Below are 41,706 nucleotides of genomic sequence, written 5' to 3'. Positions count from 1 at the left end.
TTCTTTCAGTATGCGAATGGCTCGCATTGTCATGTCCTCCATGTTACCAACTGGAGTCGGAACGATGTATAATGTGCCCATACTGACCGCAAATGTAGTTAATTAATCTTTCTTAGCAAAAAAAAAACGCATTTCTTTGCATTTTTTAAAACCTTATTATTAATTTTGCCCCCGAAATGACAGAAAATCTAATTGGGGAGGCACACCGTCCCGGAAGAATTGAAGTGGTGTGCGGATCGATGTTCTCCGGAAAAACAGAGGAATTGATCCGAAGAATGAAGCGTGCGAAGTTCGCCAAGCAGAAGGTGGAAATCTTTAAGCCTGCGCTTGACACTCGTTACTCCGAGGAAGATGTAGTGAGCCATGATCAGAACTCTATCCGGTCTACTCCTATTGAGTCCTCTGGATCAATAATGCTATTGGCTTCTGATATCGACGTGGTGGGTATCGATGAAGCCCAGTTCCTGGACAAAGGTCTTGTGGAGGTATGCAACGAACTTGCCAACCGTGGCGTGAGAGTGATCGTGGCTGGACTGGATATGGACTACAAGGGAGTTCCCTTCGGTCCGATTCCTGCCCTCTGTGCCATCGCCGACGAGGTGACCAAGGTTCATGCCATCTGCGTGAAGTGTGGTTCGGTTGCCTACGTGAGTCACCGGTTGGTCAATAACGACAAACGGGTGCTCCTGGGCGAGAAAGATGAATACGAACCGCTCTGCAGAGAATGCTATCAGAAGGCGATTCTTAACGAAAAATTATAACAAAAGGATTAGTTATGGGAAAGGAGATTACATTTGATAAATTTATAAGATGGGCGGGTGTTACCCTCATCGTTCTTGCCGTGCTCTTCATGACCAATTATCTGAGCAGCGTACTGCTGCCATTCTTCATTGCGTGGTTTTTCGCTTACCTGCTCTATCCGGTTGTGAAGTTTATCGAAAACAAACTCCACGTCAGAATTCGTGCGTTGTCTATCCTCATCGCCATGGGAACGGCTATCGCTGTCATAGGAGGCGTACTGTGGCTCATCATCCCTCCGATGATTGACCAGTTTGACAAACTCGGTGAGGTGTTGACACGATGGCTGCATCAGACAACTCATACCAACAACCTGACGGCGCTGATCAAAGACTGGCTGCAGGCCAACCAGGAGCAGATAGAGCATTTTCTGAAAAGCAAGGACTTCAGCGATGCCATCAAGGCCACCATGCCTAAGGTCTTCTCGGTAGTCAGCCAGACGGCAACGGTACTGATGAGTATCGTGGCATCGATGATTACCTTATTATATATGTTCTTCATCCTGCTCGATTATGAGACGCTGACAGCCAACTGGGTGAGAATCTTCCCTAAGAAGAACCGTCCGTTCTGGAGTGCGCTGATGAAGGATGTGGAGCGCGAGCTCAACAACTATATACGTGGTCAGGGACTGGTAGCGCTCTGTATGGGCATCATGTTCTGCATCGGTTTTACCATCATCGGTTTCCCGATGGCGATAGGTCTGGGCATTCTCATCGGCATCATGGATCTGGTTCCGTATCTCCATACCTTCGCCCTCATCCCTACGGCATTCCTTGCCATGCTGAAGGCTGCCGACACAGGTCAGAACTTCTGGCTGGTATTCGGTCTGGCTTTTTTGGTGTTCTGTGTGGTACAGGTCATCACCGACATGGTAGTTACCCCGAAGATCATGGGTAAGGCGATGGGATTGAACCCAGCCATTCTCCTCTTGAGTCTCTCGGTTTGGGGTGCACTTCTGGGCTTCCTGGGCTTGATAGTAGCCCTTCCGCTCACAACGCTCATCATAGCCTACTGGCAGCGCTATGTAACGAAAGAGAAGCCGCAATATCATGAAGAAACGGGCGAAAATGTCCCGATTTCGGATAAAAATGAAGAAAATCAGTAAAAATATGGCAAAATATTTGGTTATTTCAGATTTTTGCCGTACCTTTGCACTCGCTTTTGAAACATAAAGCAGAAGATTGACTCGCTAGCTCAGCTGGTAGAGCACAACACTTTTAATGTTGGGGTCATGGGTTCGAGCCCCATGCGAGTCACAGATCTTCAAGAAAAAGGCTTTCCATTACGGAAAGCCTTTTTTCGTTTCTTCATCGATTATCTCCGTTTCTTCATCGATTATCTTCATCGGATTACGCTGAGTTAATGGAAAGCGACCTGTTCGGTCGAGGAACAGGAGCAGCGTGATGTATAGTCACGCAGATTTGGCTTTCCCTTCGGCCGCCGATTTTCAATTCGCAGATGAAGCAGATTTATTCGGATTGACTATTTTTTATATCCCACAGATTTCACAGATTTACACAGATTTTTCATCGGATAACTCCGCGAAATCCTATGAAAAAAATCTGCGCCATCTTATAGACCGTATAGGTCAAAAATCTGTGTAAATCTGTGAAATCTGTGGGACATAAAAACGTATAGCAATAAAATCAGCTTCATCTGCGAATTGAAAATCGGCGGCCGAAGGGAAAGCCAAATCTGCGTGACCTTAATATAATGTTCAGGCTAAAACATTTCAGCCTTAGCCTCTACCCTCTTCTCTACATCATCCGGAAGCTGAGGGAAGAAATCATAGCCGGTGATACGCTCCACTTCATCTACTGAGTTTACGAATTCCGTCTTCTTTCTGCCTTTCTGCGACTGATTACGGCAAATAAAGCCGATGGCCTGCGGATTCTTGCCCGTATGAAGAACCACCTTGAAGAAGGCATCAGGCACTACCACCTTGTTCTTACCCAACTTGCGATGCTCCTTATTCAGAAATATCGGTCCGCAGACTATATAAACCTTGCCATACTGCTTCGCCCAGTTGCGGCACTGCTGCTCTATCGTGTTCCATACACCCGCATTCAGACTGTGGTTCTGCGGACACATATTGGTCATCAGGAAACATTCGTCCATCGCCTGCTGACTCCATTTGTTGTCACCAGCCGGACACATGTGTCCCCTGTCGAAACCACTGTTGTAATAATCCGCCAAAGTACCCACGGGTGCCGGCATCTCCTCATCATCAGCAAACGTACCGCGCGGCAACTTACCAGATGCATGTTCCCCCGTCAGCACCCAGGCAACCCAGTTAGGCTGTCGCGTATCATGATTATAAGATACCGTATAAGCCAACCGATGCCTGATGGTCTCCGATACCTTTACCTTAGATACCGGAATCTCCAGGCCCTGTGCCTTCAGATTCGCACCTTTTACAGGAATTTCCTGCTTATTCTCCTCTACAACAAGCGCCTTATCTTCTGTTGCCAACGAAGAAACCTTCGGCAAGACAGAAAACGCCACAACTGCGGCAACCGCCAACAGCCAAATCTTAAATGTACCTACCTTCTTTTTCATATCAGATTCATCATTATTTCATTTCCCGTGAGACTCAGAGTCTACACTATTTATTCCGCTTTTAGGTGAATAATCCCTAAAATCTCCACAAAAGTAGTATTTTTAAGCGAAAAAGAGAAAGAAAATCATAAATTTCTTGCATATTTCAAAATAAAACACTAACTTTGCATCGCTATGTAGAACAACCCTAGACTTAAACAGTAAAAAGCTCAAACAACTAAGAACTGAAAGTCAAAGGTTACGATACATTGGCAAAAGTGCTCTATGAAATGGACAATCGAAGAACATTAACAGAGATTAACTAAAAGTGATGCAAGTTTTCTGCCTTTTCTTGTTTTATACAAGGACTGATGATCCTCGAGGCGATAAAATCGGGGTGCATTTAGGCTGAGAAATATGAGAAAATAAGAATCAAAACATAATAGCAAAATGAAAAAAATCAAATTATTCTCAATGGTAGCTGCCTTCGTTGCAGCTTTCGCATTCACTTCTTGTAACACAGGCGATGATAACAACAGCTATTATCAGCCGCTTACACAAGCAGAAAAGCAGACCTGCTATCTCATGACATCTGGTAGCCGTATGAACAAACTCGCTTATATAAGCGACGAGCATGTTACATTAAAAGACGGAAAGAAGGAATATGTCGACACCTTAGACGTTGCTACATCAATCTACGGAGATGGTAAAGATACTGTAATGACTGTTCGCGACTTCCCTGTCAAGATTCTCGCACGTTACATTCCTGAAAATGCTGACACGAAAGAACTGAAGGAAGCATTGAAGAATTACAAGATGCCAGTCAGCTTTAAGAGTGTTGTAACCTACTGGACTCTTACACCAGCCCTTCAATTCTTGCTCACTCCAGAGACAATAACAGTAAATCTGGAGTATGGTGGTACAACTCATAAGGTTAATTTCTATTGTTATGCTAATGGATATTACATTTACAATACAGGACTGATTAACAGTACTTCCAAAAAGTTGGAAGCTTATTTGACTCTTTACGGTTACGAAGTTGATCCTAAGGACGAGAAGAATCCAAAGCCTACAACTTTCAACTATAATATAGCAGGAGAGCAATCTACTGGAGTACGATTTAAGTTCTTCGAGCCATAAAGCTCAGAGCAAAAGAAATAAAGAAGTAAGAAACTTACACTTACAAATATATATATGTTAATACTCTCTTAAAAATTAAACAAAAAAGAAAACTATTAGAGGCGCAGTCTTCGTGAGAAGGTTGCGCCTTGTTGCATATATACAAAGAACGCTCTTATTACTCATGAAAGTTCAGTTGAAAATCTTGCGAAACACTTTATTATTTGTTTTTATTAACTGAGTCCACTTAAAAAAGTCCCGAATCATATTTTTTGTCTTTGTAACTTATTGACAACCAATGGTACGTTTTCGTAAAAATGACTTTTTCAAGTGGGCCCATCTATATGATTATGATTGAAATGCGGAAACGCAAGAGAATGTTAAAACTTATATATAGGCAAAACCTTGACCTTATATCCATTTTTCTCAATTACCCTTTCCTCATTCATCGTGACAATAATCAGATTGGAGCATTTGAGTTCTCCCGCACATTCTATGATGCTATCTATCTCCCGCTTGAGTGTTCGTTCGGAAGAGAGGTCATAACATACTTGTATAAGACTTTCTACATGAGCACCCTGCCTTGTAACAAAATCAGTCTCCTTGTCATTACGGGAGCGATAATAGAAAAGTGATGTCTCTGCATGATATCCTCTGCGAACCAACTCTATAAAAACCTGATTCTCCAATAGTCTGCCTAAGTTCTCACTCACATTAAAAGCCTTGGCTTCTACAAAACCATTGTCAACTACATAAACTTTCTGTGGAGCTTTCTTCATCACTTTCAACTTGTTGTTGTAACGTGGCAGATAATACAAGAGATAGGGTTCTCTTAAATATCCCATGAACTTCTTGGTGGTTGCTACGCTTGAAAATCCCAGCGCTTCTGCCAGTTCGTTGGCGCTGAAAGGATTGCAGAAGTTAGAAACCAGATACATGGCCAGGTTGTTCAAATCCTCCACATTGCGTACTTTATGGCGCTTGGCAATATCTTTCCAAATGATGGAATCAAAGAGTGTGGAGAGATAGTTTTGGGTCAGACTTCTTGCTGCTACTGTCTCTGGATAGCCACCATGGTGCAGATAGTCTGCTATAAGCGAGAGGTCTGATGCGCTATCTTTCATTTCCGATACTTCCGAAAGATTCCTGTGATTCCAGATAAAGAATTCAGAAAGACTGAAAGGCAGCATCTCTATCTGGATATATCTGCCTGTGAGTAATGTTGCCATTTCGCTACTTAGCAATTTGGCGTTGCTTCCCGTAATAACCATGTTGATTCCCATGCGGTAAAGCTTGGAGATCCATAAATCCCAACCATCCAGATTTTGAACCTCATCAAGCAGAAGATACTCAAAGTCGGGATAAACGGCACGTAGTGTTTCCCAAACCAAATCATCGTCCCATGCACTCAGGAGTTTGCCGTCGTCAAAATTCAGATAGGCAAAGTTCCTGCTTTTCAGCATCAGCAAAGCCTCTGTCGATTTGCCGGTTCTTCTAGGTCCCGTTATCAACTTGATTTGCTTGCTTGCCAACAGTTCATCCACATCATATTGGGTATGACGTGTAAGATAAGGACGGGAAAGCAGAATATCCCGTTCCTTTTTCTGGTTATTGATAATTGTTCTCATTTCTCTTCAGATGAATTGATTAAACCGGGGCAAAGATACAAAAAATATTCAATATATCATTCGTATTGAATAAAAAAGTACTGATTTTATTCAATACGACGGATAAAATGAATAAAAAGCGACAAGGATCTATATACCACGATTAACAGGTGGCGTATAGACCCTTGATTATATGGAGATATTCGTAATCTACATCTCCGCTATTATATTTTTTATGAATTGCTCAGATTCTTAATGATTTCCAAAGGTAGCTGGGTAGCCTTGGCAACTTGTTCAGCAGGAAGTCCCATTGCCAGCAAACGTTGTGCTGTTTCTGTGTTGGCCTCATGTTTGCCTTCTTCTCTGCCTTCTTCTCTGCCTTCTTCTCTGCCTTGCTTCATGCCCTTTTCCATTCCTTTCTGGTATCTGTCATCCAGGAGGGTTCTTTCAACACTTACGGAATCCCAAAATTTGTCGTAGGCACGGAGTTCGGCATCTGTAAAGCCGGAAATCTCCAGCTCTTCTACGGCTTTTCCAATCTCCGGGTCATTGAGCAGGTCGGAAGGAATCTCCTTCGTGTTGGAATTGATTTCCGTGAGGAAACGGAGCCACAAGACCATCATGCGCTTATCGGCAATGGAATGAGGTGTGAACTTCGGGAGCTCAATGAAGGTGAAATGTAAGCCTTTAATTACCTTGCTGCTGTCCTTATCATGCACGATGCGATAGTTGTGGATGAAATCCGGAGTATCATGCGCAAAGATATCATTCACAAGATTCAAGGAATATACGGGTTGCAACTCACTGTATTTTCCTCCCTTTTTAGCCTGACTCACATAGAGCTTGGATGCATTGAACAATACTCGCTGCTGGAAAGCGTCAGACCATTCCATCTGCATTTCTACGCAGAACTTTCTGCCTCTGGCATCTTTGCAGAGTACGTCCACAATGGTATTCTTACCCCCTTCGAGTTGGGGCACAAGTTCTGTTGGCAAATACTCGATCTCGTGTATCTGCTCTTCTTCGCTGAGTGGCAGGAGGGCGTTCAGAAGGCTGATCAGTCTTTTAGGATGATTGCCAAATATCTTCTTGAACGTGAGGTCTGCCTTAGGGTCTAAGTACTTCATAACCATCTGTTTTAAAATTCGCTACCGCAAAGTTACGATTTTATTTTCAAACCTGCAAGAGATTTCCGGGAAAAGTTTCAGAAATTAACATCATTATTGGTCAAATAATACTAAAGAGGGGGTGTCATTATTCATCGGAATACGCAGCCTAATGGCCGAAAGGCCAAATCCGTTTAAAATCCGTGCGTAATCCGTGAAGCAAGAATGTTCCGTTAACTCAGCGTAATCCGATGAAGAAAATCGATGAAAAAACGACAAAGAAAAAGGACGCATCCGGATTGGATGCGCCCTAACTTGTTAAATAAAATCGGAGGGATTCTGCTCATGAAAAGCCCTCTTAATGGAAGAGAATCAGGAAGCATCCAGGAGGTACTCACTCATGCCATGGGGTATTTTCGTTCTTACATTGTCTTTTATTGTCATTTACTGAGTCCACTTTACAAAATCACAAATCATATTTTTGCCTTTGTAACTTATTGATAATTAATAGTATGTTTTTGTAAAAAATGACTTTTTCTAGTGGGCTCAGTTAACAATCGCTGTAAGTGGACATTAGTGATCTAATACATACAATTCGAGCGGTAAAAGCCACTTTCTCTACCGCCATCTGATAAGTAGGTTCACTACCTACTGCTGCAGTGATAACATCCGGCCCATATCCACTCGTCATTTCCATTTAACTAATATTTAACCAAAAATACGTTTAACAATATTAAAACATTGTAAAACGGGGGGGGTATTTTATAGTAACTACAAAATTATATACCTTTGCAATCAGAAATTAGTCTCCAAGTAATATAAGGGGATTAGTTTACCTATGTTGAGGACCATTTGATAAGTCATAATATGTTTATATTGGTTAACAACAAAGCAACAGTAATTTTCTGGACAAATAATTAATATAGTAAGTGATAAATGAAAAGGAAAGCAGTTTTGCTGTTTATTATTTTGGGAATTAAAACAGTAGGTTATTCACAAGATTTCGCCCTGAAGACGAACGGACTCTACTGGGCGACAACCACCCTCAATATGGGCGTGGAGAAGGCAATCAGCAACCAGGTAACCCTGGAAGCAGATGTAGCATACAACCCCTGGACATTCAGGGAAGGCAAGAAGATGCACCTTCTTTTGGTGCAGCCAGAAATGAAATACTGGCTGTGCGAAAAGTACGAAGGACATTTCGTTGGTATCCACCTGCATGGTGCTCAATTCTACGGAGGTTTTGGCAGCAAGCTCTACGATGGCTACTTGGCTGGCGGAGGCGTAACATACGGTTACGACTGGATTCTATCCCCTCACTGGAACCTGGAGGCAGCCATCGGTGTGGGATACGCCCACCTCTGGTACAAGCAAAGTCCTAACTTGCCCTGCATCAAGTGCCAGGAAAAGAAGAACGATAACTATATCGGTCCTACCAAGGCTGCACTATCATTAGTCTATATCTTTTAAAAAAAATGCATCATTTAATCACAAAGAATATTATGAATGATAGAATGAAACTCAATATTGTATATCTGGCTATTACTGGTGTAGCCATGGCTCTTCTGATGGCTATGTCTTCATGCAGCAACCAGAACATAGTAAGTGATAAAAAGATTACATGTACTCCCGATTCCTTTATGCTCCTGCCAGATAGCGGCAATCAGGCTGCACTCAACCTTCAGGTTCATATCCCGAAGCATTATTTCTCGAAGAGAAGCCGTCTCTTCGTAATACCCGTATTGACAGACAGCGACAGCATAGTGGCTAAATACAAGCCTATAGTGCTGGATGCACCTATCTACAGAAGGAAGATGGAACGTAAATGGGTACTCGACAGCATTGCTGACCCATACGATTCTATTGCACAGAGAGTTACGAACACCAAAGTGGATTTATCCGTGCTCTATAACGACACCATCACCCTGCCTGCAAACTTCCATAAGGGAAGCCTCGTGGCAGTGGCTTCTGCCGACGGATGCGGCGAATGCCGTACCATCAGCTATACCAAGATGGCCGATGTGTTCCGTCCGGAAATCAAGAAGCAACTGCACCTCAACTGGATGATGCATACCTTCGAGATCAAGCCGAAGATAAGAGAAGGAAAGGGCGTGGCACGACTTGAGTTTGCTATCAATAAATATGATATCAATCCCAAGATGAGCAACAACCAGGCTGAGCTCGACCACATGTTGAGCGATATAGCTCCAGTGCTCAGCGATAGCCTCGCTACCCTCACTTCTTTGGGCATCTATGCTCTGGCGTCAGCCGACGGCCCGCTGAAGGTTAACACCCCACTTTCCCGCAACCGTGCCAACTCAGCCCTGAAGTGGCTGCTTGCGCACATAGAGAATGGCGACAAGGTGAAGAAGATAGCCCGTATCGGTTCACGCCCTGAAGGATGGCAGCCAGTATTGAATGCAATGGTGGCCGACGGCGATGCCGACAGCACGATGTTGAAGAACATCCTGACCCGCTATGCCAACTTCAACGATGATGTGCAGGAGCGCTATATCCGCCGCCTGCCTATCTGGAACAGCATCAAGAAGAAGTATCTGCAGAAGAGCCGTAGCGTGGAATACACCTACACATACATCATCAAGAACTTCACCACCGATGAAGAAATGCTGCAGATGTACGAGCTCCGCCCAGATGCCTTCAGCGAAGATGAGTTCCTGCATGTGGCACAGATTGCAGAGAGTGCAGAAAAGCAGAAGCAGGTATATGAGACGACTTTGAAATATTACCCTATGTCGAAGATTGCTGCCAACAATCTTGCCATCCTACTCGAGAACGAAGGCAAGGTTGATGTGGCTGAAGAGATATTGAACCGCCAGAAGGCTGAAGAGACTCTGATCAGCCAGAAGGCACTCACAGAATAAATAACAGCGTATGACAAGATTAAAAGTTATCATATATAGCATGGCACTGGCTATGTCATTCACCTCGTGCGTTCGTGAAGATCTGGACCAATGTCCTCCTCTGCGTATCAACATCGAGGTGAAAGACAAGAATTATTTCAATGTCGACCAGACTGCACCCGATGAGAAACGGGATGAGAATCAGTCTTTTAGATCATTTGTTCCGTCTCTTTCCTATCGTCTGAGCCGACTCAACGACGACGGCACTCAGCAGGTTGTCGTAGAAGAAAAAGGTTTCGGAGTAGAGGGTGATGGATTAACTTATCCTGTAAGCTTCGACCCCGACATGCCTTTCGGGAAATACGTCTTTACGGTATGGGGAGGTATGAAGAAGCGAGGCGAACTCAATCTGGATAAAAACGAGCTGTTGTTACATCCAGAACACAGTCAGGGCGATGATGTTTATCAGGTTTGCGATACCCTCGTCTATGATGAAAACCATTATTGCTATACCAGCGAGATGGAGCGCACCAAGGGAAAACTGGTTATATGGACAGAGAATCTTCCTGCCGGGTATCAACTGATGGATACTGAAGTAAGCCAGCTCTATGGAATAGTAAATCCAAGTTTCCAGTATTCTGAAGAGACCAGCGTCTTTCATGAATCGGAAATTGAAGCTGGCGCCAAGACCAAGACCTCTATTTTCCTGGCTCCTTCTTTCCAGAAGCATGAGTCAGTGGTGGATGTCAATTTCTATAAGAATCGTGGCGAAGGCAGCAATTCATCTGTGTTGTCACCTGATGACGTGAAGGTAAGCATGGAGCGCAATAAGATTACGGTGCTGAAATATGTGTACGATTCCGACCGCAATCGCTTCACCATCTATATGAAGGTGAACGACAACTGGGAGGAAATTCACGGTATGATATTGGATTGATAATTAATATAACTCAATTTTTTAATTTATTTTTATGAAAAAAGGAATGTTTTTTGCGCTTGCAGCAAGCAGTTTATTGCTCGGCGCATGTAGCAGTGATGACGCTGTGGTTAATACCACTGCGCAGAACGAGGCAGTACAGCAGATTGTATTGCAGGTAGCAAGTAGCGGTGATGGCTTGAGCACACGTGCCGGCCGCCCATTGTATTCTTCACAGGCTTTGCAGACTATCCAGAATGTTTGCATCGTAATTTACGATGATGCAACAAAGGCTATTGTCAAAAAAACAAAGTTGAACTGGAAAGATAGTAAAACGTATGACAATCATGGACGCCAGCTTACTCTTACTTACAAGGGTAATGATAGACTGGAGGAAGGTAACTACAAGGTTATGGCTGTAGGTTACAGCGATAACAGTGACTACAACTATTCTTTGGATGTAACAAGTGCAGATGCCCTTAGTGGTACTTACAATGACATTACTGCAACCTTGAAGGCAGGCAAAAAAGATGCAGAGGAGGTATTCGCAGGTGATGCAGATCTTAAAATCGGAGTTGATAAGAATATTACCAACTTTACTTCTGGTGAGAAGAATGGCGTAGCAGTAACCTTGCATCGTCAGGTAGCTGGTAGCTTCGGTTATTTCCAAAACATTCCTGCAAGTGTGAATGGCAAAGCTGCCGCAACCCTTCGTCTCGTAGTAAGAGGTAAGAATGATAAGTTGACTTTCAACAACTTCAACAGCTCATTCACAACAACTGGCAACACTATCAAGCATTACGTTAATGGTTCTACATCAACAGGTGAAGCACTTGCTACAACAGATAAGTTCTTTAACGGCGACAACGGTTATGTGCTCTACACTATCAATTTGAAGACATGGTTCCCTCAACTTGATGAAAACGGTGATGGTGTGCTGAATGCTCAAGATTCCCACTGGAATCGCCCTGATGATGTAAAGACTCAGGTTGTGAAGGGTTCTGTATTCGGAAGCAACTTCGTTATTCCATTTGATTTAACTAGCGGCAAGAGCACCATGGAGCTTCAGCTCTTGGATGATGCTGGCAATATCATCAAGCACTGGACCGTTTCTATCCCAGCAGCAGATGTAAATAATGATACCACAAATGGAAATGTTGCAGACGAAAGTCCTTCTATCTTCAACGTGGTTCGCAACCACATGTACAACTTGGGTGTGAAGACTTCAAATGGCACAAAAACTGATCCAGATCCAAGTAATCCAAATCCAGATCCAAATCCAAATCCAAAACCAAATCCAGATCCAGGTAAAGACGAGCCAGAAGACTTGACCAAATCTCAGAACCTCATCTTGAAGGTGAACGACAACTGGGAGGTTATCCACAAACTGGAGCTGGGTGAATAATCTTACTACGTGCTCATAATATAGGCAGTATTAAGAAAATATATCCAAGGGATGCGAAGAGCCAGCTATAGGCTCTCGCATCCCTTACAATCCCAACATCACGATATTTATTTATCATTTTATACTCAATTCCCTTTCAAAATCGAATAGACGAATATGAAGAGAATATCTATAAAAAACAGTATATATATATCCCTTGCCGCCAGTCTCCTAATGAGCTGCAGCGCAAGCAATGATGCGCCTGATACCCTCGCCGACGGCTCGCATGCCGTAAAGTTGGAAATGAGAGTGGGCGTAAGCGCAGGCGTTGTTACCGACTCACGGGAACTTGATACATGGGATGGAGCACAGCAGGTGAATGATATGAGAATCTACGTCTTCAGATGCCCCGCAGAAAAGAAGGGCACCTCAGAAGAAGCATATACCTATTACGCCCCTGTTGAAACGGAAGCTGGCCAGAAAGGTTACTATACCGTTGACGCATTCAACAATACAACACCCAAATCTGCCGAGCAGCATCTATACACCATCAAACCCTATCTGCAGAACGGCTACTACTACCAGTTTCTAGCCATAGGAAGAGATGACAAATACGCAACAACGAAAGTACTTACAGAACCAAACTTCACTCCAAACGAAACGAAACTGGAGGACGCAAGAATCGCCCTCACCGAGCAGGCAAAAAACAGCGCCCAAAACGGTATCCTCAATACCACTGAGCTGTTTTCTGGCATCCTGCAAGACGAGAAGACACAAAAGGAAGACCCCGTACTCGTAACGGAAGAGACGAAATACTTCCACCGCACGCTGACCGCCAGCCGTAACGTGGCTGGTCTGATGATTTACGTAGAAAACATCCCGGCAAAGGTGGAGTCGAATGCAGCAGGAGACGGGAGCACCGTTACCTTCAAGCCCACCTCTCTATCCATCGTAGCCACCGGCATCACCACCGAAACGCTGATTAGGCAGAAGCAGGCACCAGCAGATGCTGAACCGTTGACTTATCAGACGTTGGGCACCATCGACCTCACCTCCTCAAACGGATGGAGCGTAGATGCTACAGAGAACATATTCAAGCGAGCTGCAGACTCCCATAAAGGATGGAAGGAAAACAGCTACATGATAAGCAACTTCATGATGCCTACACCAGAGGAAAAAATGCAGAAAAGCAAGAACTCAGCCAAGAACGAGACCACCTTCTATCTGCATTACACGGATGGCACGCACCACAGGTACGACAACATCAGGAAGTCTACAACCAATGGCGATAAGTTCAAGTTCCCTATCGAGGCAAACCACCTGTATTGTCTGGGAGCCAAGAGCAAGACCGTGAACCAGCCATACGACCTGAAGGAGTATTACGAGCCAGTGATGACCGAAGTGAACATTGAGATAGAACCAGCCTTCGAAAAAAGACATGAATTTGAAACAGAATAAACGTTACAAAACAGCATAAAAACGGAAATAGAATATGCAGAAATCAAGATTTAGCATCTGTAAGATAAGCTCCATCAGGATGAACGCCATCAGGATGAACGCCATCAGGACAGGCATGGCGGCAGGTTTTTGCTTCCTCCTCGCACTAGCCGCGGGATGCAGCAGCGATGCCGATCTGCCACCCTATCCAGATGACAGCAATGGAGATGCAGGCATGAATCAGCCTTCGGAAAACGAAGATGAGATTACGACTGTTCCCTTCACCATCACTCTGGGCGGATTAAGCGGCAGCGATGGCAATGCCAAGCAAGATGGCAGAAACACCCGTGTAGCCCCTCCTGGTGCAGGATCCTCTTCCTCGTCGGGCACAACAGGCGAGGACAACGGATATGCCGAGACCGACAACGTCAATGCCGTAAGGCTGATAGCTTTTCGCCGAAGAGTTCAGAACAATGGAGAAAATACTGCAACCTATGATGCCGCAGCCAACGATATCCAGGGCTTCGAGTACGACCCTACCAACGACAGGGTGATTAACGGAAAGCCCACGTTAGAAGACGGCAAGAAAGACGACTATCTTTCGGGAACCCACAAGCACTATGTGGTAAAGGGCACCTTCGGCATCAGCAGGGGCTACGAATATCGCATCATTGCCCTCGCTTACAATAGCCAGGAGAAATCGCCCTATCCGCAGTATGAGGAAAACAATGTGGTTACCACGAACATGCTCAATTTAACAAAAAATACTACATTTCAGGAGTTCAATGCCACGTTTGCGAGCTACCTGGTTAATGATAAGGACAAAACCGACACCCCCAACAACTGGCTTGGCTATCTAAAAAAAATATACAGACCTCTAGGTTTCCTATCAGATCTGTATAATGTAGATTGCTTGAGCCGCCAGCTCATCACGGTGCCGCAGCTCTTCTATGGCACCCTCTACCAGAAGGGAGATGCCACCCAAAATCCAATCATCTCTTCGGCTGATTACCAGAAGGAAAATCTGGGAAACAAAAACCCTACGCCGCTTGTAGGAACACTCTATAGAGGCATGGCAGAAGTAGAGGTTCATATCACTTCTGCCGCCCATTACAGCAATAGAGTGGAGACGCAATGGTATTGCCTGCTTGCCGACAACGTGTTTACCCAGATGCCTCTTACCAGCTACGACGGTTTTAAGCAGGGCAGTGAACCTATCAAGAAATATTCAACAACGGGAGGCACCTATACTGCCATCGCCTATGCCCGCTTCCCAGGTGTAGGCAAGGAAGTGGTGCTCAAGGCATTTGTGCTGCCAGGCAAGACCCATCTTGCCGTGAGAATGGGCTTCGATGCCAAACCTTACGCCCTCAACTCTCAGGTGAAGGCGAAGGATATGATGTCTTCAGAAGCAGCCACGGGCGTCATCGTGGTAGATGGAGTCAGCAACCTCTTCTATCTGAGGCGAAATCATAAATATGTCTTCACATACACTGATCAAAGGAAACTTACAGACGACAAAAACCGTCTGCTCAATTAAGATCAAGAGAATTATCAAGACGTTATGCTATGTTTTAAAATCAAACAGACAATGAAACTGCATTTTATATACAAAACTTTCATATCATTTTTGTTGGCATTCCTGATGGTTGTGCCCGCCTCTATCCAGGCGGCACAACCCAAGGATGACAACACCAGTCCCTATTTCGAGAGTACTGCCGTTAGAGACTCGTTCATGAACTGCAAGAAACCCATCTGGACCAACAACTGGGTTGATCTGCCAGCCGACAAGCAGCAGGACCATTTTGTGGAGTTCAACAAAGATCCCAAATATGGCAACATGACATTCCGTGAGCTGCGCAACCGCCGTGCCCTTACAGGCGATTCGTGCACCATTAACAAACTGATTGGTGTGGTAGGCGTAGGCAGCTGGACCAAGAATCTGGGTGCCCTTACCGACGATTCACTCGACAACTATGCACAGGTGAACTCCGTGGTACGAGCAGGGGTAACCGTAGACCCGATAGTAAGTGTAAAAGATATGGACAATTACTATTCCAAGGGAACGGTGGCAGGCTTTACCATCGTGGCTGGTTCGGGTAGCAGCGTGCTGAGCCTCGATGTAATCAAGGCATTCTCCATCGGATTCTATCGCGACGGCAAACTGAAGGGCGTAAAGGTGGTGAGAGAAGGACAGAATGGTTCGGGAGTAACGCTGAAGCTGCTCCAGATACCGGGTTCCAACAACATCTGCGCCATGCTGACGGCAGAAAGCGACTGGCTCTTCGATGAAATCTCTCTCGACTGCTCGGGCGGCATTCAGGCAGAAGTGGCGAATATTCTGAAAATCAAATATGCCTTCGTGGGCGAATCTACGGAGTTTACCATCACCGATGGAGGCATCAAAAAATACAATGAATATTCGGAGGGCGACAAGCAGGTGTCGCTCAAAGAGATGAAAGGCTGGCGCCCTGTTGCCCTCGGCATCCCCCTGCCTTTCCTTGACAACGATATAAAGAAGATGACAGATGATAATCTGGACAATTTCGCCACCATCGTTCCTCTTCTTAACGTGGGTTACCAGGGCGGAGCCAAGTTTATGATGCAGAACGACAAGACCCCGCAAGGCGAGGCATTCGAGGCGGGCATGGAGGCTGGCTTCAAATACAAGATGGATGCTGCGCTGAGCCTCAATGCGGGTACATGGATCAACGTGCTGCTCTTCGACCACAAGGGAAACAAGGTGCAGGAAGAGACGATTTCTGCACAGGTGCTCAATCTCTCGCTGGTGCAGATTGGCGACGGAACGGTGAGCATCAAGGCAAAGGTGCCGTTTTCGGGATGCGAAATCAGATTCCTCACGGTGCTCGGAGTAGACGTGGGCACCATTGGCATCCACTACGGATTCGTAAGAATGGCTCCAGATGTATCCCACCGGTGCCCCATCAACCCTACCATCAGCAGCAACATCTGCGGGTCGCAGACTTCGTTTACTCTCCGTTCCAATCCGGAAGTAAGCGTAACATGGAGTCTGGTGAATGCATGGGATTTGAAAAATAACGATATTCTTGCCACCACACCTGTAAAGGTTACCTCTGATGGTCAAGTTACCAATCTGGAACCTGGTAAATATACCTTCAGGGCCACGGCTCAGGACGGATGTTATGATGAAACCACCATTACCGTAGGTGGTTTCAATGATGGAAATACAACTTGCGGCAAACCACTTGTCAACAAACTGGGTGAAGATTTCTACGAGGTATCGCCTAAGATTCACGAATCATCCGGCTCGTTGCTTTCTATCTCTGAACTCAAGGATAGAGACAAAATTATCAAGGGTGAATATGATCAATATGCCGAATATATAGGTGGCTTGAGTCTTGCCGATAATCTCTGCATCATCGGAATTCACCGTAAGGATGGTCAACTGATATACGATGCTACCGACCGACACGAAGGTGAATCAGAGGCGGATGCCGTCAAGAGAGCTCAACCTAAGCGCATTGGTTTTGTGGTAGAGGCTGATGCTACAGTAATCAATTTGCATGCCCTGCAATTCCTGCAGATACGCTGCTATAACCAAGGCAAGGAAGTATATCGCCATCTGATAGATGAAAACAATGCGATTAGTGCAGATATCGCAGGTTCAGACAAGCTGCAAAAGATAAGATATTCTATCGAAGTTCCAGCCTACGACAGCAAAGGCAACCAGATTCAGATGGATGAGTTCCAACTCTGGAATTCGGGTGTACTCAATCTGGGCGGTTCTAAACTCCGTATCTACTATGCTTTCATCGAGGAGGCTGCCGATGACTGTTCTTCGCCACTTGCATGTGGCAGTCTGGTGATGTCGCATAATCATTCACATACTACCATCAATGCTGATGAAACTAAGTTTGGTGGAGTGGTGAGTGTGGCTACTGTAGATGATAACTTAGGTTATCTGGTGGATGACGACTTGAATACCTATATGGCTGTTGCCAATACGGTAAGTGTGGGAGTAGGTCAAACATTCGCTGTAAAGATGGGTAGAACCCTCGACTATCATCATCAGTTGGGAATTGTCATTGACAACAAGACTTTCCTGGCAGCCGTAAAAGTAGGAAACTGGCTAACGTTAGAAACCTTCAAAGACGGTAATTCTACGGGAGATAAATTTACCGACTGGAAGGTGATTTCCGCTGATGTAGCGGGTTATGGCGATAAGAATATCCTCTTCCTTCAGCCAAAGAAAGCGTATGACGAGGTGCGATTAACTTTAGCCAATATTGTAGGCGCATTGGATGTGCAGAAATTATACGGACTCGTGACACGTGGTGATATTGATAATGATGGTATACCTGACTGTAAGGACGAAAACTCGTGCGTAAATGGTGTAAAAGATATCGTTGTCAACAATGTATGCGTAGGAGATAAGATTGTCGTAACTGCTACCGGATTGCCCGGAACGAATTATTATCTTTCCTTCGACGACAAGAATGCAGGCAATAACGGACAGATGATTCTGGTGGAGTCAACATCAGACACCAAGAACAACATTAAATATTCTTATACCACCAAGAAGCCGGGCGAATATCAGCTCACCTTCTTCGACGGCAGCAGGACGCCACTCACATCGGTGGTATATCAGGTTCATCCGCTGCAGACACGCTGGCTTGCCACTGCCACCACCAATGAATGGAACAAATGGGACAACTGGAGCGACGGTTCGCCTTACTGCTGCACCAACGCCATCATCTCGTCGGATGCCGATAACTTCCCAGTGCTGGGCACGGCAGTGAAGCCAGCCGACTACTGCTGTAAGGACATCTTCTTCGAACCCCGTTCGGCGGTGGATAACGTGCCTTCGCTCAACTATCGCAAGGCATGGGTAGAACTGGAGCAGAAGCCGAACCATTACTATCTGCTGAGTGCGCCGCTCAAGCAGATGTACACGGGCGATATGTTCATGCCTGCCGACACCACGAAGGCGAAATACTTCGAGGAGCTGAACGAAGAAAACTGGAAGGAACAGCGCTTCAACCCGAGCATCTACCAGCGCCTCTGGGCGGCTGCGCATTCGGGTAAGATTTATTCGCTAGACAGCAAGGGAAATCCGGTTTTGAAGGATGATAAAACGCTCGCCGTGGAAGAGGTCACCTGGTCGCACAACTTCAATGCCGTGGCTAAGCCTTACGGCATGGGTGAAGGCTTCTCTATGTGGATAGACAACGGCAATCTGCCGGCTACCAATAAGTTCAGTATCCGCCTGCCTAAGGCGCATAAAGAATATAGTTACTTCGTGGATTACGATCAGGAGAAAGTGGCTAGTGAAACAGTGACGAAAGATGCAAATAAGATAAACCGCTTCATCTATGAATCGGATTCTCCGCAGGAGGGCGACTTGACGATGGAATATAAGTATCTGTCGGAAGGCAAGGAAGTGACGGAGAACCGCACGGTGTTCGTGGGGCAGAGCGAGTATCCGATTACGCTGAAATCGGATATTCCTACGCAGACCTTCGTGCTGGGCAACCCATTCATGAGCCGCCTGAATATCAAGAAATTTCTGGAGGTGAATGAGAACGTGAGCAGTGTGAAGTTGGAAGTAGAGAATGAATCGGGAGGCATGGAAGAGCAAACTGTAAGCAAGGTTGCTTCTACGGGCAACGCCACCACCATCGCCCCAATGCAGGCATTCTATGTTACCACAAATGATAAGCCGAGTACGCAAATCACCATGCTGCTCACCCCAGAAATGATTGGTGGAAGCAAGAAGGCTACTGAAGAAAGTAAACCTGCTGAAGCCAAGGGACTGAAAGTGTGTGTGGAAAGCCTGAAGACGCGAAGCAAATCAGCAGCTATGCTGGTGATGGAGAATTCAGAAACTGCTTATGATGTTTCTGACGGTTCTTCTTTCAAGAACTCTGTATTGGTTCCAACTCTTCTGGATAGTGAGGTGAAGTCACCTCTGAAGGTATTTGGTATTCAGCAGAGTCAGGCTTACGATATCCTTCCGATGACTGTCGCTACATCTTTAGGAATCTATCTGTCGCAAAAGGATAGCATCTGTATCGAGGTAAAACCTATTCAGGGTGTTGATATGAGCGGATATGTTCTCCATGATATGCTTTCGGATGCCGATTATTCACTCGATTCTCCACTCATTATTGCGGATGCCGAGACCTCGTTAGGCAGATTTGTTATCAGAAGCCGTTATGGAAGTACAGATGTGACATCTGCCGATACTGATCAGCGCATCAGTATTGTTCAGGAAGGTTCTTCTGTCCTCGTGCAATCTGCCTGCGGTCTGCTCAAGAGTGTTAAGGTCATAGACCTGAATGGCAGAATCATCAGCAGGATACAGGGAAATGGTTCAAGGTGTTTAAAGGCGAGCATAGCCACAGGCATTCAAATCATACACATAGAATTGACAGATGGTAGCAGTAAGGACTATAAGATGATTTTCTAAGTGAAATCAAATTACATCTTTTACTTATAATTATCCCTGCCAGCTTGTGAAAGCCGGCAGGGCTTTTATCAGAAATCACTCACATCCTTACGGTTTTATTTTCACATCTGCAAGAGTTTTCTGGAAAAAGTTTCTGAAAAAGTTAGAGAATGGTGAATGTTGAGAGGTAAATATTGAGTGTTGAATGAAAGAAATATGACGACAAAGGAAAAGGACGCATCCGGATTGGATGCGCCCTAACTTGTTAAATAAAATCGGAGGGATTCTGCTCTTGAAAAACCCTCTTAATGGAAGAGGATCAGGAAGCATCCAGCAGGTACTGGAGCTTCGTGGCATCAAAACACGGACAGGCTTTCTGAACGCCAGGCAGATCGCGATGACCCAAGATGGTACGGATGCCCGGAAAACGGTGGTGAAGATCTAGGATAAGATGCTTCATCGCCTCCTTCTGCTTAGGAGTGCGGGTGTCACTGATGCAGCCCGATGGCGAAAGACCACCCTCGTAACAGATGCCTATGCTGTGCGCATTGTAACCGAGGGCATGAGAGCCCATACGCTCTACCGGGCGACAGGCATGAACCACTCCATCCAACGTGATGTAGAAATGGTAGCCGATGTCAGTCCAGCCGTTGTTATGCACATGGTCGTAGCGCAGCATCTTCATCGTATAACGGTGATCGCAGCGGCTGCCGCTGCAATGCACCACTATCATATCGATGTCTCTCATAGGCATCACTCTAAAGTCCACCTGCCGAAACGCCCAACGCCCCGAGGAGAGCTGTCAGTACGGTTACTGCAAACTTGATAATCTCATTCCATTTCTGCTTGTTCTTTTCTGTCATAATCTATTCTGTTTTAAAAGGTTAATTATTCTAATCCGTCTCCAGTGTCACCGTTGCCGGTACTGCCTGTGCCACCAGTCTGCTCGCCTGAGGTGTTGCCGCCGCTGGTATTGTCTCCAGAAGAAGCATTGTCCTTGGCAGGCTTTTTCTTAGCCTCCTCGATGTCGAGGGTCTTGGCACCCTCCTTCTCAGCCTTGAGGGCAGCCTTCTGTACGGCACGTGATGCAACCTGCTCAAACTCCATACCTACGAAGATGTTGGCAAGATCGCTGCCCGGGATAAACTGGATGTTCACACCCTTGATATTGATGTCACTCTTGAATTCGGCAGCGGTTGCCGCACCCTCACTGGTAAGCTGGAGGCGGAACTTGCCCAACTCGCCGAAATCAATCTGGTTGCCTCGCTGCAACTCGATGACCATGTTCTCCTGCATACTGACCAGAACGGCTGTTACATCCGCATAGGATACAGTGGTCTGCATAGAGATCAACTTCGCGAACTTCTTGAGCGAAATGGAGTCTTTCATCTGAGCACGGGCGTAGAAAAGAGGAACTCCTGCTTTATCACCAAATTTTGACGCAAGCTTTACTAAACTGTAATTAATTGCCATAATACATAAAATTTTAAAATTGTGAATAATAATGTTGTGCACCGGTCTCTTCCCGAATGCTGATACAAAGATACAACATCGGCGGTGCCCCACTTGTCCACTTTGGTCCGATAAGTACCAGTTGTGCTCTATTTGGGTCAATTATGCATACTTTTGCACGCAAGCGTATGCTGCAGAATATTCAAGTGGCTCAGTTAACTTACTCAAGTGGCTCAATCAGATTACTCAAGTGGCTCAATCAGATTACTCAAGTGGCTCAATCAGCGAGTCCAGCCGTCTGAGTAAGCGAGTCCAGTCGTCTGCGTAAGCGAATCCAGCCGTCTGCGTAACCCAGTTCAGCCATATCCTTAACCCGACGCAGCCGCATCAGTTGGTAAATGGAAGTACATCGTTTGTTTACCTCATTTGGGTGGGCAATGACTACCAGAGAGAATTATCCTTTTTTGATGACTACCAGGGTCAATAATAGGTACCATCAGAGTCAATCATGTGCCTTCTAATATGCCCGAATGACTACCAGGGCGAATCTTAAAAATACAAGATACTGAATATCAGGTGGTTAGGTACTAATTTTTCTTCCCTACATTATACCAAGTATATTATATATATACATTCACATTTTTTACATTATACGTAATACGGGAAGAAAAAGATTTTTTTTTCAACAAATCAGCCACTAAAATGCATTTTTTCTCTTCAAAAATTTGCATAAGTCTGAAATAAATATTACTTTTGCATCATGAAAGCACGGAGAATGCATTTCTCCTCCCGATGAAGGACACCGGGATATGCTTTCGGTTAAGGATTAGAACATAGCTCATTGAGTAGGATTTTCTGCCCCGAAAGGTGAGTGATCAAATGATAATCCTTACAGGGCATTCTATGCCTGATAAATTTGATAATGATTTATCGGCATGGATGCGTAGTAAGGAGCATTTGAAAGTAAGAATGAACGGCAGAAAATCTACCCATGCGGATAGATCGTTTCATCTTATTTGTTCTTCTTACTCCAATTCCATGCCGGTTTTCAATAAACAACAACAAGGACTTGCCCCAATCGGTAGGCCAATAACGATTTTAACAGAAAACGGAAATGGAACAAGTAAATCAACAGCCTCCGGGCGGGCAGCAGTCCTTCCCTCAGACAAATCAACAAGAGAAACAACTGATAGCCATCCTTGGCGTACAGGGATTGTCTTACCAGAACTATTCGGTGGTAGAACTCAAAATCGTTCTACAGATTATCAAGCATGCCCAGAAAGCAATCTTGGGCTATGTAATCCCTTATCGATTAACTTCACAGACTTTTAATGGCTTCACCGCAGAACAGAGAGCAGCAGGCCACACCGATGTCATCATGAAACTATCGGAGTTTCCTTATGGTGCTCACCATTATCCGCAATTGCGCGATGCTATCCAGCGTATAGAATCGCAACCCATCCAGCTGCCGTTCAAGCAGGGCGACCAGACATACTACCGGAAATTTTCATGCCTGTTTAAGAGTGAGATATACCAAGACCGGCACAAAAACTGGATGGTAAAATTCCGCTTCGACAACAACGTGATACGGTTTTTCTACAATTATGACAAGGGAGTTAGCTATATCGATCTCAATGCCATCAACCAATGCCGCAGCGCATCGAGCATCAAGTTGTATCTCATCATGAACTGCTGGGCGGTAAAGGGATTCACCACCAGCAAAACGGCGCATATCCAGCAACTGATGCATGGCAGGGAAGATTATTACAAGACCTGGTCGGCACTGGACAGCAAATGTCTGACTTTCGCCTGCAAAGACCTCAAGCGCCTTTACCGGAACCGCATCATCGACCAGTATCTTACCTATAAGCCTTTCTTTCTGGAAGAGGGTGAAAAAGTGAAGCATCACCTGCCCGAACACATCACCTTTACCCTGCACGACCGTCGCACTTCAGGCGAAACTGCAGAGGGTGGAGAAGTGAGCAGCGAACTGAGAGGGCAGCGGAGCAAACTGAAACTCCGGCTGCAATGCAATTATGATGTAAACGAGAAGAAGGCTGAGCAGTTGAGCGGCTATCTCAGGTTAGATATGATTGGCGACCTGGAGGACTTCTTCCAGCGAAAGGATTATTACATAGCCAACTGCAGGCGTTCGAACAAGAAGATGAACACGGGTGGCTATATGACCACAGCCATGGTAGGTTTCTTTAAGGATCATGGTGTAGAAGGACTGTAAAAAATATAAAGCTTATGAATTATCCCCAACGTATGTACAGCAAGACCGAGCTGGGTCTGCTCTACTTTCCCGACACAACCGACGGGGCGACAGCGCGCCGTCATATCATGGAATGGATCAAGCGCTGTGTGCCTCTCTGGAACGAGCTGCAGCGCCTAGGCTACCAGAAGAGTAGCCAGTATTTCCCTCCCCGCCAGGTATCCACCATCTTCGAATATCTGGGCGAGCCGGGGGCGGAATAAGGAGTGTTGAATGTTGAGTGTTGAATGTTAAATGTTGAATGTTGAAGGGTCTATATGCCACGATAAACCGTGGCATATAGACCCTTCTTGCAATATTATACTTCCTTCCAATCAACCAGTCCCTTTCCCATATCATCCAGTTCTATGGCAAGGGCGATTACTTTTCTCTTATCAGCCTTGAAAGGTTCGGCATACTGCTTGGCTTTCATCTGCTCCGTGGCAGCATCAACGCCACCGTTGTTGCTCAGTTTCAATTCAAGCACATAGATAAAATTGGTGGTTTCTACCACCATATCAATCCTGCCTGTAGCAATCATCTTTTCTACTTCTACCCGGCAGCCGATGGCATTGAAGATGGTACTCAGAATCAGGCGGTAGCGCTCCTCCATATCCATGCTGGCAAGTTTCTTGTTGCTGTAGGGCACGTCAGCAATAAGCGCCTTCAGGCATTTCATGGCTTCAGGAAGATTGCCAAGCTTTAGGGAGTACAGCAACATATTCTGGGTTGATATTACTAGTGCATCTGATTGTAGTGTCAAGGCTGGCAATACAATCTTGTATAGAGCCTTTCGAACTTCATAGTTTGGAATGCCTAGCAAATAAATCCCATCCATATATCCCCTTATTGTAAGATAGCCCGACTGATAGAGGAACAGTTCCGCTCCGCCACCTGTTACGTCAGAAGTCTCCAGTGTATCGCTGTCTATCGGACAATTCTCAAAATCTTTCAGTCTCATTTCTATATTATCCACAAACTTAGGAAGTAGCGAGGTAGCGCCCGATGAAGCCCAGTAGTTCTTCAGTTTGGAATCAGCGAGTGCATTGACAAGACTGAATGGATTGAAGACATCAACCATATTTTCATGGCTGAAATGATAGCCATCATAATAAGCAGTCAGTTGTGCAACGGCTTCATCAAAAGTCCATCCCTTTCTTGTTGCCAACTTATTGATTTCCGGTTTGAAATCACGTAAAACTTCTTCCTTCGTGATACCGCAGATGGCTGCATATTCCGGCTCAAAGCTGATGTTACTCAGATTGTTGAGCACGGAGAAAAGAGAGATTTGCGTAAACTTGGTGATGCCGGTGATGAAGACAAACTTCTCATATTTATCCTGTGCTTTCAATACGGCAAATACTTCTTTATAGATAGCGGTACACGCTTTATGCAGCGGAGTTTTCCAGGAATGCTGCAATGGCGAGTCGTATTCGTCAATGAGAATGGCAACCTGCTGTCCGGTTTGGTTGTAAGCTGACTCAATGATGTTCTTGAATCTTACAGCAAGAGAACTGTCTGGGCGTAATGTAATTCCGTATTCCATTTCAAGGGAATGAAAAACATCGTCCAGATAGCTTCGTATGCTTTCCGGCTCTGCGCCAGCCTGGCTCATATCCAGCCTGATGACAGGTCGCTTCACCCATTCCGTTTCCATCTGCATGATCTTCAACCCCTCGAAGAGTTCCTTCTTGCCCATGAAGTAGGCTTCGAGCGTATCCACCAGCACAGATTTACCAAAGCGGCGTGGGCGGCTCAGGTAATTATATGTTTTATTTCTGTTGGCAAGTTGCCAGATGATATCTGTCTTGTCAACATAAAGGTATCCATCCTTTCTGATTTTCTCAAAAGACTGGATGCCTACCGGCAATATTCTATCATTTATCTCTACCATAATTCCTAATCTTTGGTTTCCAATTGCAAATTTACGATTATTTTTCGAAACCACCATACTTTTCTCATCTTTTTTGCACTTTCAAAAAAAGTACTTATAACTAACAGGTTTGGTACTCACTGTACTTCACGGAAAACAACAAGAGGGTGTGTCTTGGACTTTTGACACACCCTCTTCATTATATTGTGATACTTGTAATCTACATCTCTGCTTCAGAACTTAGCCTTTCTTCCAAAGCTTGGTCATATCCTCCAGCGTCTTACCCTTGGTCTCAGGAACGAGCTTCCATACAAAGAGGGCAGCAAGGATACAGATAACACCATACAGGCCATAGGTAAACCAATAACCCAAGCTGTTAGCCATCGGAACGAAAGAGGTAGAAACAATCCAATTGAAAATCCACTGGAAGGCTACGGCAATCGCTACGGCAGCACCACGAATCGTATTAGGGAATACCTCGGCGATAAGTACCCAGCAGATTGGGCCCCAAGAGAACATGAACGATGCTGTATAAACCATGATAGATACCATGCACAACAACTGCAGATGAGGATTACCGAAGGTGATGGCTACACCGATGGCACCCAATGCCATGCCCAGAGAACCGGTGATGAGCAAAGGCTTACGGCCCAACTTCTCTACCGTAAAGATTGCTACACAGGTGAAACCGAGGTTCACGATACCATTGAATACGGTCAATACCATCGGATTGTCAAAGCCCATTGCCTCATAGATACGAGGAGCATAATAGAGCACGGCATTGATACCTACAGCCTGCTGGAATACAGAAAGCATCACACCTACGAAGATACAGAGCACACCGTAAGTAAGCAGTTTCTCCTTCTTCTCAGTAACCGTATTCTTGATGTCATCCAAAATCTTCTTAGCCTCCTCAGCACCATTGATGCGAGCCAGGATACGCTCAGCCTTCGCATCCTGACCAACCATGGCAAGATAACGGGGAGTCTCCGGAACGAAGCAGATAAGCAGAGCAAACAAACCCGCAGGAACCATCTCAGAACCAAACATATAGCGCCATCCGGTTTCGATAGCCCAGGCAGCCTCGCCACCATTCAGAATCTGGTTCATACCGTTGCCCACACTCTGGATAGCAGGAGCAATATGATCGCCAAGAATGAAGAAGTTGACGAAATAAACCACCAGCTGACCGAAGATGATAGCAAACTGGTTCCAGCTGACCAACATACCACGGATGTTACTAGGCGCAATCTCACCGATATACATCGGGCACACAGCAGATGCCAGACCCACACCGATACCGCCAATCACACGGTAGAGGTTGAACACGATGAGAAGCGTAAGATTAGGTTCGCCCTTTGGCAACACCAAAGACTCCGGACACATAGATCCCCATGCAGAGATGAAGAACATCACACCCGCAAAGATCAGCGAACGCTTACGGCCCCAGTTAGAAGCCAGCACACCCGAAAGCGCCGAACCGATGATACAACCAATCAGGGCACTGGAAGAAGTGAATCCATGCCAGAAATCGGTATAGGTGAAATCCTCAGCACCCATGAAGAATGCCTGCAAACCCTTCTCGGCTCCCGAGATTACCGCGGTATCATAACCGAAAAGCAAGCCGCCCAAAACGGCTACCATCACAATTGAAATAAGATAGGCTCTTGAGCCCGTTTGTTTTTGTTCCATTATTCTTAGGTTTAAAATTTAATCAATTCAAGTTTCGCAAGTGAGGGAATTGACAGAAGTTAAAGAAGTTATCACTCCCTACGGTCGTTCGGGAAGTTAAGAGACAATAGTCTTCTAGCTTAAACTTAGGACATTTGTCCCTTAACTTCCCCTTAACTTCTCTAACTTCCCTTAACTTCCCCACATGCGAAAGTAGCATTTACCGGCAGGAAATCTCCTTTTTTCATGCCAAAAATCAATCCCCACCTGATAATATACGTTTTTTCTTTATAAATATTACGTTCAACATGCGGTTTTCCCCCATTTTTTTTGTAAATTTGCACCAAAATAAGAAGATACATAGAATTTAGGTAATATGAACATAGCAGATTTTCTACATCAGCAGGGCGACAAGCGAGGCTTTTCGTTCGAGGTTTTACCTCCGCTGAAAGGTAACGGAACAGCAGCACTCTTCCGTACCATCGATGCGCTGAGCGATTTTGGTCCTCGCTTTATCAACATCACTACGCACCATAGCGAGTATGTATACAAGGAACTGGAAAACGGTCTCCTCACCCGCCAGCGTGTGCGCCGCCGACCTGGCACCGTAGCCATCGCAGGCGCTATACAGAATAAGTACGACATACCTGTCATCCCTCATATTATCTGCAGCGGTGCTACGAAGGAAGACATCGAGTACGAACTGCTCGACCTCCAGTTTCTGGGCATCAGCAACATTCTCGTTCTGCGAGGAGACAAGGCGAAAGAAGACCGGCAGTTTACACCAACCGAGAATGGTCATACCCATGCCACTGACCTCCTGAAGCAGGTGAATCAGTTTAATGAAGGTTTCTTCTTTGATGGCACACCCATCAAGCACCCAGGCGACAAGTTCTGCTGCGGTGTAGCCTGCTATCCGGAGAAACATGAAGAGGCGCCAAACCTCGAAATGGATATGCAGCATCTCCTGGAGAAGCAACAGTTGGGCGCAGCGTATGCCGTTACCCAGCTCTTCTACGACAACGAGAAGTTCTATGCTTTCGTTGAAAAGGCGCGACAGATGGGCGTAACCATCCCTATCATTCCTGCCATCAAGCCTTTCGCCAAGTTGAGCCAGCTCACTGTAGTGCCGAAAACCTTCCACTGCGATATTCCTGAAGAACTCGCACAGGAAGTATTGAAATGTAAAACCGACGAAGATGCCAAGCAGCTCGGTATCGAGTGGACAACCGCTCAGGTGCAAGATCTCTTCGAACATGGTTACAACAATGTTCACTTCTTCACCGTATCGGCTGTAGACAGCGTCAAGCAAATAGCAAAAATATTGTTTTAAATGCAAAGAAATGAAGTTATAGGTCAGCAAGAAGTTTGGAACCGTCTTATGGAGATGGTTCAGGAGAACCGTTTGCCCCATGCGCTGATGTTCTGCGGCCCGCAGGGTTGCGGCAAACTGGCGATGGCATTGGCTTTTGCCAGCTATCTTCTGGGCGATTCACCGATGCTCAGGAAATGGGAACATCCGGACCTCCACTTCACCTTTCCTACCATCAAGACCGCCAATATGGGCAGCGAACACAAACCGGTGAGCCTCGACTTCATCAAGGAATGGAGAGAGCTGCTGCTTTCTAAAGGTCCCTATATCCAGATTAGCGACTGGATGCTGAAGATGGGCAAGACGGATGCCGACTATAACAAACAGGCTATCATCACTGCCGAAGAAACCGATGCCATCTCTCACGAACTGATGATGATGTCGAGTCAGGGCGGATATAAGATAAGTCTGATATGGCTCCCGGAACGTATGAACATCCAGAGTGCCAACAAGATATTGAAACTGCTGGAGGAGCCGCCACGCCAGACGGTATTCCTGCTGGTAAGCGAGAATCCGGAACTGCTGCTCGAAACCATCAGAAGCCGTACGCAGCGTATCGACTTCAGGAAGATAGAAACCGCCGAGATGGAAAAAGCGCTGATAGAACGGAGGACACTGGAGCCAGAAATGGCACACCGCATAGCCCGTATCGCAAACGGCAACTGGAATCTTGCACTCGAAGAACTGGATGCAGGAAACGAAAACCGGCAGCATCTCGACATGTTCATCATGCTGATGCGACTGGCTTACATGCGCAAGATCGGTGACCTCAAGAAGTGGACCGATGTGATAGCAACCTTCGGAAGAGAAAAGCAGAAACGCATGCTCGACTACTTCATGCACATGCTCAGAGAAAGTTTCATGTACAACTTCCGGAATCCGGAACTGAGCTACATGACGCAGGATGAGGAGAACTTTGCCAAGAACTTTGCCCGCTTCATCAACGAGGCAAACATCATTGACATCTCCAACCTCTTCGAAGACAGCAAGCGCATGATTTCGCAAAATGCCAATGCCAAAATCGTTTTCTTCGATATGGCGCTCAAAATCATCGTACTCCTTTTAAGGAAGTGAAAAGTGAAGAATTCAAATGAATAACGGGGCAGATGACTGGTCATTATTCATTGTACATTATAAATTATACATTATAAATTAGATTATCGTGGATTACAAAAATATGAAATTCAGGATGTGTAACGGCTGCGACCGTGGTCTGTGCGCTAAGGGCGTAGGAAGACAGAACAAACAGCTCAACACATACGACTGGCTTGCCGATGTACCCGGCAATGCTGAAAGTACTGACCTCGTGGAGGTACAGTTCAAGAATACCCGTAAGGGATATTACCACAATGTGAATAACCTCGACCTGAAGAAGGGCGATATAGTGGCGGTAGAGGCTAACCCGGGTCACGACATCGGTGTGGTTACGCTGACCGGAAGACTGGTAAAACTCCAGATTAAGAAGGCAAACCTCAAGTCGCAGGATGATATCAAGCGTATCTACCGTATCGCCAAACAGGTGGATCTTGACAAATGCAAGGAGGCTAAGAGCCGTGAACACGGCACCATGATACAGAGCCGCCAGATAGCCAAAGATCTAGGACTGAAGATGAAAATAGGTGATGTAGAATATCAGGGAGACGGCAACAAGGCCATCTTCTATTACATCGCTGACGAACGTGTAGACTTCCGCCAGCTCATCAAGGTTCTTGCCGATACCTTCCATGTACGCATCGAGATGAAACAGATCGGTGCACGACAGGAAGCAGGCCGTATCGGTGGAACGGGTCCTTGCGGTAGAGAACTCTGCTGCGCTACCTGGATGAAGAACTTCATCAGCGTAAGCACCAATGCAGCACGCTACCAGGACATCTCTCTGAATCCTCAGAAACTTGCCGGTATGTGCGCCAAACTGAAGTGCTGTCTCAACTACGAGGTAGACAGTTATGTAGAGGCTAGCAGAAAGTTACCTCCTAAGGATGCCGTACTGCAGACAGCCGATGGTGACTTCCATCAGTTCAAGGTGGATATCCTGGCTGGTCTTATCACCTACTCTTCTGACAAGAACCTGGCTTCCAACCTCGAAACCATCAGCATCGAGCGTGCCAAGGCTATCATCGAAATGAACCGTCAGGGCGAGAAGCCATTGAGTCTGCTGGAAGACGGTAAGGCAAAACCTGTAGCCAAGCCAATCGACCTGCTCGCCGAAGCTGATTTGAGCCGCTTTGACAAGGCTAAGAAAAAGAAGAAGAAGAACAACAAGAACAAGGGACCTCGTCAGCAGGAGAGAGACAACAAGCCTCAGAAGAACGAGAACCGCGCGCAGAATGGAGACAACAAACCTCAGAAGAATGAAGGCAAGCCAAACAACCAGCGCCGCGACAACCGTAATCAGGGTAAGGGTGACAACCGCCAGTCAAGAAACGACAGACGACCTAACAAGGGCAACAGGCCGCAGAATGGCAACAAGCCACAAGGCAACAACGCCCCTCAGAATGGCAACAAGCCACAGGGCAACAACGCCCCACAAGGCAATAACGCCCCACAAGAATAAAGAATAGGAGCTAGAAAAAGATGAAAAAGATAGTTTATTTCATCGTTTTGACAGCGATCGTTCACATTCTCTCTGCCTGCAGCGGTTCGACCGTATACGATGAGTATGCCCATACACCGATTGCAGGATGGGAGAAGAACGACACCCTATCATTCGAAGTATCACCTCTACTCGAGGCAGGGCATTACAAGCAAAGCCTAGGACTTCGCATTACAGGTGCCTATCCGTTCATGGGGCTTACGCTCATCGTAGAACAGACGGTTTATCACCGAAACAGAAAGATACCGGGCGAATGCAAGATAGATACGGTCAACTGCCAGCTGATTGACAACAACGGCATAACCAAAGGACAGGGTATCAGCTACTATCAGTATAACTTCCCTATCAACATCTATCAGATGCATCAGGGCGATTCCATACACGTAGCCATCAGACATGATATGAAAAGAGAAATCCTACCCGGTGTGAGTGACATCGGTATCAAGATTTCCAAGATACAATAAAAAAAGAGTGAACAGATTCATCAACAATCTGTTCACTCTTTTTTTAACTTCTCACTAAATTCCTTCCCGCATCAATTCTCAAGAAGATGAAAAGAAGGATGGTAAATCCCCATAACGAACTACCACCATAACTGAAGAACGGCAGCGGAATACCGATAACCGGCGTTAATCCCAACACCATTCCCACATTAATAAACAGGTGGAATAGGAATACCGACAGGACACAATATCCGTAGATACGCCCGAACTTATAAGGTTGCCGCTCAGCCAGATGCATCAACCGCAATATCAAAGCCAGGAATAGCAGCAGCACACCAGCCGAACCGAGGAAACCTTCCTCCTCGCCTACCGTACAGAAGATAAAGTCTGTATCCTGCTCAGGCACGAACTTCAGTTTGGTCTGCGTACCATTCAGGAAACCTTTTCCCTGAAGTCCGCCGGAACCAATGGCAATCTCACTCTGATGCACATTATATCCCGCACCAGCCAAATCTTCATCCAGTCCCAACAATACGTTGATACGCACCCGCTGATGAGGTTCCATCACATGATTCAACACATAATCGGCTGAATAGAAGAAAGCGATACTTCCCAACGAGAAGATCGAGATGAGGAAGTAATTCCGGAACCGGGTTCTAAGACCGTGATAAACCAGGAATCCAATGATCATAGCACACAGGAAGAGCTGGATCCACACAATATCAAACGGAATGACATAGGTAGAAAAGAGCACGAAGAGCAGCGTAATGCCTACCGAATAACCCAGGATAATCAGCGCCTGTTTCTTATTGCCCGTATAGGAGTTCACCATGCCCGCGGTAAAAATCTGCACCAGCAGAAGCACGACAAACTTACCCACAGAAGTATAGGTATCCCACATCATTACGTTCTCATACTTCACACCCACTACGAAGTAAGCCACCATCGACACGCCGGTAAAGAGAATGGCACCCGGCATTCCTTCGCGGTAAAGCATGAGGAAGAATGAAAGATAAACCAAGGCTGAACCGGTTTCACGCTGACCTACGATACAGAGCATCGGCAGAACGATGATGCCTACGGCTGCCATGAAATGTTTCAGGTTCTGCATACTGAAACCATAGCTTGACATAAACTTGGCTACCGCCAGAGCCGTAGCAAACTTACCAAACTCAGCCGGTTGCAGTCGGAGCGGTCCCAGCACCAGCCAGGAGTGGGAGCCCTTGATGCTATGCGGATTGAATATCGTAGCAAAGAGCAAGAGTACCAGGATGCCATAGATGACATACGAGAAGGTATCGTAAAACCGGTCATCTAGCAGCAGGATTACCAATCCCAGTGCTATGGATGTGCCTATCCATATAATCTGCATACCCGAGCGGGCACCCAGACTGAATATCTCGTTGTCACCATAGTTATAGCTGGCTCCACAGACGCTCACCCATCCGAAGATGAGGAGTACCAGATAAATACCTATCGTCCACCAGTCAAGTGAAGCAAGCACACTAGGTTGTTTATTATCGATCATAATCTATAAACTATCAACTATTAACTGAAAACTATCTACTGCTTAATCCGTAGGCGATTCTACGGGCCTGCATCTCTGCAGCCCTGCGCTCAGAATCAGGAGATAACTTACCCTTGAGATACTGTTCCATCATCAGACCACCGATAGGCACACCATAGTCAGCACCCCAACCACCATTCTCTACATACACGGCAATGGCAATCTTCGGGTTGTTCATCGGAGCAAAGCCCATGAATACAGAGTGGTCATGACCACGGTTCTGTGCCGTACCCGTCTTGCCGCAAGCTTCGAAATCGTAGCGGCCGAGCAGCTTACAGGTTCCCTTCAGCGCCGAACTTCTCATACCGGCTACCACATAGTCGTAAGCCCGTCGGGAAGCCTTGGTATAATGGCGTCGGGTATAGAGCGTATCAAGCGGTTCACCCTTCACCTTTCTCACTACATGAGGCACATAATAGTATCCCCTGTTGGCGATGGTAGCACCCAGGTTGGCTATCTGCAACGGCGTAAGGTTAACCTCACCCTGACCGATAGAAATACTGATTACCGTCAGTCCGTTCCATGAACCTTTGTAAGCCTTATCATAGAACTGGGCATTCGGAATGAGACCGCGTTTCTCGCCAGGCAAGTCGATGCCCAACTTATATCCGAATCCCATGCTCACCATATAATTTTTCCATACGGTCATCGCATTCTGTACGCTGCCATACTTCTTGCGGTTACCTAGCATATAGTAAAGACCCCAACAGAAGTAACCGTTACAAGAGGTACTGATGGCATCAACCAGCGAAATAGGCGACGGGTGACCATGACAGCCTACATGCAGACCCTTATAAGAGAAACCATGATTACATGGGAATGCTGTTCCCGGTGTGATGATACCTTCAGTAAGATAGGTCAGCGCCTGGCTGGTCTTAAAGGTAGAACCCGGAGGATACTGCCCCTGAATACTACGGTTCAGGAGCGGTTTCCAAGGATTCTGCGAGAGCCACTTGTGCATCTTACCGCGGTTTCTACCCACCAGACGTCTCGGATCGTAAGAAGGAGAAGAAACCATAGCCAGCACATCGCCCGTTCTAGGATCGATGGCAACGATACTGCCGATTTTACCCTGCAGCAGACGTTCGCCCAAGGCTTGCAACTTCACATCCAATCCCAGCGTCAAGTCCTTTCCTGCCACAGGTTTCCGGTCGAGTTTACCATTCTGATAGCTACCCTGAATTCTTCCGTGGGCATCTCTCAGCATGATCTTCACACCCTTCTCACCACGCAGCTGCTTCTCATAAAACTTCTCGATACCCAGTTTTCCGATATAGTCACCAGCCTGATAGTAGTCATCATCTTCAATATCGCTTTCCGAAACCTCACCTACATCACCCAGCACATGGGCTGCATAAGGGTAGGTATATTCTCTGACGGTACGTTTCTGGACATAGAAACCGGGGAAGCGGAACATCTTCTCCTGGAACACACTGAAATCTCTGTCGCTCAGCTGTCCCATAAAAAGCTGTTGGGTATAGCGCGAATAGCCCGGATTTTTAGAGCGGTCCTTGATATCGTTCATTCGCTTGATAAAAAACTCTTTCGTAATACCTAGCGAATTACAGAAATCCATCGTATCAAGCCTGCCGCTCTCCTCGTTCATGACCACCATCAGGTCGTAAGACGGCTGATTATACACCAGCAGCTTACCATTACGGTCGTAAATGGCACCACGGGCAGGAAACTCAATACGCTTCAAGAAGGCATTACTGTCGGCATTCTTCTTGTAGTCGTCGCTCATAATCTGAAGCGTAAACAGACGAATCATGTAAATGACCACAATAGCTATGGCCACTCCACCGATAACGTATCTACGTTTTTCAAGATTGTAATCCAACATACCTTATTATATATAGCAAACTAAAAATCGTGTTCTTTTCTCTCTCATCACTTTTCCGGAATCTTACTTCCTGAAACTTTCTGTCGCCATCACCAATATATAAGTGATAACCGTACTTCCGCCTATACATTCCAACCAGTGAACCCAATTAAAGAAATTGAATGTTTCGAGTGTAAAGAACAATAGATTATAAACGAGAATGATAATAAATACGTACCAGCAATATGCACCTACGCCGATAGAACGCATGGACGGTTCCAGATCGTCGGCGCTGTCACGCGGTACGAAAAGTTCAAACAAAAAAGGTTGTAGCAGTCCCACGGCTGTCATCGAAGCTGCTGCAACACCTGGCGTATTGGCAAATACGTCCACACAAAGCCCCATCATAAAGCACCACAATAACACCGCCCATTTAGGATGGTTGCGGCGGAAATGCAGTACCATAATGATATACAGCAAGGGGGTGGCACAATTGAATAGATGAATATGATTAAACACCAATCCCTGCACCAGCACGAGCACCACAAAGGTAGCTAGTCTTTTCACTAAATCTATACTCATTGCTTTTTATATCCTCTTACTATACGTCATTATTGATTATTGTCTCCATTTGATCCGATGCTATCCTCTGCTGCACGCATAATCTCCAAACGCTCTTTCATGGCGCTATCATCAATTACACACACATCACGCAGACGGGCAAAATCGGTAGAGAGGCGAAGTTGTACGCGATACGACAGACCATCGGCAGAGTTGAACACGTGCAATATTCTGCCCACTCTCACTCCAGGAGGGAATACTGCAGAATAGCCACTCGTTACCACATAGTCACCCAATTTGAAGTGAGCATGACGTGGCACCTCTTCCAGATAGGCAAGGTCTGACACACCACCCTTCCAGCGCAGATAGCCAAAATAGCCTCTATTCTGAATCATACAACTGATGTTCGACTTCGTGTTCAATACCGGAATCACGATAGCGTAATGTTCTGCTACCAGATACACGATACCCACCACACCAGTACCGCTGATGACACCCATATCCTTGTGGATGCCATCCGCACTACCCTTGTCAATTGTCATCAGGTTGCCGGGTTTATCGATACTATTCGCCACCACCTTAGCCGGAATCAGACGATAGTTTCTCAGCAATGCAAACTGATCACGATGGTAGATGCTGCTGTCCTTGGTCACGCTCACGAGACTGTCGGAAAGTTTCTGCACCTCCTGTTCGAGATACGCATTGCGCTGTGTCAGTTCCTGGTTCACCTTGGTAAGCGAGAAGAATGTTTCTACATTCGCATCCCATTCATACAACTTACCCGTTACGGCATTAGCCGAGGAGAACCAGGCACTGCCCTGATAGCTGTTATACTGAAACAACAGCACCATACTCACCACCTCAAGAATCAGGAAGACAAACCAATGGTTGTATTTCGCTAAAAACTCTAAAAGGTTGCGCATACTTTATTCTTAATATTAGAATAAGTTCTGATTATCTCATCAAGAATGAGAAACGGTCTACATTCTTCAACGCAATACCAGCACCCTTGGCAACACTGTGCAATGGATCTTCTGCGATGTGGAATGGGATATTGATCTTATCCTGCAGACGCTTGTCGAGACCGCGGAGCAAAGCACCACCACCAGAGAGCCAGATACCATTCTTCACGATATCGGCATAAAGCTCAGGAGGTGTATTCTCCAATGCTGAGAGTACAGCGTTCTCAATCTTAGCCACTGTCTTATCCAGGCAGTGGGCAATCTCCTGGTAGCATACAGGCACCTCCATAGGCAACGCTGTAATACGGTTAGGACCATGTACGATGAAATCCTCTGGAGCCTCATCACCCAGATCGGTCAGAGCTGAACCCACATGAATCTTGATACGCTCAGCCATACGCTCAGAAACCTTCACGTTGTGCTGACGGCTCATATATTCCTGGATATCGGCAGTAAGGTCGTCACCAGCTGTACGGATGGAGTTGTTCGATACGATACCACCCAATGAGATGACAGCGATTTCGGTAGAACCACCACCTATATCAACAATCATATTACCCTCTGGAGCCTCAACATCGATACCGATACCGATAGCGGCTGCCATTGGCTCAAAAATCAAATATACATCACGTCCGTCAGCATGCTCGGCAGAGTCGCGCACAGCACGAAGCTCAACCTCGGTAGAACCTGAAGGTACACCGATAACCATACGGAGTGAAGGAGAGAAGAGACGGCTACCTGTATGAACCATCTTAATCAATCCACGCATCATCTGCTCACAGGCAGTAAAGTCGGCAATCACGCCATCACGCAATGGTCGGATAGTACGGATATTATCATGAGTCTTCTCGTACATCATCTTAGCCTTCTCGCCCACAGCAATCATCTTGTCGGTACGGCGGTCAAGGGCTACAACAGAAGGTTCATCCACTACAATCTTATCATCACTGATAATGATGGTATTGGCTGTACCCAAGTCCATTGCGATTTCCTGAATAAATGAAAAAAATCCCATTTTGTTTCTTAAATCTATATTATTTTAAGCTTAAAATTTTCTTTTTTATTTAAGGAGTTAAGGAGTTAAAGGAGCATAGAAGCCACGGCAACAGTCTGTCATACATGGAGGATAGAATCCCCGCAGACACTTGGCCTGACTTCTTCCACTTCTTAACTCCTTAACTACTTTATTTTCCCGAGAGTTTACTTAGCAAACCATGCATGGATTGCAGTATCGTAGTGAGAGCTTACACCGAATGCACGCTCTGCAAACATCTTGCGGTCTTCGATATCTGTCTCAGCACCCTTCTTCTTCAGGATATCGAGCAATACGCTGTATTCAGCCTTGCTAGGAACGATCACCACGTCCTTGAAGTTTTTGGCACCTGCACGAATCAAAGAGATACCGCCAATATCGATTTTCTCGATGATATCAGCATCGCTAGCACCACTAGCTACAGTCTGCTCAAAAGGATACAAGTCTACGATGACGAGATCGATAGAAGGGATTTCGTATTCCTTCATCTGCTCCTGGTCACCCTCGTTGTCACGGCGAGCCAAGATACCTCCAAATATTTTAGGATGAAGAGTCTTTACGCGACCACCCAAGATAGATGGATAGGTAGTGACATCCTCAACTTTCTCGCATTCATAACCCAAAGATTCGATAAACTTCTGGGTACCACCAGTACTCAGGAACTTTACACCCTCTTCATTCAACTTGGCGAGCAATTCGTCCAAGCCATCCTTGTGGAAGACAGACACCAACGCTGTCTTGATTTTCTTTGTTTCAGCCATTGAACTTATAAATTATAATTTATGATGGTGCAAAGGTACGAAGATTATTTTGATTACACAACATTTCCCCTCATAAAATAGCATTATTTAAAGGATATTTAAAAGATAATTGAGAGAAATCAAGAAATAAGCAATCTGAGCGAATTCTAATCCTATCATTTCTTCGCATACTGAACTTTCGCCAGTAAGCCCCACACGCCTGAAAGGAACCTGGGTCTTCAGCCCGTACTTAAACCTCCTTCTTCTGTCATTCTGTCCGGAGACATCTCTTATTTCTATCTTTTATCTACCCAAAACAAGACAGATTGTCAGCAAACCATTGATTTTCAACAAATAGGCATAAGTTTCGCTAAAGGATGGGAGGAACGCACCGGGAGGTTTCCAAAGAGATGTTTCCGGGGCTAATCCAAAGAACAGAATTATGAATATATAATAAGAAAGGAGATATAATATGACATTCGACAAATTTACAATCAAGGCGCAGGAGGCGGTACAGGAAGCCGTAAACATTGCGCAGCGAAATGGTCAGCAAACCATCGAACCGGTGCATCTGCTTAGCGGTATTCTTGAAAAGGCTACCGATGTGACCAACTACATCTTCCAGAAGCTGGGCATGAACGGACAGCAAATCGCCATGCTCTTGCGTCAGGAGATGCAACATCTGCCTCGTGTGCAGGGTGGCGGGCAGCCGTACCTCAGCAACGAGACGAACCAGATTCTGATGAATGCCGAAGATACCGCCAAGAAAATGGGCGACGAATTCGTTAGCGTTGAGCCTATCCTGTTGGCTATCGTACAGGGCAACTCTACTGCTGCACGTATTCTGAAGGATGCTGGTGCAAATGCAAAAGATATGCTCGCTGCCATTCAGGCACTGAGACAAGGTCAGAACGTAAAATCACAAAGTGCTGATGATAACTATCAGAGTTTGGAGAAATATGCGAAAAACCTTGTAGAACAGGCAAGAAGCGGTAAGCTGGACCCAGTTATCGGACGTGATGAGGAGATCAGAAGAGTGCTCCAGATTCTGTCACGAAGAACCAAGAACAACCCTATTCTGATAGGTGAACCTGGTACGGGTAAGACTGCTATCGTAGAAGGTCTTGCCGAACGTATCGTACGTGGTGATGTACCGGAGAACCTGAAGAACAAGCAGCTCTATTCTCTCGATATGGGTGCACTGGTAGCCGGTGCTAAATACAAGGGAGAGTTCGAGGAGCGTCTGAAGAGCGTCATCAAAGAGGTAACCAATGCCAACGGCCAGATTATCCTCTTCATCGATGAGATTCATACCCTGGTCGGTGCTGGCGGTGGCGAAGGTGCCATGGATGCAGCCAACATTCTGAAACCAGCGTTGGCTCGTGGTGAACTGAGAGCCATCGGTGCTACTACCCTCAACGAGTATCAGAAGTACTTCGAGAAGGATAAGGCTCTGGAGCGCCGTTTCCAGACCGTCATGGTGAATGAGCCTGACGAGGTGGATGCCATCAGTATCCTCCGTGGTATCAAGGAGCGCTACGAGAACCATCATAAGGTACGTATCCAGGATGATGCCTGCATCGCAGCCGTCAAGTTATCAGAGAGATACATCTCTGACAGATTCCTCCCAGATAAGGCAATCGACCTGATGGATGAGGCAGCAGCCAAACTGAGAATGGAGCGTGACTCTGTACCAGAAGAACTGGATGAGATTACCCGCCACTTGAAGCAGTTGGAGATTGAGCGCGAGGCTATCAAGCGCGAGAATGACCAGCCTAAGATTCAGCAGTTGGATAAGGAAATTGCTGAATTGAAGGATCAGGAACATGACTTCCGTGCTAAATGGGAAGGCGAAAAAGCACTCGTCAACAAGATTCAGCAGGATAAGCAGGAGATAGAAAACCTGAAGTTTGAGGCTGAACGCATGGAGCGCGAAGGCAATTACGAACGCGTAGCTGAAATCCGCTATTCTAAACTGAAGGCTCTTGAGGATGACATCAAGAAGATTCAGGAGCAGCTGAAGAGTACACAGGGTGGCGCAGCGATGGTCAGAGAGGAAGTTACTGCCGATGATATCGCTGAGGTTGTAAGCCGCTGGACGGGAATACCTGTAAGCCGTATGATGCAGAGTGAGCGTGAGAAACTGCTCCATCTGGAGGAGGAACTTCATAAGAGAGTCATCGGACAGGACGAGGCTATCACTGCTGTAAGTGATGCTGTACGTCGCTCCCGTGCCGGTTTGCAGGATCCAAAGCGTCCTATCGCCAGCTTCATCTTCCTCGGTACTACCGGTGTAGGTAAGACGGAACTTGCCAAGGCTCTGGCTGAGTATCTGTTCAATGATGAGTCTATGATGACCCGAATTGATATGAGTGAATATCAGGAGAAGTTTAGCGTAACTCGTCTGATCGGTGCGCCTCCGGGGTATGTTGGCTACGATGAAGGTGGCCAGTTGACCGAGGCTGTACGTCGCAAACCATACAGTGTGGTTCTCTTCGATGAGATTGAGAAGGCGCATCCTGATGTATTCAATACTCTGTTGCAGGTATTGGACGATGGTCGATTGACCGACAACAAGGGTCGTGTAGTCAACTTCAAGAACACCATCATCATCATGACTTCCAACGCAAGCCGTGAGATGTTGCGCAAGACATTCCGTCCTGAGTTCCTGAACCGTATTGATGATATCATTACCTTCAAGCCATTGACCCAGGAGCAGATTGCCGAGGTTGTAGAACTTCAGATGAAGCGAGTAAAGAAGATGTTGGAGCCTCAGGGCTTTGAACTTCGCTGGACTCCTGCAGCTATCCAGTATCTGGCAAAGGTTGGATACGATCCAGAGTTTGGTGCCCGTCCTGTAAAGCGCGCTATCCAGGATTACGTCTTGAACGACTTGAGTAAGAAGATTCTTGCAGAAGAGGTTAGTAGAGAGAAGCCAATTACCATCGATCATACAGATGCAGAGGGATTGGTCTTCAAGAACCAATAATTCCAGCAGATAATCTATCCGCAGGATACAGGTTTTAATCATAAAGATAATGGGGGTGTGTCATAAGTCTGTGACGCACCTCTTTTTATTTTTTGCCTTTTCACAGATACGAAATCTTTAAAAAATATTTTTATTTACAACAAAGCCCAAACTTTCACAAGCTCGGGCTTTGCCTTTC

The 41,706-nt window shown here is 46.0% G+C and carries 31 protein-coding genes, 1 tRNA gene and 1 pseudogene; 18 read left to right on the top strand and 15 right to left on the bottom strand.

All coding sequences use genetic code 11. The features are described from left to right. Positions 1–81 (bottom strand): annotated as a pseudogene (locus tag ACWJAO_RS08425) (16S rRNA (cytidine(1402)-2'-O)-methyltransferase); the annotation flags it as partial. 95 nt (positions 82–176) lie between these two features. Between ACWJAO_RS08425 and ACWJAO_RS08420 the strand changes: the two are divergent. The 3 genes from ACWJAO_RS08420 to ACWJAO_RS08410 all read left to right on the top strand — a co-directional run bounded on the left by ACWJAO_RS08420 (position 177) and on the right by ACWJAO_RS08410 (position 2,054). Beyond that, positions 177–761 (top strand): thymidine kinase, encoded by a 585-nt coding sequence (locus ACWJAO_RS08420; RefSeq protein WP_449139928.1) that lies wholly within the window; start codon positions 177–179, stop codon positions 759–761. Between the two features lie 14 nt (positions 762–775). Beyond that, the gene (locus ACWJAO_RS08415; protein ID WP_449139927.1) at positions 776–1,903 is read left to right on the top strand and encodes an AI-2E family transporter; all 1,128 of its coding nucleotides are present in this window, start codon (positions 776–778) and stop codon (positions 1,901–1,903) included. A gap of 78 nt (positions 1,904–1,981) precedes the next feature. Further along, a tRNA-Lys gene (locus tag ACWJAO_RS08410) sits at positions 1,982–2,054 on the top strand. A gap of 466 nt (positions 2,055–2,520) precedes the next feature. Here ACWJAO_RS08410 and ACWJAO_RS08405 read toward each other — a convergent pair. After that, entirely contained in the window at positions 2,521–3,357 is an 837-nt protein-coding gene (locus ACWJAO_RS08405; RefSeq protein ID WP_449139926.1) for a DNA/RNA non-specific endonuclease, read from the bottom strand. A 429-nt stretch (positions 3,358–3,786) separates the two neighbouring features. On the opposite strand from ACWJAO_RS08405, the gene ACWJAO_RS08400 reads away from it, so the two are divergent. Beyond that, complete coding sequence (locus ACWJAO_RS08400) at positions 3,787–4,476, top strand: DUF4840 domain-containing protein (protein WP_449139925.1); 690 nt, start codon at positions 3,787–3,789, stop codon at positions 4,474–4,476. A 359-nt stretch (positions 4,477–4,835) separates the two neighbouring features. On the opposite strand, the gene ACWJAO_RS08395 is transcribed toward ACWJAO_RS08400, so the two are convergent. Continuing rightward, positions 4,836–6,083 carry an ATP-binding protein gene (locus ACWJAO_RS08395; RefSeq protein WP_449139924.1) on the bottom strand — a complete coding sequence of 416 codons (1,248 nt, stop codon included), beginning with the start codon at positions 6,081–6,083 and terminating at the stop codon, positions 4,836–4,838. 212 nt (positions 6,084–6,295) lie between these two features. Further along, positions 6,296–7,195 (bottom strand): Rpn family recombination-promoting nuclease/putative transposase, encoded by a 900-nt coding sequence (locus ACWJAO_RS08390; protein ID WP_449139923.1) that lies wholly within the window; start codon positions 7,193–7,195, stop codon positions 6,296–6,298. 909 nt (positions 7,196–8,104) lie between these two features. Between ACWJAO_RS08390 and ACWJAO_RS08385 the strand changes: the two genes are divergently transcribed. The 7 genes from ACWJAO_RS08385 (at position 8,105) to ACWJAO_RS08355 (ending at position 20,217) form a co-directional block, all read left to right on the top strand. After that, positions 8,105–8,638 (top strand): DUF3575 domain-containing protein, encoded by a 534-nt coding sequence (locus ACWJAO_RS08385; RefSeq protein ID WP_449139922.1) that lies wholly within the window; start codon positions 8,105–8,107, stop codon positions 8,636–8,638. 32 nt (positions 8,639–8,670) lie between these two features. Then, positions 8,671–10,050 carry a hypothetical protein gene (locus tag ACWJAO_RS08380; protein ID WP_449139921.1) on the top strand — a complete coding sequence of 460 codons (1,380 nt, stop codon included), beginning with the start codon at positions 8,671–8,673 and terminating at the stop codon, positions 10,048–10,050. A gap of 10 nt (positions 10,051–10,060) precedes the next feature. Then, a complete protein-coding gene (locus ACWJAO_RS08375) occupies positions 10,061–10,966 on the top strand; it encodes a hypothetical protein (RefSeq protein ID WP_449139920.1) in 906 nt (301 codons plus the stop codon). Between the two features lie 46 nt (positions 10,967–11,012). Continuing rightward, complete coding sequence (locus tag ACWJAO_RS08370; protein WP_449139919.1) at positions 11,013–12,350, top strand: hypothetical protein; 1,338 nt, start codon at positions 11,013–11,015, stop codon at positions 12,348–12,350. A 156-nt stretch (positions 12,351–12,506) separates the two neighbouring features. Then, a complete protein-coding gene (locus ACWJAO_RS08365) occupies positions 12,507–13,787 on the top strand; it encodes a hypothetical protein (protein WP_449139918.1) in 1,281 nt (426 codons plus the stop codon). Positions 13,788–13,821: 34 nt separating this feature from the next. Beyond that, on the top strand, positions 13,822–15,306 hold the full coding sequence (locus ACWJAO_RS08360) for a hypothetical protein (protein ID WP_449139917.1): 1,485 nt from the start codon (positions 13,822–13,824) through the stop codon (positions 15,304–15,306). Positions 15,307–15,357: 51 nt separating this feature from the next. Next, positions 15,358–20,217 carry a hypothetical protein gene (locus ACWJAO_RS08355; protein ID WP_449139916.1) on the top strand — a complete coding sequence of 1,620 codons (4,860 nt, stop codon included), beginning with the start codon at positions 15,358–15,360 and terminating at the stop codon, positions 20,215–20,217. Between the two features lie 298 nt (positions 20,218–20,515). Here ACWJAO_RS08355 and ACWJAO_RS08350 read toward each other — a convergent pair whose 3' ends face one another. From ACWJAO_RS08350 to ACWJAO_RS08340, 3 genes are read right to left on the bottom strand one after another with little or no spacing between them, the layout of a single operon-like run. Then, complete coding sequence (locus tag ACWJAO_RS08350; RefSeq protein WP_118253922.1) at positions 20,516–20,944, bottom strand: N-acetylmuramoyl-L-alanine amidase; 429 nt, start codon at positions 20,942–20,944, stop codon at positions 20,516–20,518. Positions 20,945–20,954: 10 nt separating this feature from the next. Further along, a complete protein-coding gene (locus ACWJAO_RS08345; protein WP_181977238.1) occupies positions 20,955–21,059 on the bottom strand; it encodes a smalltalk protein in 105 nt (34 codons plus the stop codon). Positions 21,060–21,084: 25 nt separating this feature from the next. Then, entirely contained in the window at positions 21,085–21,669 is a 585-nt protein-coding gene (locus ACWJAO_RS08340) for an HU family DNA-binding protein (protein ID WP_449139915.1), read from the bottom strand. Positions 21,670–22,762: 1,093 nt separating this feature from the next. Between ACWJAO_RS08340 and ACWJAO_RS08335 the strand changes: the two genes are divergently transcribed. Beyond that, a complete protein-coding gene (locus tag ACWJAO_RS08335; RefSeq protein WP_449139914.1) occupies positions 22,763–23,884 on the top strand; it encodes a replication initiation protein in 1,122 nt (373 codons plus the stop codon). 14 nt (positions 23,885–23,898) lie between these two features. Beyond that, the gene (locus ACWJAO_RS08330) at positions 23,899–24,126 is read left to right on the top strand and encodes a DUF4248 domain-containing protein (protein WP_337502371.1); all 228 of its coding nucleotides are present in this window, start codon (positions 23,899–23,901) and stop codon (positions 24,124–24,126) included. A gap of 95 nt (positions 24,127–24,221) precedes the next feature. Here the strand turns inward: ACWJAO_RS08330 and ACWJAO_RS08325 are convergent, their stop codons facing one another. Both ACWJAO_RS08325 and xylE read right to left on the bottom strand, forming a co-directional pair. Then, complete coding sequence (locus tag ACWJAO_RS08325) at positions 24,222–25,796, bottom strand: AAA family ATPase (RefSeq protein WP_449139913.1); 1,575 nt, start codon at positions 25,794–25,796, stop codon at positions 24,222–24,224. A gap of 219 nt (positions 25,797–26,015) precedes the next feature. Then, positions 26,016–27,467: a D-xylose transporter XylE gene (xylE, locus tag ACWJAO_RS08320; protein WP_449139912.1), complete on the bottom strand. Its 1,452-nt coding sequence runs from the start codon at positions 27,465–27,467 to the stop codon at positions 26,016–26,018. A 355-nt stretch (positions 27,468–27,822) separates the two neighbouring features. Here xylE and ACWJAO_RS08315 point away from each other — a divergent pair, with 355 nt between their 5' ends. The 4 genes from ACWJAO_RS08315 (at position 27,823) to ACWJAO_RS08300 (ending at position 31,875) form a co-directional block, all read left to right on the top strand. Further along, positions 27,823–28,779, top strand: a complete 957-nt coding sequence (locus ACWJAO_RS08315) for a methylenetetrahydrofolate reductase (protein WP_449139911.1) — start codon at positions 27,823–27,825, stop codon at positions 28,777–28,779. Beyond that, a complete protein-coding gene (locus ACWJAO_RS08310) occupies positions 28,780–29,892 on the top strand; it encodes a DNA polymerase III subunit (protein ID WP_449139910.1) in 1,113 nt (370 codons plus the stop codon). Between the two features lie 88 nt (positions 29,893–29,980). Continuing rightward, a complete protein-coding gene (gene ricT, locus ACWJAO_RS08305) occupies positions 29,981–31,372 on the top strand; it encodes a regulatory iron-sulfur-containing complex subunit RicT (RefSeq protein ID WP_449139909.1) in 1,392 nt (463 codons plus the stop codon). A gap of 20 nt (positions 31,373–31,392) precedes the next feature. Next, positions 31,393–31,875, top strand: a complete 483-nt coding sequence (locus ACWJAO_RS08300) for a gliding motility lipoprotein GldH (RefSeq protein WP_449139908.1) — start codon at positions 31,393–31,395, stop codon at positions 31,873–31,875. Positions 31,876–31,918: 43 nt separating this feature from the next. Here ACWJAO_RS08300 and rodA read toward each other — a convergent pair whose 3' ends face one another. From rodA to ACWJAO_RS08270, 6 genes are all read right to left on the bottom strand, one after another. After that, positions 31,919–33,382, bottom strand: a complete 1,464-nt coding sequence (gene rodA, locus ACWJAO_RS08295) for a rod shape-determining protein RodA (protein WP_449139907.1) — start codon at positions 33,380–33,382, stop codon at positions 31,919–31,921. 31 nt (positions 33,383–33,413) lie between these two features. Beyond that, a complete protein-coding gene (gene mrdA / locus ACWJAO_RS08290) occupies positions 33,414–35,264 on the bottom strand; it encodes a penicillin-binding protein 2 (RefSeq protein WP_449139906.1) in 1,851 nt (616 codons plus the stop codon). 63 nt (positions 35,265–35,327) lie between these two features. After that, positions 35,328–35,825, bottom strand: coding sequence for a rod shape-determining protein MreD (mreD, locus tag ACWJAO_RS08285; RefSeq protein ID WP_449139905.1), 498 nt, complete (start codon positions 35,823–35,825; stop codon positions 35,328–35,330). Positions 35,826–35,854: 29 nt separating this feature from the next. Next, positions 35,855–36,727, bottom strand: coding sequence for a rod shape-determining protein MreC (mreC, locus tag ACWJAO_RS08280; protein WP_317600484.1), 873 nt, complete (start codon positions 36,725–36,727; stop codon positions 35,855–35,857). A gap of 31 nt (positions 36,728–36,758) precedes the next feature. Continuing rightward, entirely contained in the window at positions 36,759–37,781 is a 1,023-nt protein-coding gene (locus tag ACWJAO_RS08275) for a rod shape-determining protein (protein ID WP_006847875.1), read from the bottom strand. Positions 37,782–37,966: 185 nt separating this feature from the next. Then, entirely contained in the window at positions 37,967–38,560 is a 594-nt protein-coding gene (locus ACWJAO_RS08270) for an IMP cyclohydrolase (protein ID WP_089544052.1), read from the bottom strand. Positions 38,561–39,011: 451 nt separating this feature from the next. Here ACWJAO_RS08270 and clpB point away from each other — a divergent pair, with 451 nt between their 5' ends. Beyond that, positions 39,012–41,528 (top strand): ATP-dependent chaperone ClpB, encoded by a 2,517-nt coding sequence (gene clpB / locus ACWJAO_RS08265; RefSeq protein ID WP_449139904.1) that lies wholly within the window; start codon positions 39,012–39,014, stop codon positions 41,526–41,528. Positions 41,529–41,706 lie beyond the last annotated feature (178 nt).

This window comes from Segatella sp. (genome assembly GCF_977051555.1).
Note: the sequence above shows the minus strand (reverse complement) of the source record. Positions and strands in the feature narration are given on the sequence as shown.

What these genes read in the sequence shown, in the direction of transcription:
- ACWJAO_RS08420 (WP_449139928.1), top strand. Translation starts at nt 177, where the DNA reads ATGACAGAAAATCTAATTGGGGAGGCACACCGTCCCGGAAGAATTGAA.
- ACWJAO_RS08415 (WP_449139927.1), top strand. Translation starts at nt 776, where the DNA reads ATGGGAAAGGAGATTACATTTGATAAATTTATAAGATGGGCGGGTGTT.
- ACWJAO_RS08405 (WP_449139926.1), bottom strand. Translation starts at nt 3,357, where the DNA reads ATGAAAAAGAAGGTAGGTACATTTAAGATTTGGCTGTTGGCGGTTGCC.
- ACWJAO_RS08400 (WP_449139925.1), top strand. Translation starts at nt 3,787, where the DNA reads ATGAAAAAAATCAAATTATTCTCAATGGTAGCTGCCTTCGTTGCAGCT.
- ACWJAO_RS08395 (WP_449139924.1), bottom strand. Translation starts at nt 6,083, where the DNA reads ATGAGAACAATTATCAATAACCAGAAAAAGGAACGGGATATTCTGCTT.
- ACWJAO_RS08390 (WP_449139923.1), bottom strand. Translation starts at nt 7,195, where the DNA reads ATGGTTATGAAGTACTTAGACCCTAAGGCAGACCTCACGTTCAAGAAG.
- ACWJAO_RS08385 (WP_449139922.1), top strand. Translation starts at nt 8,105, where the DNA reads ATGAAAAGGAAAGCAGTTTTGCTGTTTATTATTTTGGGAATTAAAACA.
- ACWJAO_RS08380 (WP_449139921.1), top strand. Translation starts at nt 8,671, where the DNA reads ATGAATGATAGAATGAAACTCAATATTGTATATCTGGCTATTACTGGT.
- ACWJAO_RS08375 (WP_449139920.1), top strand. Translation starts at nt 10,061, where the DNA reads ATGACAAGATTAAAAGTTATCATATATAGCATGGCACTGGCTATGTCA.
- ACWJAO_RS08370 (WP_449139919.1), top strand. Translation starts at nt 11,013, where the DNA reads ATGTTTTTTGCGCTTGCAGCAAGCAGTTTATTGCTCGGCGCATGTAGC.
- ACWJAO_RS08365 (WP_449139918.1), top strand. Translation starts at nt 12,507, where the DNA reads ATGAAGAGAATATCTATAAAAAACAGTATATATATATCCCTTGCCGCC.
- ACWJAO_RS08360 (WP_449139917.1), top strand. Translation starts at nt 13,822, where the DNA reads ATGCAGAAATCAAGATTTAGCATCTGTAAGATAAGCTCCATCAGGATG.
- ACWJAO_RS08355 (WP_449139916.1), top strand. Translation starts at nt 15,358, where the DNA reads ATGAAACTGCATTTTATATACAAAACTTTCATATCATTTTTGTTGGCA.
- ACWJAO_RS08350 (WP_118253922.1), bottom strand. Translation starts at nt 20,944, where the DNA reads ATGAGAGACATCGATATGATAGTGGTGCATTGCAGCGGCAGCCGCTGC.
- ACWJAO_RS08345 (WP_181977238.1), bottom strand. Translation starts at nt 21,059, where the DNA reads ATGACAGAAAAGAACAAGCAGAAATGGAATGAGATTATCAAGTTTGCA.
- ACWJAO_RS08340 (WP_449139915.1), bottom strand. Translation starts at nt 21,669, where the DNA reads ATGGCAATTAATTACAGTTTAGTAAAGCTTGCGTCAAAATTTGGTGAT.
- ACWJAO_RS08335 (WP_449139914.1), top strand. Translation starts at nt 22,763, where the DNA reads ATGGAACAAGTAAATCAACAGCCTCCGGGCGGGCAGCAGTCCTTCCCT.
- ACWJAO_RS08330 (WP_337502371.1), top strand. Translation starts at nt 23,899, where the DNA reads ATGAATTATCCCCAACGTATGTACAGCAAGACCGAGCTGGGTCTGCTC.
- ACWJAO_RS08325 (WP_449139913.1), bottom strand. Translation starts at nt 25,796, where the DNA reads ATGGTAGAGATAAATGATAGAATATTGCCGGTAGGCATCCAGTCTTTT.
- xylE (WP_449139912.1), bottom strand. Translation starts at nt 27,467, where the DNA reads ATGGAACAAAAACAAACGGGCTCAAGAGCCTATCTTATTTCAATTGTG.
- ACWJAO_RS08315 (WP_449139911.1), top strand. Translation starts at nt 27,823, where the DNA reads ATGAACATAGCAGATTTTCTACATCAGCAGGGCGACAAGCGAGGCTTT.
- ACWJAO_RS08310 (WP_449139910.1), top strand. Translation starts at nt 28,780, where the DNA reads ATGCAAAGAAATGAAGTTATAGGTCAGCAAGAAGTTTGGAACCGTCTT.
- ACWJAO_RS08300 (WP_449139908.1), top strand. Translation starts at nt 31,393, where the DNA reads ATGAAAAAGATAGTTTATTTCATCGTTTTGACAGCGATCGTTCACATT.
- rodA (WP_449139907.1), bottom strand. Translation starts at nt 33,382, where the DNA reads ATGATCGATAATAAACAACCTAGTGTGCTTGCTTCACTTGACTGGTGG.
- mrdA (WP_449139906.1), bottom strand. Translation starts at nt 35,264, where the DNA reads ATGTTGGATTACAATCTTGAAAAACGTAGATACGTTATCGGTGGAGTG.
- mreD (WP_449139905.1), bottom strand. Translation starts at nt 35,825, where the DNA reads ATGAGTATAGATTTAGTGAAAAGACTAGCTACCTTTGTGGTGCTCGTG.
- mreC (WP_317600484.1), bottom strand. Translation starts at nt 36,727, where the DNA reads ATGCGCAACCTTTTAGAGTTTTTAGCGAAATACAACCATTGGTTTGTC.
- ACWJAO_RS08275 (WP_006847875.1), bottom strand. Translation starts at nt 37,781, where the DNA reads ATGGGATTTTTTTCATTTATTCAGGAAATCGCAATGGACTTGGGTACA.
- ACWJAO_RS08270 (WP_089544052.1), bottom strand. Translation starts at nt 38,560, where the DNA reads ATGGCTGAAACAAAGAAAATCAAGACAGCGTTGGTGTCTGTCTTCCAC.
- clpB (WP_449139904.1), top strand. Translation starts at nt 39,012, where the DNA reads ATGACATTCGACAAATTTACAATCAAGGCGCAGGAGGCGGTACAGGAA.